The sequence below is a fragment of the Actomonas spartinae genome, assembly GCF_051209155.1.
Taxonomy (GTDB): Bacteria; Verrucomicrobiota; Verrucomicrobiia; order Opitutales; family Opitutaceae; genus Actomonas.
On record NZ_JBPJGB010000002.1, the window covers coordinates 1,569,049 to 1,626,719 of the forward strand.

At 63.9% G+C, this 57,671-nt stretch carries 38 protein-coding genes (2 of these 38 only partly in view); 26 read left to right on the forward strand and 12 right to left on the reverse strand.

What is annotated here, in order from left to right:
* Window positions 1–3,293 carry the 3' portion of an ATP-dependent RNA helicase HrpA gene (gene hrpA / locus AC0MRV_RS14115; RefSeq protein WP_472765131.1) on the forward strand. 700 nt of this gene lie to the left of the window's left edge, so only the last 3,293 of its 3,993 coding nucleotides appear in the window; the start codon falls outside the window, past its left edge; the stop codon is at window positions 3,291–3,293.
* 54 nt (window positions 3,294–3,347) lie between these two features.
* On the forward strand, window positions 3,348–3,962 hold the full coding sequence (locus tag AC0MRV_RS14120; RefSeq protein ID WP_472765132.1) for a hypothetical protein: 615 nt from the start codon (window positions 3,348–3,350) through the stop codon (window positions 3,960–3,962).
* 3 nt (window positions 3,963–3,965) lie between these two features.
* On the opposite strand, the gene AC0MRV_RS14125 is transcribed toward AC0MRV_RS14120, so the two are convergent.
* Window positions 3,966–4,769 carry an ABC transporter ATP-binding protein gene (locus AC0MRV_RS14125; protein ID WP_472765133.1) on the reverse strand — a complete coding sequence of 268 codons (804 nt, stop codon included), beginning with the start codon at window positions 4,767–4,769 and terminating at the stop codon, window positions 3,966–3,968.
* Window positions 4,756–6,480: a hypothetical protein gene (locus tag AC0MRV_RS14130; RefSeq protein ID WP_472765134.1), complete on the reverse strand. Its 1,725-nt coding sequence runs from the start codon at window positions 6,478–6,480 to the stop codon at window positions 4,756–4,758. Before AC0MRV_RS14130 ends, AC0MRV_RS14125 begins: the two co-directional genes overlap by 14 nt.
* 101 nt (window positions 6,481–6,581) lie before the next feature.
* On the opposite strand from AC0MRV_RS14130, the gene AC0MRV_RS14135 reads away from it, so the two are divergent.
* Together AC0MRV_RS14135 and AC0MRV_RS14140 are read left to right on the forward strand one after the other, a co-directional pair.
* The gene (locus AC0MRV_RS14135; protein ID WP_472765135.1) at window positions 6,582–8,087 is read left to right on the forward strand and encodes an endonuclease/exonuclease/phosphatase family protein; all 1,506 of its coding nucleotides are present in this window, start codon (window positions 6,582–6,584) and stop codon (window positions 8,085–8,087) included.
* Entirely contained in the window at window positions 8,084–8,446 is a 363-nt protein-coding gene (locus AC0MRV_RS14140; RefSeq protein ID WP_472765136.1) for an arsenate reductase family protein, read from the forward strand. The genes AC0MRV_RS14135 and AC0MRV_RS14140 overlap by 4 nt, the downstream gene beginning before the upstream one ends.
* A gap of 86 nt (window positions 8,447–8,532) precedes the next feature.
* On the opposite strand, the gene msrB is transcribed toward AC0MRV_RS14140, so the two are convergent.
* A complete protein-coding gene (gene msrB / locus AC0MRV_RS14145) occupies window positions 8,533–9,033 on the reverse strand; it encodes a peptide-methionine (R)-S-oxide reductase MsrB (RefSeq protein WP_472765137.1) in 501 nt (166 codons plus the stop codon).
* Window positions 9,034–9,178: 145 nt separating this feature from the next.
* Between msrB and AC0MRV_RS14150 the strand changes: the two genes are divergently transcribed.
* The 3 genes from AC0MRV_RS14150 to AC0MRV_RS14160 are packed head-to-tail and all read left to right on the forward strand — an operon-like array spanning window position 9,179 to window position 12,504.
* Window positions 9,179–10,129: a DUF4097 family beta strand repeat-containing protein gene (locus tag AC0MRV_RS14150; protein ID WP_472765138.1), complete on the forward strand. Its 951-nt coding sequence runs from the start codon at window positions 9,179–9,181 to the stop codon at window positions 10,127–10,129.
* Window positions 10,130–10,185: 56 nt separating this feature from the next.
* On the forward strand, window positions 10,186–11,691 hold the full coding sequence (locus AC0MRV_RS14155) for a hypothetical protein (RefSeq protein WP_472765139.1): 1,506 nt from the start codon (window positions 10,186–10,188) through the stop codon (window positions 11,689–11,691).
* A gap of 6 nt (window positions 11,692–11,697) precedes the next feature.
* The gene (locus AC0MRV_RS14160; protein WP_472765140.1) at window positions 11,698–12,504 is read left to right on the forward strand and encodes a TatD family hydrolase; all 807 of its coding nucleotides are present in this window, start codon (window positions 11,698–11,700) and stop codon (window positions 12,502–12,504) included.
* Between the two features lie 51 nt (window positions 12,505–12,555).
* Here AC0MRV_RS14160 and AC0MRV_RS14165 read toward each other — a convergent pair whose 3' ends face one another.
* A complete protein-coding gene (locus AC0MRV_RS14165) occupies window positions 12,556–12,858 on the reverse strand; it encodes an HPr family phosphocarrier protein (RefSeq protein ID WP_472765141.1) in 303 nt (100 codons plus the stop codon).
* 74 nt (window positions 12,859–12,932) lie between these two features.
* Here AC0MRV_RS14165 and kdsB point away from each other — a divergent pair, with 74 nt between their 5' ends.
* Window positions 12,933–13,679 carry a 3-deoxy-manno-octulosonate cytidylyltransferase gene (kdsB, locus tag AC0MRV_RS14170; protein ID WP_472765142.1) on the forward strand — a complete coding sequence of 249 codons (747 nt, stop codon included), beginning with the start codon at window positions 12,933–12,935 and terminating at the stop codon, window positions 13,677–13,679.
* Window positions 13,680–13,840: 161 nt separating this feature from the next.
* Window positions 13,841–19,999: a hypothetical protein gene (locus tag AC0MRV_RS14175; protein WP_472765143.1), complete on the forward strand. Its 6,159-nt coding sequence runs from the start codon at window positions 13,841–13,843 to the stop codon at window positions 19,997–19,999.
* Window positions 20,000–20,074: 75 nt separating this feature from the next.
* On the opposite strand, the gene carA is transcribed toward AC0MRV_RS14175, so the two are convergent.
* Complete coding sequence (gene carA / locus AC0MRV_RS14180; RefSeq protein WP_472765144.1) at window positions 20,075–21,247, reverse strand: glutamine-hydrolyzing carbamoyl-phosphate synthase small subunit; 1,173 nt, start codon at window positions 21,245–21,247, stop codon at window positions 20,075–20,077.
* A 58-nt stretch (window positions 21,248–21,305) separates the two neighbouring features.
* Window positions 21,306–23,540: a response regulator gene (locus AC0MRV_RS14185; RefSeq protein WP_472765145.1), complete on the reverse strand. Its 2,235-nt coding sequence runs from the start codon at window positions 23,538–23,540 to the stop codon at window positions 21,306–21,308.
* A gap of 133 nt (window positions 23,541–23,673) precedes the next feature.
* On the opposite strand from AC0MRV_RS14185, the gene AC0MRV_RS14190 reads away from it, so the two are divergent.
* Complete coding sequence (locus AC0MRV_RS14190; RefSeq protein WP_472765146.1) at window positions 23,674–24,861, forward strand: KamA family radical SAM protein; 1,188 nt, start codon at window positions 23,674–23,676, stop codon at window positions 24,859–24,861.
* Between the two features lie 586 nt (window positions 24,862–25,447).
* Here AC0MRV_RS14190 and AC0MRV_RS14195 read toward each other — a convergent pair.
* Window positions 25,448–26,500 carry an HAD family hydrolase gene (locus tag AC0MRV_RS14195; protein ID WP_472765147.1) on the reverse strand — a complete coding sequence of 351 codons (1,053 nt, stop codon included), beginning with the start codon at window positions 26,498–26,500 and terminating at the stop codon, window positions 25,448–25,450.
* Between the two features lie 148 nt (window positions 26,501–26,648).
* Here AC0MRV_RS14195 and prfA point away from each other — a divergent pair, with 148 nt between their 5' ends.
* Both prfA and prmC read left to right on the forward strand, forming a co-directional pair.
* Complete coding sequence (gene prfA / locus AC0MRV_RS14200; RefSeq protein WP_472765148.1) at window positions 26,649–27,755, forward strand: peptide chain release factor 1; 1,107 nt, start codon at window positions 26,649–26,651, stop codon at window positions 27,753–27,755.
* A gap of 2 nt (window positions 27,756–27,757) precedes the next feature.
* Complete coding sequence (gene prmC / locus AC0MRV_RS14205) at window positions 27,758–28,612, forward strand: peptide chain release factor N(5)-glutamine methyltransferase (RefSeq protein WP_472765149.1); 855 nt, start codon at window positions 27,758–27,760, stop codon at window positions 28,610–28,612.
* Between the two features lie 58 nt (window positions 28,613–28,670).
* Here prmC and AC0MRV_RS14210 read toward each other — a convergent pair whose 3' ends face one another.
* Window positions 28,671–30,977, reverse strand: coding sequence for a carboxy terminal-processing peptidase (locus AC0MRV_RS14210; RefSeq protein WP_472765150.1), 2,307 nt, complete (start codon window positions 30,975–30,977; stop codon window positions 28,671–28,673).
* A gap of 107 nt (window positions 30,978–31,084) precedes the next feature.
* Window positions 31,085–32,011: a rhomboid family intramembrane serine protease gene (locus AC0MRV_RS14215; RefSeq protein ID WP_472765151.1), complete on the reverse strand. Its 927-nt coding sequence runs from the start codon at window positions 32,009–32,011 to the stop codon at window positions 31,085–31,087.
* Between the two features lie 195 nt (window positions 32,012–32,206).
* Here AC0MRV_RS14215 and AC0MRV_RS14220 point away from each other — a divergent pair, with 195 nt between their 5' ends.
* The 11 genes from AC0MRV_RS14220 (at window position 32,207) to AC0MRV_RS14270 (ending at window position 48,440) form a co-directional block, all read left to right on the forward strand.
* The gene (locus AC0MRV_RS14220; RefSeq protein ID WP_472765152.1) at window positions 32,207–32,443 is read left to right on the forward strand and encodes a ferredoxin; all 237 of its coding nucleotides are present in this window, start codon (window positions 32,207–32,209) and stop codon (window positions 32,441–32,443) included.
* Between the two features lie 263 nt (window positions 32,444–32,706).
* A complete protein-coding gene (locus tag AC0MRV_RS14225; protein ID WP_472765153.1) occupies window positions 32,707–34,446 on the forward strand; it encodes a TonB-dependent receptor domain-containing protein in 1,740 nt (579 codons plus the stop codon).
* 91 nt (window positions 34,447–34,537) lie between these two features.
* Window positions 34,538–36,730, forward strand: coding sequence for a right-handed parallel beta-helix repeat-containing protein (locus tag AC0MRV_RS14230; protein ID WP_472765154.1), 2,193 nt, complete (start codon window positions 34,538–34,540; stop codon window positions 36,728–36,730).
* A gap of 69 nt (window positions 36,731–36,799) precedes the next feature.
* On the forward strand, window positions 36,800–38,881 hold the full coding sequence (locus AC0MRV_RS14235; protein ID WP_472765155.1) for a M3 family metallopeptidase: 2,082 nt from the start codon (window positions 36,800–36,802) through the stop codon (window positions 38,879–38,881).
* A gap of 31 nt (window positions 38,882–38,912) precedes the next feature.
* Complete coding sequence (locus tag AC0MRV_RS14240) at window positions 38,913–42,584, forward strand: translocation/assembly module TamB domain-containing protein (protein WP_472765156.1); 3,672 nt, start codon at window positions 38,913–38,915, stop codon at window positions 42,582–42,584.
* Complete coding sequence (locus AC0MRV_RS14245) at window positions 42,581–44,665, forward strand: BamA/OMP85 family outer membrane protein (protein WP_472765157.1); 2,085 nt, start codon at window positions 42,581–42,583, stop codon at window positions 44,663–44,665. The genes AC0MRV_RS14240 and AC0MRV_RS14245 overlap by 4 nt, the downstream gene beginning before the upstream one ends.
* A gap of 216 nt (window positions 44,666–44,881) precedes the next feature.
* On the forward strand, window positions 44,882–45,568 hold the full coding sequence (locus tag AC0MRV_RS14250; RefSeq protein ID WP_472765158.1) for a zinc metallopeptidase: 687 nt from the start codon (window positions 44,882–44,884) through the stop codon (window positions 45,566–45,568).
* Window positions 45,569–45,755: 187 nt separating this feature from the next.
* The gene (locus AC0MRV_RS14255) at window positions 45,756–46,652 is read left to right on the forward strand and encodes an SPFH domain-containing protein (protein WP_472765159.1); all 897 of its coding nucleotides are present in this window, start codon (window positions 45,756–45,758) and stop codon (window positions 46,650–46,652) included.
* Window positions 46,653–46,682: 30 nt separating this feature from the next.
* On the forward strand, window positions 46,683–46,850 hold the full coding sequence (locus tag AC0MRV_RS14260) for a hypothetical protein (protein ID WP_472765160.1): 168 nt from the start codon (window positions 46,683–46,685) through the stop codon (window positions 46,848–46,850).
* Window positions 46,851–46,853: 3 nt separating this feature from the next.
* Window positions 46,854–47,078, forward strand: coding sequence for a hypothetical protein (locus AC0MRV_RS14265; RefSeq protein ID WP_472765161.1), 225 nt, complete (start codon window positions 46,854–46,856; stop codon window positions 47,076–47,078).
* Window positions 47,079–47,267: 189 nt separating this feature from the next.
* Complete coding sequence (locus tag AC0MRV_RS14270; protein WP_472765162.1) at window positions 47,268–48,440, forward strand: beta galactosidase jelly roll domain-containing protein; 1,173 nt, start codon at window positions 47,268–47,270, stop codon at window positions 48,438–48,440.
* A 4-nt stretch (window positions 48,441–48,444) separates the two neighbouring features.
* Here the strand turns inward: AC0MRV_RS14270 and AC0MRV_RS14275 are convergent, their stop codons facing one another.
* The 3 genes from AC0MRV_RS14275 to tyrS form a co-directional block, all read right to left on the reverse strand.
* On the reverse strand, window positions 48,445–50,553 hold the full coding sequence (locus AC0MRV_RS14275; RefSeq protein WP_472765163.1) for a cytochrome-c peroxidase: 2,109 nt from the start codon (window positions 50,551–50,553) through the stop codon (window positions 48,445–48,447).
* A gap of 107 nt (window positions 50,554–50,660) precedes the next feature.
* A complete protein-coding gene (locus tag AC0MRV_RS14280; protein ID WP_472765164.1) occupies window positions 50,661–52,466 on the reverse strand; it encodes a M3 family oligoendopeptidase in 1,806 nt (601 codons plus the stop codon).
* A 14-nt stretch (window positions 52,467–52,480) separates the two neighbouring features.
* The gene (tyrS, locus tag AC0MRV_RS14285) at window positions 52,481–53,755 is read right to left on the reverse strand and encodes a tyrosine--tRNA ligase (RefSeq protein WP_472765165.1); all 1,275 of its coding nucleotides are present in this window, start codon (window positions 53,753–53,755) and stop codon (window positions 52,481–52,483) included.
* Between the two features lie 215 nt (window positions 53,756–53,970).
* On the opposite strand from tyrS, the gene AC0MRV_RS14290 reads away from it, so the two are divergent.
* The 3 genes from AC0MRV_RS14290 to AC0MRV_RS14300 all read left to right on the forward strand — a co-directional run.
* On the forward strand, window positions 53,971–54,444 hold the full coding sequence (locus AC0MRV_RS14290) for a redoxin domain-containing protein (protein WP_472765166.1): 474 nt from the start codon (window positions 53,971–53,973) through the stop codon (window positions 54,442–54,444).
* An 88-nt stretch (window positions 54,445–54,532) separates the two neighbouring features.
* Window positions 54,533–57,223 (forward strand): aconitate hydratase AcnA, encoded by a 2,691-nt coding sequence (gene acnA, locus AC0MRV_RS14295; RefSeq protein WP_472765167.1) that lies wholly within the window; start codon window positions 54,533–54,535, stop codon window positions 57,221–57,223.
* A gap of 61 nt (window positions 57,224–57,284) precedes the next feature.
* Window positions 57,285–57,671, forward strand: the 5' portion of a protein-coding gene (locus AC0MRV_RS14300) for an STAS domain-containing protein (RefSeq protein ID WP_472765168.1). Its footprint extends 126 nt past the window's final position; only the first 387 of its 513 coding nucleotides appear in the window; the start codon lies at window positions 57,285–57,287; the stop codon falls past the right edge of the window.

The window sequence follows — 57,671 nt, forward strand, 5'->3', positions numbered from 1 at the left end:
CGCGCGTGCTCGATACCACCACCGCGGGCGATGTGTTGGTGTTCATGCCGGCGGAGCGGGATATCCGCGAAACCATTGATCTGCTCAGCGGTTCGCGCGCGGCGCGAGGCTGTGAACTCATCCCTCTCTTCGGCCGGCTGTCCAACGCCGAGCAGCAGCGGGTGTTTGCCCCGACAGCGCGACGGCGCGTGATTGTGGCGACCAACATCGCCGAGACTTCGCTCACGCTGCCGGGCATTCGCTTTGTGATTGATACCGGCCTGGCGCGCGTCAGCCGCTACGCCCCGCAGGCCCGCACACGGCGTCTGCCGATCGAGGCGGTGGCCCGCTCCAGTGCGGATCAACGCAAGGGTCGCGCCGGTCGCGTGGCGGAGGGGGTCTGCATCCGGCTGTATTCGGAGAAAGACTACGAGGAGCGCCTGCGCTTCGCCCAACCGGAGATCCAGCGGGCCAATCTCGCGGACGTGATCCTGCGCATGAAGGCCTTCGGGCTCGGTGACATTGAACGCTTTCCCTTCATCAACATGCCGGCGACCAAGGCGGTGCGCGCCGGTTACGCCCTGCTGGATGAACTGCACGCCTTCGACGAGGCGGAGACCGCGGGCGAGCGGCGCCTGAGCGAAATCGGCCGTGAGCTGGCGCGGCTGCCGGTGGACCCGACGGTGGGGCGCATGATCCTGCAGGCACGCCGCGAGAAGGCGCTGCGCGAAGTGATCATCATCGCGGCCGGCTTGAGTGTGCAGGACCCGCGCGAGCGACCGCTCGACAAACAGCAGGCGGCGGATCAGGCGCACCGGCGCTTCACCCATCGCGATTCCGATTTCCTCACCTTGTTGGCGATCTGGGAGGCCCTGCACGACGAGTTCGAGCGTCTGTCGCAGGCGAAGATGCGGCGCTGGTGCCACACGCATTTTTTGAGTTACACCCGCATGCGCGAGTGGCGCGATATTCACGCGCAGTTGGTCGACACGCTGAAGGAGCGGCGGGACTTCGAAATGAACTCGGTGTGGGACGGCACCGAAGGTCCGGCGGACATCGGCGAGTTGCGTTTTGAACAACCGGCCTACCGGGCGATTCATCGCAGCATTCTCGCGGGTTTGTTGGGCAACATCGCGGCGCGTGATGAGGAGAAGGGCGGTTACAAGGCGACGCACGATCGCCGGGTGACGATTTTCCCCGGCTCGGGCCTGTTTGTGAAAGAGGAGCGCGCGCGCGGCGGCGGCAAACCCAAGGCCAAGCCAACCGACGGGGCGCGCGGTCCGCGTTGGATCATGTCGGCGGAGATCGTGGAAACCTCGCGGCTCTACGCGCGCACCTGCGCCCGACTGGACCCGCGGTGGGCGCTGGACCTCGGCGCGCACCTGTTGAAGGTCGCCCACAGCGAGCCGTTCTGGGACGAAGAAAAGGGGCGGGTGATGGTGCGGCAGCGCACGCGACTTTACGGACTGGAGATCGAAAGCCGCGCGGTCGGTTACGGGAAGGTGGATCCGGAGCACGCGACGGAGTTGTTCATCCGCGAAGCCTTGGTGAACGATACGATCAAATGGCCTTTCGATTTTCTGGCGCACAATCGAGCGGTGCGGGCCGACCTGCAGAGCCAGCTCACGCGGGCCCGTCACGGGGGCGCGATGAACCTCGATGAGGCGGTGTATCGGTTTTATGAACACGCGCTGATCGAGCGGGAGTTCTACGTGTCGGCGGTGGGCGAATTGATCGCGCTGGTGCGGGAGCGGAAGGGCCGCGAGCCGCGGTTTCTCGAGTTTGACGCGGCGGACCTGCGACCGCCGGAGGACGCGAAAGTCGACGCGGCCGACTACCCGGTGAGTGTGCCGCTCAACAACGCGGTGCTGCCGCTCCACTATGTCTACAAACCGGGGCAGGCGGATGATGGCGTGACGCTGGAGGTTGATGTGGCGCGCGCCGGAGAGCTGACCCCGGCGGATCTGGACTGGGCGGTGCCCGGCCACCTGGCGGCCAAGGTGGAGCACTACCTCAAAGGCTTGCCCAAGGAACTGCGGCGGGCGGTCACGCCGCTGGCCGCGACGGCCGCCACGATGGTGCCGCAATTGGCTTCTCGGGATCGCTTGACCGGTCGCCGTGAGACCGTGGCCGAGGCCGTGGCGGCGCTGCTGGGGGAGCGCTTTCAGTTGCAGGTGAAACCCGCGGTGTGGGACGACCGTCCGCTGCCGGATCACTTGCGGGTGCGGGTGCAGGTGGTCGACGAGAACGGCGAGGCGGTCGCCGCTTCACGCGAGTTGAGCGAGATTGAGGCGGCCTTGGCAGATCGTCGGGTGCACGCCAGTCGGTCTGTGGGGCGGGAGGCTCCGGGATTGTGGAAGCAGGCGCGAGCTGATTGGGAAGAAGGGCCGCTGGAGGACTGGCCCTCGCGCGACATCCCCGACGAAGTGCAGATTGGGGAACAGGCGGGCGTCCCGGTGGTGGCGTATCCGGTTTTTTTATCCACGGCGGAAGGGCTCATGCTGCGCCTGCACCGGAACGCCGAAGACGCGGCCGCCCGCCGGACGGCGGGTTTGCGAGCGATGCTGGCGCAGGGCCTGCGTTACGAGTTTGCCTGGCTGGAAAAAGATCTGCGCGCGCTGCGCGCGGTGGGGCCATTGGCGGCGAGTTTTGTCGCGTTCGAGACCTTGCAGGCCGACGCGCAGGCGAGCATCGAACGATGGTTCACTGATCCCGGACGTCTACCGACGACAGACGGTATGCGAACAAAGGATCAGTTTGAGCAGTTGATCGCCGCGAGTAAGCGCGAGATACGTCCGCTGGTGCCGCGATTCATCGACACGGTGCGCGAGATTCTCGAGACGCGGCAGGCGGCGTTGGTGCACGCGACGCCGTATCCGCGGATGCGGGAGGAAGTGGAGGCGCTGGTGGGGCCGCGTTTTCTGCGCGAGATCCCGTATCGGCAGTTGGAGCACGTGTCGCGCTACCTGCAGGCGAAGCTTTTCCGGGCAGATCGCTGGCTGCAGCATCAAGCCAAGGACGAGCAGCGAGCCCGTGAAATCGCGGCGTTGGAGCGGCGCGTCACCCCGCCGGTGCGATGGCTGTTGGAAGAATACCGCGTGAGCGTGTTTGCGCAGCACCTGGGCACGGCGGTGCCGGTCTCGGCCAAGAAGATCGAGCAGGCGCTGGCGGGGACCGTGGACGTGGTCGAGCCGGTTGCCGCGAAGCCCAAACCGAAGCCCTTGCCCATCACGCCCCTGCCCGGAAAAACCAAGCAGAAGCCACTGAAAAGTCTGAACGCGTTGGGCGGTTTGTTCGGTGGGAATTCGCGCTGAGCGCGCATGGCGGAAGGTTGACGCGCTCCCGGTCGGTCGCATCGTCGCGGGGCAATGAACCCCTGTCGCCCGCTGGCGAGTATCCTGATCCTCACTACGCTCCTGCAGTCCGGTTGCACCGTGTTGCGGCTCGCGAAGGCGGCTACGTCGCCGGTCGGGCTGGCGAGCGAGGTCGTCGTGCAAAGCAGCAAGGTGGCGGCCAAGTCGGTCGGAACCACCGGTAAGGTGGCGGGTGGTGCGGTCGCCGGTGCCGGCCGCGTCGCGGTTTCGGGCATGCGTTCAAGTTCGAGGGTATCGGCGGCTTCCGTCGATGGGGCCGGTCGCGTGTCGGCGGCGGGAGTGAGCAGCACCACGAAAGTGGCGGCGGCCACGGTGGACGCAGCCGGCACCCTGAGCGCGGCGTCCATTCGTTCGCTGAGCCGTTTGTCGGCGGCGGGCATGGTCACGGTGGTCGACATTTCCACCGGCACGGTCGTGCGGGTGCCGTGGCGCCCGGGCCTGAGTATCTATGGCACGAGTGTGATGGGCAAAGTGGCGGTCGCGGAACGTGCGCTCGCGATCGTGCGGGGCGGGCGCTTGGTTTACCAGACGGCCAAGGCCTTGGCGGCCGCGCGCAGTCTGCCGGTGCAGCCCGGCGACGTGCTGCGCCTGGCCGACTACCTGGGCTGAGATTCAGGCCAGGGAAAGTCGCCAATCGTCGCCGCGGCGGCGGACCTTCACGGGGGAACCGAAGGCCGCGCTCAGGTTGGCGGAGTTAAGGGTCTCGTGCAGCGGGCCGGCGGCGATGCGGCGTCCGCGCGAGAGGAGCAGCGCGTGGGTGAAACCCGGTGTGATTTCCTCCACGTGGTGGGTGACCAGCACGATCGACGGCGCGGCGGCTTCGCGCATGAAGCCGGCGATGCTTTGCAGAAACGAGGCGCGCGCCACCGGATCGAGTCCGGCGCAGGGTTCGTCGAGGATGAGCAACTTGGGCCGCGCGGCGAGGGCGCGGGCGATGAGCACGCGCTGGCGTTCGCCTTGCGAGAGGTAGGCCCACTCGCGGTCGATGATTTCCCGGGCACCGAGTTGGCGGAGCAGGGTGCGGGCGGCGCGCACGTCGGCTGGGGTGGCCTTGCCCCAGAAATCGAGTTGATCGTAGCGACCGCTGATGACGGTTTCGATCGCAGGTTCGGCGCCGGGGATGTGGGGCTGCAGCGAGGCGGACACGAGACCGATATCGCGGCGAATTTCGCGCCAATCGGTTTCGCCGTAGACGGCGCCCAACAACGCGATGTCGCCGGCGGTGGGAGTGAGAAACCCGGTGAGCGCGCGCAGGAGCGAGGTTTTCCCGCAACCGTTGGGGCCCATGATGACCCAGTGCTCTCCGGGGCGCACCGTCCAGGCGACGTCCTTGAGCAGAGTCTTGCGGCCACGTTGTAGCGTGAGACCGGAAACTTGGAGTAGGGAGCGGGCGGCGTCGGCGTCAGTCGGCGTCATACACCTCGATCAAACCGATCCCAGTGGTGTTGGCCACGCCGGAAAGCTGCACGGAATAGGAACCGGGCTGCAAGGTGACGATCATCGCCGCATCGGCGCTGCCGGCGGTGATGGCAAAGGCGCCCACGCGGTCGGCGGTGGCGGTCACGGCGGAGGCGTTCCAATCGTCATTGGTGCCAATGGAAGTGGAGACGCCGTTTTGTGAACGGAACAGTTCGATCTGCGGATCCAGCAAGGCGCCGGGCACATCGTATTCTGCCAAGGCCGCGCCGATGCCGCGAATGAGCAGGGTTTTCTCGCCGGAGCCGGCGATCACAAAACCGGCCACGAGCACGTTCGCGCCGGTGCCGACCTGGGCGCGGGCCGAGATGTTGGTCAGGCGGGGGCCGTTGGCCGAGGTGGGGTAGTCAGTGTCATAGATTTCGGCGATCGCCAGTCCGGTGGCGCCGGTGGCGTCGGTCACTTGCACGCTGTAGGATCCGGGCGCGAGGTCGACGGCGAGGGCAGCGTCGAGGCGCGAGTCGCCGAAGGGGAACGCACCGACCCGCGCGGCGGTGTCGGCGATCGAGTCGGGCCAGTCGTCATTGGAGACTTGTTCTGCGGAGCCGACGAAGATGCCCACGCGGGGGTCGGGCAACACGCCGGGCACGTCGTAGGGAATCAAGGCCGGTCCGACGCCGCGAACGAGCAGCGGCTTCGTGCCGCCCGCGATCGCAAAGCCGGCGGTGAGCGTTTCGGTGCCGGTCCCGGCATGCGTGCGAACCGAGATGTTGGACAAATAGGCAAATGAACCCGGTGTGGGATCGGGCGTCGGGTCTGGATCGGGCGTGGGATCAGGATCGCTTGTCGGTGAAATGAGCCCGAGGTCACGCAACATCGCCAACTCGATTGCGCTGAGGGTGCGGACTCCGGCGCCGACGTCGGTGGCGGCGTTCATGAGCAGCGCGGAGCCATCGGTGTAGGTGTTGTCATCGGTGTGGCTGCCGCTGGAGCCGTCCTGCCAAGGATTGGGTGAGAAGATGGGCACGGGATTGCCGCCATTGGCGGCGACGGCGTAGCTGCCGTTGAAGTAGAGGCCCGGATCGTCGTCGAGCACGCTGACGTTGGCAGTGTTGAAACGGAATTGAGAGTCGATGAAGGGCGTGCCGGTGGCGGTCACGAGAAACTGGTCGAAGGCATACCAACCGTTGGGGTCGCCGACGTTGACTTCGAAGATGCCGTTGCCGGCCGAATCGATGGCGCTCACGAAACCGATGGCGTGCAGCAACTCGTGCATCGCGGTGCTGATGAAGTCGTAGGCATCAGGAGCGACGGAATTGTCGAGGTCCCAGTTGTGAAAAAAGTTCCAGACGACCTCGCCGTCGGCGGCGGAGCCATTGGCGTCGGTGCCGTCGATGATTTTTTGCCCCACGACGGTGTGGGAGAAACCAACGTCTTCGCCCACGCTGTCACTGCCGGCGGAGGCGAGGGTGTCATCGTTGGCGGAGTTGGAGGACACGTCGAAGGTCAGCACGACGGGCGTGGTGACCGTGAGTTGGTCCGACAGCATTTGGGCGGCGGTTTCGAGCGCGGTGCGACGGGAGGCGCCCGAGGTCGGGTCGTTGAAGCCGGTGTTGGTGTCGTTGTAGTTGAAGGCGAACGTGATCTGCGCGGAGGCGACGGTGGGGACGCAGGCCAACAGCAGGGCAGAGAGCAGGCGGAATCGAAGCATGGGGTGGTGGGGTGACGCGCCAGCAACGAGACAGATTATTGCAATCAGGTAAACCTTGGGAATCCGCTCGCGAGCCGGCGCCGCCCGTGCTTGTTGAGCGCATGCTGACTCGTCTCGCTCGCTCTTTGGTGGTGCTCGCCGTTTCCGCGGTGACACTTGGCGCCGCCCAGTCGTTTACGATTGTGGCCTACAATGTGGAGAACCTTCACGACGCCGACGGCGTGGCGGTCTACGATGACTACCAGCCGAACATCTGGACGCCGGCGCACGTGGTCACGAAGGTGCGCAACATCGCGTCGATCCTGCAGCGCTTTCGCAGCGGCGAGGGGCCCGACATCGTGCTCTTTCAGGAGATCGAAATCGATCAGACACCCAACGCCGATGGCGTCGATGCGGCGGCGTTTGTGGCCAGCCAGTCGGGCGTGACCTTGGCCGGGTTGGCGGAGGCCGCGGAGTTACCGGCGGCGTGGCGGGACGCACCGGCCGAGGCGTGGTTGCTGAAGGCGATCGAGGAGGCGGGCATGACCGGTTATCACCTTTATCTCGGCGGTGATGAGCCGTCACCGAAGGACGCGGAAAGTCGCCGTGCGATCAAGTGCGTCACGCTCTCGAAGTTCCCCGCCCGCGAGGTGCACCGCTACGCGATCGATTCGGCCCGCAATATTTTGGAGACCGTGTTCGAGATCGATGGGCACCCACTGCACGTGTTTAACAACCACTGGAAGTCCGGTGCGGGCTCGACCGATCTGGAGCCGATTCGCGTGCAGAACGCGACGGTGCTGCGGCAGAGGGTGGACGCTTTGCTCCAGGATGATCCGAACGCGGACATCGTGATCGGCGGTGATTTCAACGCGCACTACAACCAGAAGGCGGTCTATCCGGAAATGCCGCGCACGGGCATCAATGACGTGTTGGGCGCGGGTGGCAGCGAGGTCGCTTTGCAGGGGGGCAAAGCCACGCTCTACAACCTGTGGTATGAGTTGCCCGCCCCACAGCGAGGCAGCGATGTCTATCGCGGCGAGTGGGGCACGCTCATGAGCCTCATCGTGTCGCGAGGACTCTACAATTGGGACGGCGTGCAATATCAGGACAACTCCTTCCGCGTCGCGCGCCTGCCAGGCGTGAACAGCGATGTCGCGCTCGCGCCGCTGCGTTGGGACAGTGGCGGACCGCGTGGCTCAGGCTACTCGGACCATTTGCCGATCTACGCCCACTTTCGCACGGTGGACGCGAATCGGGCGGACCTGGGCATGCCCTTGGAGCAGCCGTCCGATGAGGAACCCCCGGCCGAGGTCTACAAGGTCAACTATGCCGCGGTGGATCTCAATGCGGCGACCGACCTGAGCGCTTTGCCGGATGACATCGACCTGCGCGACGGCACGTGGAGCGGAAAGCTTTTTCTGGTCGAGGCCCAGTCGATGGTCGATCGCTACGTGAAGGTTCGCGTGCGAGGCGAAGTGTATGATGTCTATGCCCCGAATCGGGCGATCTCGGATGAGCTCAAGGCTCAGCATCAGCGGCACCGCAAGGTAAAGTTCTACGGCGAACTGGGCACCTACAAAGGGAGTTGGCAGTTCGTGGTGCAGGATATCACTTGGGTGCCGTGAAAAAGCCCGTCGTCTACACCTACGCCAAGTGTTCCACCTGCCGCAAAGCCGTGAAATGGCTGGAGGCCAACGGCATCGCGTTTGCCGAAAAAGCGATCCGCGAGACGCCGCCGACGAAGGCCGAGTTGAAGCGAATGCTGGCGTTGCAGAACGGCGAGTTGAAGAAGCTCTTCAACACGTCCGGTGGTGACTACCGCGAACTGCAGCTTGGGCCGAAGCTCGCGACGATGCCCACGGCGGAGGCGATCGACTTGCTCAACGGGAACGGCAACCTGGTGAAACGCCCGTTTCTGCTGACGGACTCGGTCGGGCTGGTCGGTTTCAAAGAGGACGTTTGGGCGGCCGCGCTGGTGGGTTGAGCGGCGCGGCTGACGGCGCGCCCGCGAGCGGGCGGCCTACATTGAGATGACGACCGCGGAATGTAGGCTAGGCGCTTGCGCCCGTTTCACTCGGCCGGCACGAACTTCAGCGCGTCGCCGTTGATGCAGTAGCGCAGGCCGGTCGGGCGCGGGCCGTCTTCAAACACATGGCCGAGGTGCCCGCCGCAGCGCCCGCAGACGTTTTCCGTGCGGATCATGCCGTAACTCAGATCACGTTGGTTGAGGACGTGAGTTTCGTCGACGCGGTCCCAAAAACTGGGCCAACCGGTGCCGGACTCGAACTTGGTGGCGGCGTCGAAGAGCGGCAGGTCGCATCCTGCGCACACAAAGGTGCCGGCGCGCTTCTCCTTCAGCAGCGGACTCGTGAAAGGCCGCTCGGTGCCAGCCTCGCGCAGCACGTAGAATTGCGCGGGGCTCAGACGCTCGCGCCACTCGGCTTCGCTCAGTTTCAGCGGTTCGAAGTCCGCTGCGGCATTTTGAAGGGCAATCGGTTGATCGGATTCGGCGTTGCAGCCGGAAAGAGCCAGCGAAAGAGAAAGAGCGAGCAGGGAAGCAGTAAGGCGCATGTTGGGAAGAGACCGTGGCGATAAAGATATTCCCAACCGCTGACCGCTCAACCGAGGGGTGGGGAAAGTGCTTAGCGGGAGTGGCGAAACAATACCAAGGGCAGGGGACTTGAATTAGGGACTAGGGTGATTACCTTAGTTGATTATGAAAGCTTCGCTGCTCGTTACCCTGTTCGCCTCGCTCTCCTTCGCCAGCCTCGGTGCTGCCGCTGAACGCGTGCAGTCGTTCGTCTGGCCGGTCGGCGATCTACCGCTCCTCAAGCTTGAGACTGCTCGCGGTGCCATCATCGTGGAACGCACCACCCAACAGGGCGAAGTGACCCTGCTCATGCAGGCGTCTTCGAATGCGGAAGAGGCGCAGGAATGGGTGGATTCCATTGAAGTCCAGGCCCACCCCTTCGGCGCGGGTCTGGCCATCAAGCTCAAGGGAGCCTCCTCGGGCGTGGAGTTCACGCTCGGCCGCGAGCCGGAGCGCGACCTGCAACTCACCCTCCGAGTGCCGGCCGAGTGCAGCCTCGACCTCTCCACGCAACTCGGCTCCGTCGAGGTCGCCAATGACCTCAAGGGCTCGATGCGCGTCCGCACTCGGGACGGCAACGTGTTCGTCGGTCGCATCGACGGTTCCGTCTCGGTCGATGCCCTCCGCGGCAACATCACGGTGGCCCGCGCCACCGGCGACCTGAAGGCCAAGACCGGCGTGGGTGACGTGAACATCGGCACCATCCTCGGTCGCGCCGAACTGCAGGCCAAGAACGGCAGCATCGCGGTGATGAGCGCCCAAGGTGACCTCGACGCCGAGGCGGTGCGTGGCGATGTGGCGGCGAGCTTTGGCCGCACGCTGCCGGAAAAGATTTCGCTCAAGGCTTCGGCCGGCGACGTGAACGTCGCGGTCGACCCGCAGGCCGCGCTCCGCGTCGATGCCAAGGCGACCTGGGGCAAGGTGCAGTCGAAGATCGCGGTCCAGCCGACCGGCGACCACGGCAAGCGCCGCCTCGAAGGCATCGTCAATGGCGGTGGTCCGCTGCTCGCGCTGCGCGCCGACGGTGGTGACATCACCATCAACGCGGTCGAGACCTACGACGAATTGTTCTTCTGATTGCAGAACGGCGGAGGTGTTACGAAGGTGTCGGGCTCGACCTGACACCTTTTTTTATGACTCCTTCCGCCGCCTACGACCAACTGCTCGCTCAACTGCAGCGAGCCCACCACCTGAGCTCCATCGACGCCCTGCTGGGCTGGGACGAACAGGTCAACCTGCCGGCCAACAGCGCCGACCAACGCGGCGAACAAATGGCGGTCATGGCGGGGCTGCTGCACGAGGCCAACGGCGACCCGAAGATCGGCGAGGCCCTCGCGATTCTGGAGTCGACAGAAGGCGCCGCCACGCTCGACGAGGCGCAACGTGTCGTGGTCCGCGAGGCTCGGCGCGACTTCGATCGCGTGACGCGCCTGCCGGCCGAGTTCGTGACGGAAAAGGCGCGGCACTCCAGTGCGGCCTACCATGCCTGGACGCGTTGCAAACCCGCCAACGACTTCGCCAGCTACGCGCCCTATCTGGAGAAGCACCTTGAGCTGGCGAAGCGCGAAGCGTCCTACCAAGGGTGGGGCGACCGTGCCTACGACTACGCGATCGATCTGCACGATCCGGGATTCGACGCAGCGACGATCGGGAAGCTCTTCGCGGAACTGAGCGAGGGGCTCGTGCCGCTGGTGCGACGCATTGCGGACTCGCCGGTGAAGGCACAACCGGAGCGGTTGCGGGGCTTTCCCGTGGCTGATCAGCAGGCCTTCCTGCGGAAGGTGACTGAGCGGCTTGGTTTCGACTATCAGCGCGGTCGCATCGACGTTTCGCCGCATCCGTTTTGCTCGGGCAACGGCGCCGATGTGCGCATGACCACCCGTTACTTGGAAGATCTGCCGCTCAGTTCGCTCTTCGGCGCGATCCACGAAACGGGTCACGGGATGTATGAACAGGGCCTGCCGTTGGCGCATCACGCGACGGCGCTTGGTCAGCACGCCGGCATGGGCATGCACGAATCGCAGAGCCGGATGTGGGAGAACCAAGTCGGACGCGGGGCGGCGTTCTGGACCTACTTTGAACCCGCCTTCCGCGAGCGCTTTGGCGCGCAGTTGGAAGGCTTCTCCTCGGCCGACCTGCACCTCGCGATCAATGCGGTCAGCCCGACCCTCATTCGCGTCGAATCCGACGAGATTTATTACAACCTGCACATCATCCTGCGCTTCGAGTTGGAGCAGCGCCTGTTCTCCGGCGAGCTTGCGGTGGCGGATCTCCCGGCCGCGTGGAACGAGCGATGTGAGGCCCTGCTGGGGCAACGTCCGGGCAACGACACCGACGGCGTGTTGCAGGACGTGCACTGGAGCGGCGGCGCGTTCGGTTACTTCCCGAGTTATTGTCTGGGCAACATGATCGCGGCGCAGTTGTGGGACACCGTGCGGGCGGCCAAACCCGGCTTGGAAACCGAGTTCGCACAGGGCGATTTCAGCACGCTGCTGAGGTGGCTGCGCGAAAACGTGCACGCCCATGGCAAGCGTTATCCGGCGCTGGAGCTGGTGCAGCGGGTGACGGGCAAGCCGCTGTCGCCGCAGCCCCTGCTGGCGTATTTGGAAGAGCGATACGCCGGCCTCTATCACGTTTGAACGAGCATGGGCCTGATCGATTCCCACACCCACCTCGACAGTTTCATTCGCCGCGGCGCGCTGGCGGCAACGTTGGCCGGCGCGCGGGCGGCAGACGTGGATGCCCTGGTCACGGTCGGCACCGCGAGCGATGATTGGTCGCTCTACCGCGACACAGCGGCGGCGCATCCGGGCGTGGTGCATTACACCGCAGGGCTGCATCCCTGCTCGGTCGACGAGACTTGGGAGCAGGAGCTGGCGCAGTTACCGGCGTTTTGGCGCGACGGCGTCGGACCACGGCCGGCGGCCTTGGGCGAGTGCGGTCTGGACCGGTTTCATCTGCCAAAGAAAGAACCGGAGCGGGCGGAGCAATTGATGGCCTGGCAAAAGGCGGCGTTCGCGGCGCAGTTGAGTTTGGCCCGCGAAGTCGGTGCGCCGGTCGTGGTGCATTCGCGCGGCGCGTTCACCGAGTGCGTGGAACTGATCGATGCGAGTGGCCTTGATTGGGCGCGCGTCGTGTTTCACTGCTTCGCCGAAGGCCCGGCGGAGATGACGGTGCTGCGCGAGCGCGGCGGGCTGGGTTCCTTCACCGGCATTCTGACTTACAAGAACGCCGAGGCCGTGCGAGAGGCGGCGCACGTGCAGGGCCTGGAGCACCTCATGCTCGAAACCGACGCGCCGTATCTCACGCCGGTCCCGCATCGGGGCAAACCCAACGAGCCGGCCTACGTGCGCCACACGGCCGACTTCGCCGCCGAGTTGTTCGGGGTGAGCTATGCGCGGCTGGCCGAAGTGACGACAGCCAACGCGCGGCGGTTTTACGGACTGGCGTAGGGCGCAAAAAAACCGGGGTCAGCGACCCCGGCTACAGCGATCCAGAACGCCTCAGGCTTCGTCGAACTTGCGGGCGAAAAGGCCCTCGAGTTCGTCGAGCATGGCGGCACCGTCTTCGCCGGTGACGCTGAAGCGCACCTTGGAGCCCTTGCCGGCGGCCAGCATCATGAGCCCCATGATGCTCTTGCCGTTTACTTGCTCGTCATCCTTTTCCACCAGCACGTCGGCTTTGAACTTGTTGGTGACGCGCACAATCATGGCCGCCGGACGGGCGTGAATGCCCATCTTGTTCTGCACCACGAGCTCACGGGAAGCTTGGGCAGAGGAGGATGCGGGATCGGACGTTTCAGACATGAGCGCGACAGGCTCCGGAGCGGTCGGGCGGCTTGCAACTCAAAAACCTGCTACCCAAGCTGCTAGCCTTTTGCATGCCAGATACCGCGATCATCGTTCCCTGCCGTCTCGAATCCACCCGCTTTCCGCGCAAGTTGCTGCACGAGGTGCGAGGGGTGCCGCTCGTCCTGTGGGTCGCGCGTCGCATCGCCAGTGAAGCGCCGGAGTTTCCGCTCTGGTTTGCGGTCGATGATCCCTTGCTGGCGGCACCGCTCGAAGCTGCCGGATTCAAGGCGATCATGACCCGCGCTGATCACCAGAGCGGCACTGATCGGCTGGCGGAGGCCAATCGCACGGTGGGAGCCCAGTTTGTGGTCAACGTGCAGGCCGACGAGCCGTTGGTCACCGGCGAGCAGATCCGCACGCTGGCGCAGCTCGTGCAGGGGCCGGTCGCGATGGCCACGCTGGCAACGCCGTTCAAGCGGGTGGTCGATTTTTACAACGCCAACCAGGTGAAGGTCGTCATGCGCAAAGATGGCCGGGCGCTGTATTTCTCCCGCTCGCGCATGCCATTCCCGCGAGACCTCGGGCTGACGATTGAAGACGACTGGGTGGAGGCGAATCCCTGCCGCAAGCATCTGGGACTTTATGCCTACAAGGCCGAACTGTTGGCCCAGTTCGCCACCTTGCCGCTGGGTGAACTTGAGCAGATCGAGAAGCTGGAACAGCTGCGCGTGCTGGAGAACGGCTACGACATCGCGGTGGGCCTGACCGACGATCCCGGCCTGGGCGTCGACACCCCGGCCGACGCGCAGCGGTTTGAAGACGCTTTGGGCGACTGAACGAAGCCGGGTTGTAGACGCGACGGGGCGTTTTGCGTCGTCGCGACATTACTTCTGCTGATGAAGCCGGAGGGCGGAAAACTAAGGGTCGCAAGTGAAAGCAAACTGCGATAAGCGCCTTGGCGTCGTTCCCTTAAAATCCGCCCCTGTCCCTTTTGCGTGTGTTTCGTTCTGCCTTTTTGCCGCGATGCCTAGCGCTTGCCGGCTGGAGTTTCCTGCTCCTTTCGGCTTCCGCCCAGGATCTGAGTATTGATTTTGAATCCGTAACCGCCGCCGAGCTGCGGGTGCGGGTAACTGGACCGGATGGAGAGCCGGTGGTGATCGAGGTCTCGGACAACCTCATCGACTGGGCGGAGTTTGATCGCGGGACCCTGGAAGGCGGGACGCATGCGGTAACGGACAGCATCGAGGGTGTCGGGGATCTGCGGCGTTTCTACCGCGCCCGTATCCTGGGGGCCGACGAGGTGATCAGCCTGTATGAGGAAGGGCGGGTGATTTTGGCCGGAGACACCGTGATGCTGCGCTTGCAGGCGACTGGTTCCAATTGGCAGTGGAGCGTGAATGGCACCGTGGGGGGCGACGCGACCGTGGGCACGATTCGCACGAGTCCGACCGATCCACTGGTGGCGATTTACACAGCGCCGCCGTTGGGCACGGATGGTCCGGTGACGATCCGGGCGTCGGATTTGGACGACGCCTCGCGCTTTGCGGACACCGAGGTGGAGGTCGTCGACATCCCGGGCGACTTGGTGATCGTGCCGGGTGCAACCACGATCGGGGTTGGTCGGTCGATCACGTTCCAAGCGGGCATCGAGCTGGTGGACATCGGCTTCGTCCCGCTGCGCAACGCGATCTGGAAGATCAACGGTCTCATTGGCGGCGAGCCGGAGCTGGGCCGCATTTCCCTCGGCGGGGTGTATGACGCGCCGCCGGTGTTGCCGCCCGCGCTGCCGGTCACGATCGAGGTGGGCTATTCGTTGGGACCGGACCAAGCGCCGTTGCGCACGACGGAAATCACTCTGGTGGATGTCGAAGTGACGCCAGGTGAAGTCGTGCGCTTCGACGAAACCGAATACGACAGCGAGCCGCCCACGCAGTTTGTGGCGAAGCGCCTTTTTTCGGACGGCACGGTGACCACGCCGGCGCCAAGCGACTTCAATTGGGCCAGCGACTACGAACCCACGGTTACGGTCGACAACACCGGTCTGCTCACGGTGTGGGAGGAACCGGGGCTGGCGGTCGTCACCGCGACGGACAACACCTACCAGGTTCTGGGGTCGGCCACGGTGAAGGCGCGCGAGCCGGTTTACTTCTGGGATATCAAGACGCGCACGCTGGGCAACGTTTCGACCGATCGCCTGTTCAGTGTGCTCGAGGTCACGCAGCCCAACGTGACCATCGCGCTCGATCCGCGGCTGCGTATCACCCGGGTGCCCTTTTACCAGTTCAATGGACCCGATCCGCAGAACATCAGCGGCGCCGACATCGAGGCGATCACGTATTCAGCGACTGGTGACATCGCGGACTACAACCAGTTTGGCGCAATCGTGCAGAACACCGGCATCGCCGGTCGCATCGAGGAAAAGACCGGCGTGCTCGAGATTGGCGACACGCCGGGCCAGGGCGTGGTGACGGTCACCTACGACGACGGCGAGTGGAACAACTTCATGACGCTCACGGTGCGGTATGCCCAGCTCGACATGGCGGTCACGGTGGCGGGCTCCCAGACCGGTGGCACCGATGAGGTCTACATCAGTGAGTGGATCGATTTCGATGTGCACCTGACCAATCCCTTCGAGGACGATTTTGAAAACGGTGCCAGTGAGTTCATCGGCCGGATGGATGTGAAGGTCGAGGTGGTGGGCGGCGATGAATTTTGGATCGCCTACGATCGCTACCTGCGGGACGGCGAATTGCCGCCGACCAACGGCACCGCCTCGCGCGACGTGCTGTTGGACAAGGTGACCTCCTTCACCGGCCACGTGGCGGAGGTGCCCAACCCGGATCCCTTCGTATTTGGCGCGATACCGCATCCCAACACCGGCCGGGCCCGCTTTAGCATTTCGCCCACACGGGTGGGGGAAATGACCTTCCGCGTGAGCGTGCCGAATGATCCCAACATCCCGGCGCAGACCTTCACCCTCAATGTGGTGCAGCCGGAGTTGGAAATGTTCTCCATCTACAGCAAGCCGGTTCCGCCGGACAATCAGGTCGCGGCCGGGCACTGGCTGCCCCTGCGACTCAAGGCCGACCAACCGGGCCTGCGGAGCATGCAGTTCAACGGCACGAGTTGGGCGGATCTGTTTCCCGAGCAATGGGTGATTCAGAAACCCGACAACACGACAATTGAGGTGCCGGTGGTGGAGGTGCCCAACCTTTACGACTTCAAGGAATACTTCGATGATCCCGGCACCTATCGGGTGCGGTTGGGCTTGGCCGGGCGTCCGGAACTGGCCTCAACGGAGTTGGTGATCACGACGCCGGACATGGGCGCCTTCGATCCTTGGCCGACGCTGGGCGACAATCCGTGGGGCACGCATGGCGTTGACATCCCGGCATCCATGCTCGTCGGCGGGGTCGAAGTGGTGTCGCCGCGCCGCGCGGTTTGGATTCCGGGGGAAGATATCCCGGTCGTGCTCCAGTTTTACGACGGGGCGGGCAATGCCACCTCGGTTGGTTACACGTATCGACAGGAGGTGCAGGGAGGCAATTCGGCAGGCGAAACGGTGTCGACGACCCGCGTTTACGCGCGGCCGGTTCGCCAGACCGGGCCCTCGGTGAACATTGTTTATCCGACCGTCGCAACCGAGGGTGGCGGCGTCGACGAGTTCTACGTCAACGCGGCCGGGCAGCAGGAGTTCACCCTCCACGTCAACGAAGCCGACTACACCGCGACGCAGGAGCAGTATGACCTGCTGGTTCGCTTCAATCTCACGCAGACTTCGCGTGAGTATTACGAGCCCTTTGCCGGAGAGCAGCTCTTCCAAACGATCTATGCCTACAATTCGAACACCGGCACCTACAACCTGATCGAAGAGCCGCCCTACAACACGTATCCACCACTCACTGACGGCGCCAAATACCAGGACCCGAACTGGTCGGGCCTCTACAATTTTCTCCTGCGCATTTCGGGTCACGGCGTGGTGTTCTCGCCGCGGCGACTGCCGATCCCCTCGCAACGGGTGCGTGACGCCGTGGCCGCCGGAGACCTGCCGGCGGAAGCCGCCCAGCTGCGCGTGGTGGTGAAAGGCACCGAAGGCTTTCCGCAGGCGCTGGCCGCGGGCTTCACGGCACCGGACCTCGGCAGTGGGCTGAGCATCGCCTCGCACGAAATCATCGACGGCGACCTGCATCTCGTGCTCGACGTCGACGAGACCTTCTGGGCCACCGCCTCGTCAGGCGATTTCGGCATCCGCGAAGTCGAACTCGCGCTCGGCGACGGTTCGGTGTGGCCGGGCGAGTTTGAGTTGTTTGGGGCCGAACTGGATCCGACTAATCCCAACGACGAGGTCGATCTCGCGCTCAACGCGCGCTACGGACTCGATGCGCCGGTCGGCGCGGTGGGTTTTGGGTTTCAACAAAAGGGCATTTCTATTCCCACGCTCACCGCCGAGCTGCTGCCATCGGTGCACGCGAGCTGGGATGTAAATCGCGACGGCGTCGCCGATCCGGACGAGGACACCAATGCCGACGGCCTTTTCACCGTTGCCGATGTGGGCGCGGGAGCGGCGGTGTTTCGCGGCCAATTGGCGGCGAGCCCGATCGTGGGATTCTCGCGTCAGCTTGATCCCCGCACCGGCGTGGCGCAGGTGCGGCGCTTGAGCACGCAGGTGACGCCGGGGCTTTTCTCCGAGCTGCTCGTCTACGGCAACACGACCGACCGGCGCACGCTGAGCGACAGCCTGCAGCTCGGCGAGATCGGCGCGCCGGATGCGTTGCCTGATTTCGTGAGTTCCAGCGCGGGCGCGGAGACCCTGGTGCTGAAGTCGGGGGACAACTTCGTCGATTTCCTGCACTTCACTGCCTACAACTTTGCGTCGACGTTCATCCCGGCGGAGGAAGAACCGGTGATCGGATTTGATGAGCTCAAGGCCGAGCTGAACGAAACCTACCGGCGCTACTCGCAGTTTGATCTGCCGGTCAACACGGCCGATGTCGCGGCCAATCCGAAGGTCACGCAGCCGGTCACGGTGTGGGTCGATCACGAGGCCACCGACAGCGCGCACTTCCGCGAGGAGCCTGCGCCGGATGACCCCGATCCCAGTCCGTTCGCCAACTACCTCTACGGCCAATTGCCCACCCAATATTACGGCGGCATGCTCGATCAATATTTCCAGGCCGAGCGCACGGGGCCGGCCGAGCTCACCGCCCTCGGGCACGATGGTCGGGTGCGCGCCTTTACGCCGTTTGACCCGCCGGGGACACCCACTGGCACGACGCGCTATCCCTTTGGCGTCGCTCTCGACGGCGTGCTCTACGACGCCTTTTACGGAGCGGCACCCGAACCGCGCGTGCGGGATGTTTTTTATGCGGCGGTGACGTCCCCCGTATCCACCGCCGTGTTTTATGGCGGCTCGGTGGTCGCCAGCAGCCGCTTCGACTACGACCCCAACTCGGCCGAAATCCTCAGTCTTGGCGTGGTCGCGGATCTGACCGCGGAAACGGGCGCCATCACCGCCCAGCACCTGTTGCCCCGCTTGGGTGGCACCTCGGGAGGTTTTGTGGATCTACGCTCCGACCGGGCACCGACCTTTACGGTGGAATCGAGTTTGCCCGGGGCGCAGTTGCCGGGCCTGCACGCGGGTTACCTGATCAAAGGTCGGCCGGACCAGATTCTCGATCCGACGGTTGAAACGATCGAGGACGACATGGAGGACGTTTCGCTGGTGCGCCTGGGTAACCTGGGTGCCGCCGCCGGCACCGCACCGGTGCGCGAGGACGTGTTTCTCGGGACGCGACAGCCGCGCCCGGTGATGACCTATGGCAGCGACAGCGACAAAAAAGCGCCGGTTGAAACGGCCGTGCGGGTGAGCGCACACTTTGGCATCGGTGTCGACCCGGCGGACTTCACGCCGGCACACCTCGACACGTGGAAGATCAAGGCCGGGCTAAACCTGACCGAGAAACAAGACTTCTCCCGGCGCGGCGTGGACCTGTTGGTTACGACGCAAAGTGACGGCGACGAGGAAGCGACCAAGATCATCGCCGATGCGGTGGTGGACCTCTCGGTCGACATCATCGCCAACGCGGTGCTCTCGACCATGACCTCGGGTGGTTACCTGGCGGCCTGCGGCGGCGGGGTGAGCTTAAAACAAGTGGCCACAGCGGGGCTCAACCTCGCGGTGGGCTTGGGCGAAAACGAGATCCTCGATGTCGCGCCCGGCAAGAAAGGACCGGTGGCGATGGCTTTGACTGGAACGCTCAACGGCATCGACACGCCCTTGAAGGGCTTCGGCGGTCCGAATGCGTTGGATACCGGTCTGGCCTACCTGCAGAAGGACGAGAGTGCCGAGACCGGCCTCAAGCGCTTCACCTCCACCAGCAACTCCATCTCGCAGCCGTTGATCTTCAATCACTGCGACTTGCTGCAACAGCCCTTCAACCTGCTGAAGGATCGCATCAAGAGCTCCTATTCGGCACGCACCTTTGGCGGTCTCGGTGCCTCCGAAGCGGTCGGCATCAAGGTGCTGGCCCTCTGCATTCCGATTGAAGCGCAACTGAACAACGGCGTCTTCAGCGCCTACACCAGTTTCTCCCGCCGCGCTTTTATTCAACCGAAGGAGCAGGCGGTGAAACCCCTGAGCGAACTGCCGTGGGACAGCATTTGGGACAGTTATCCCTATCCGGACGAAGTTTCGGATGAAGAGCTGCTCACGACCTTATTGGAAATGGCGGATGACCCGACGGTCGGCGAAGACGCGCAGCGGATTCTGCGCGCCGCCGGCGCTTCTTCGCTGCAGCGCGAAATGAATCGGGCCGCGATCGAAGGCGTCGCGCCGGATGATCCGTCCTTCGTCGCGTTGCAGGCGGAGTCGACGCGCTACCAGAGCTACAAGCTGCGCACCTTCCCGATGAACGAGATCTCCCTCTACGTCGGGCCGGGGCATCAAGTGGATGCCAACGGCGAGAACGCCTTCGGTGATTTTGTGCTCACCCCGCATGAGACCATGATCCCGGTTTCTTACGGCGCCGTGGCGACGGCCTCGCGGACCAACGAGAACGCCAACGCCCGCGCGGTGATTCGTCATCAGGGGATCGACCTGAAGTTGGTCGGCATCGTGATTCAGGATCCGGCGGATCTGCCGGAGCCCACGCCCTAGTCCAAGGGCAATCGACAGCAAAAAAAGGCCGGCGTGAAGCCGGCCCGGTTCGGTCAAAGTGAAACGAGTCTGCGCTCAGATCTTACCCGCTTTGCGCTTCTCAATCAGATTGTAGAAATCGACGAAGAGCGGGTCGGCGTCGTTCGGGCCGGGGGCGGCCTCGGGGTGGTATTGCACCGAGAAAATGGGCAGCTCCTTGTGGCGCAGGCCCTCGACCGTGTTGTCGTTGAGGTTGATCTCGGTGACCATCGCTCCGCCGGCCTCAAGGCTGTCGGGATCGGTGGCGAAGCCGTGGTTTTGCGCGGTGATGGAGACGCGGCCGGTTTCGAGGTTTTTGACCGGCTGGTTGCCGCCGCGGTGACCGAACTTGAGTTTGAAGGTCTTGCCGCCGAGCGCGTGGGTGAGCATCTGGTGGCCGAGGCAGATGCCAAAGGTCGGCAGCTCGGGCAGCAGGGCGTTGACGGTGCGGTGCACGTAGTCGAGCGCGGCGGGATCGCCGGGACCGTTGGAAAGGAAGAGGCCATCCGGGGCGTGCTCGCGGATCATCTCGGGCGAGGCGGTTGACGGGAAAACCTGCACGTCGAAGCCGTGGCGGATGAGCTTGCGGAAGATGGTGTGCTTGGCGCCGAAGTCGAAGGCCGCGACCCGGTAGCGTTTTTCGCGGGTCGGATGGGCGCCAAAGGACGTGCCGTTGGGCAGGTAGGGGGCGTTGTGGCGCTCGGGCTCGTCGGCGCCCCAGATGTAGGGCTCCTTGCAGGTGACGTCCTTGACGTAGTCGCTGCCGGCCATGTCCCGCCAGGCGCGAGCCTTGGCCACGGCTTCCTCGTCGGAAAGCGGCAGAGTCGAAATGCAGCACTTCATCGCACCGTCGACGCGGAGCTTTTTGGTGATGGCGCGGGTATCGACCTCGCTGATGCCGGGAATGCCGTGCTGGGCGAGGTAATCACTCAGGGCGATGGTCGAGCGCCAATTGGAGGCGATGGGGGAGAGCTCGCGCACCACGAAGCCCGAACACATGGGGGTGTTGGCCTCGGCATCTTCCGGGCTGATGCCATAGTTGCCGATCTGGACGGCGGTCATCGTGACGATCTGTCCGAAGTAGGACGGATCGGTGATGATCTCCTGGTAGCCGGTCATGGACGTGTTGAACACGCATTCGCCGGCGACGGTGGCGTCGGCGCCAAAGGCGAGGCCGTGATAGACCGAACCATCTTCGAGGGCGAGAACCGCGGGCTTGGAAGAAGACATTAAAGGCGGACGAAAACCCGTGCTCAGCCGGCTGCCAAGGGGTTTTTGTGATCCACCCTCAAGTTCTGCTGGCGCGACGGTCGATCGAACGCAGCAAGGTGACCACGTCGTCGGAGCGAATCGGTTTGGCCAAATAGTCGTTCATCCCGGCTTCGAGACAGCGCTCCCGGTCGCCCGCCATGGCGGCGGCGGTCAGGGCGATGATCGGCACGTAGCGGGCGGCCTCGCCGGCCGCGCCCTGGCGGATCCGGCGGGTCGCCTCGTAGCCGTCGAGCACCGGCATCTGGCAATCCATGAGCACGAGGTCGCAGGGCGACTGGCGCAGGAGGTCGAGGCACTCGCGGCCGTTGGTGGCCAGGCGCGGGGTGTAGCCGTGGCGCTCGAGGATCTGTTGGACGAGCTTGCGGTTCACCTTGTTGTCCTCGGCTACGACGATGTCGAGCGGGTGCTCCGCGGCGAACAGGCGCAGGTCGCGTTTCGGTGGGGCATTGCCGGGGCTGGCTGGGGCGACGGGTTGGGCCAGGGCGTCGATGAGGGCGTCGAACAGACCGGATTGGCGGAGCGGTTTGTGCAGAATGGCGTGAAAACAAGAGGTGTCGCCGAGCTCGCGCAGCTCGTCGTGACCGACCGAGGACAAGAGCAATACGGGGGCCCGGCAGTCGAGCTCGTCGCGCAGGAGGTTGGCGAGTTCGATGCCGTTCATGCCGGGCATCATCATATCGGCCAGAATGACATCGTAGGGCGCCGCCGCGGCGGCCACGGCTTGCAGGGCCTCCGGGCCGCGGTGGCAGACGGTGGGTTGCATCTGCCAGCGAGTGAGCAGTCGGTCGAGAATACGGCAGTTGGTGAGGTTGTCGTCGACGATGAGGGCGCGTTTGTCGCGGAGATCGATGGTGGCCTCATCGAGGACAAAGGTCTCTTCGGTGCCGGCCGGTGCCTCGCAGGCGGGCGCGTCGAGCGTGAAGCGGAAGGTCGAGCCGGTGGGGCCGGTTTCCAGCAACTCGACCGTGCCGTCGAGTAACTCAGCGAGGCGGCGGGAGATGGCGAGTCCGAGACCGGTGCCGCCGAATTCACGCGTGGTCGAGGAGTCGCCTTGGCTGAAGGGACGGAACAGGCGGTGCAGGCGGTCGGCAGGGATGCCGATGCCGGTGTCGCGCACCGTGATGGCGAGGTGGGACGCGGGGCCTTCGGCGATGGGTTCGGCGCGAACTTCGATTTCGCCGCGGCTGGTGAATTTAACGGCGTTGCCCACCAGGTTGAGCACCACTTGGCGCACGCGGGTGATGTCGGTGAGCACCCAGTGGGGAATGGCGGGGTCGACCCAGCTCACCAACTCGATGTTCTTTTCGCTCGCCCGGCTCCACATCAGACCGACGCATTCCTCGACGCAGCGGTCGATGCGAGCCGGGCGGCGATCGAGTTCCATGCGGCCCGACTCGATCTTGGAAAAGTCGAGAATGTCATTGATGAGGGTAAGGAGGGATTCACCGGAGGAGCGGATGGTCGACAACCAGTCGCGCTGTTCGCTGGTGATGCGGGTGTCGAGGAGCAGGCTGGTGAAGCCGATGATGCCGTTCATCGGCGTGCGGATTTCGTGGCTCATCACGGCCAGGAATTCGCTTTTGGCGCGGTCGGCCGCTTCGGCGACCTCCTTCGCCTCGCGCAGCTCGTTCTCCACCGTTTTGCGGGTGGTGGCGTCGTGGTCCATGCCGATGACGTATTCGCGGCCTTGGATGGTGATGAGGCAGGTGAAGTAATCGGTGGGGAAGGTGCTGCCGTCCTTGCGCCGATGCGTGCCTTCGCCTTCGAGCCGGCGGTTTTCGCGCAGCGATTTGAGCCAACCTTTCCGCCAGTGCTTTTCCCACGGGGTGGCTTCAAGGATGTCGATGGACTGGCCAACGATTTCGGCGCGGGGCCGGCCATGCATTTCGCAGGTGGTTTGGTTGCAGTCCAATATCCGGACGACGCCCTCCGGGTCGTGCGGATCGAGCAACACGAGCGCGAGCGGCGACTGATCCCAGATGGCGGCGAAACGGGCGGAGTCGGCATCGGTGCCACAAAGGATCGAAGCCACGGTCCCACCGGTCGCGCCCTTGGGGCTGGCCACGGTGGTGGCACTCTGGTTCAGCAGCGCGCGGGTCGGGGCACACGAAGCGAGCAAACCCAGGCCGGCGATGGTGATTTGCAGCGCGAGTTGCGGTGCCGCCCAATAGCAGGCCGTGCCCGTTGCAATGAGCACAACGAGCAGCACCGCCGCAGCGGTGAGCTTGGGAGCGGGCGGGGAGTGAGGCATCGCCGGATGGCGTTGGGGCGAGGGGAAGCCGATACGGTTAGCATCGGCACGAAAGCGGAGCGCTTAATGTGGTTGTGCCAAGGTTGGCGGCCGTTTGACAGCAAAAGCGGAGGCCTCTAATTGCGCGTTAATCATGGCTTACATTGAGGATCGATCCAGTTGGTTTGAAGGGCAGGGGCTCTGGCAGAATGTGCCGGCCGAGCAATGGCAGGACTGGACTTGGCAGCTGAAGAACCGCTTGACGACGGGCGAGGATCTCGAGCGCTACATGACTCTCACGCCGGAGGAAAAACGCGGCGTGGCCTTTGCCGGCCACAAGCTGGCGATGGCGATCACGCCCTACTTTTTCAACCTGATCGACCGCAACGATCCCAACTGCCCGATCCGCAAACAGCTCATTCCGCGCGAGGGAGAGATGTTCGTCGCGGCGGAGGAGCAGCTCGATTCGCTTGGCGAGGACGAACACTCGCCGGTGCCGGGGATCGTGCACCGTTACCCGGACCGGGTGCTGTTCCTGGTGACCGATCGTTGTGCGGCGTATTGCCGCTATTGCACGCGGAGCCGCTTGGTCTCCAACGCGCAGGACTACAATTTCCACCCCGAATACGAGCAGGGCCTGCGTTACATCGAATCGCACCCGGAGGTGCGTGATGTGCTCCTGTCGGGGGGCGATCCGTTGCTGCTGTCCGATCGCAAACTCGAGCACTTGCTCGCGCGCCTACGCGAGATTCCCCACGTCGAGTTCATCCGCATCGGTTCCCGGATCCCGGTTTTCCTCCCGCAGCGCATCACTCCGAAGCTTTGTGAGGTGTTCAAGCGTTACGGTCCGATCTGGATGAGCATCCATGTCAATCACCCGAAGGAAGCGACCGCCGAGTTGCGCGACGCTTGCGAACGCCTCGCCTTCGCCGGGGTGCCGCTCGGCAACCAGAGCGTGCTGCTGAAAGGCGTGAATGACGATGCCGAGACGATGAAAGCACTGGTGCATCGACTCCTCCGGATGCGCGTGCGCCCGTATTATATTTACCAAATGGACCTCATCACCGGAGGGGCGCACTTCAAAGTGGATGTGCGCAAGGGCATCGAGATCATCCGTGCTCTGCGGGGGCACACGACCGGCTACGCCGTTCCCCAATACGTCATCGATGCCCCCGGCGGAGGCGGGAAGGTGCCGATTAACCCGGACTATTTGGAAAAGATCACCGACGACGAAGTGGTCTTCCGTAATTACGAAGGCCGGGTTTTCCGTTACCCGCTGCATTCGACCGGTCTGAAGGCGGCCGCGGCTGATCCGGCCATCGAAGTGATCGACGCCTCCTAGGATCGGGGTTTCGACCGCCGCGCTGCGCACATCTTGCCGGCCTCGATGGGGCCGCCAGAGGGTGGGCATGAAACTTTTTTGAGTTTCGTGTGCATAAAATTGAGCGAATTGCGCAAACGCTGCGTCTATCCGGGTGCAGATAGACAGCACCCGTTAGAGAATCAGCTGTTGTTGAGGTTCTACGGTTTGCTTGGTGTTAGGTCACTAGGGGCGCCCTTATTCTGGGGCGCCCCTACTTTTTCCGGGCTGCCGGAATTGCCCGCGCCGTGTGGGCGTGCGGGGCTAAAGCTGTAAAAATATGAATATGAATTAGATACGTTTTTTATCTATTCTTCGAAATATTTTTGAGCGTTTTGAGTCCGGCCAGCGTCTACCTCTGCAACAACGATTTTGTTAGTTCGTAGCAGTTAGGTTTTAGTTTTTTAGGTTTGCTTGGTGTTAGGTAGTGAAGGGCGTCCGAATCAGGGACGCCCTTCTTGTTTTCGGCGCACGAATGCGCGTGAAATTTCAGCCGAAGCAGCGCCGGTGGCATGACGCCGGACCGAGAGACGGACGAAGGAATAGGCGCCGTTCAGCGCTCGGAAATTCAGTCCTCCGACTCGTCCGGGGCGGGCGATTCGAGAAAGTCGGTCTGTTGAGGCGACTTCGGCGCGCCTCCCTTTCTGCGATCGTCGTCGTCGCCCGAGAGGTGGCGGGGCGGACGCGAAACCCGCTGCGCCACGGCCGCTTCGCGGTCGGCGACAATGCGGTCGCACATTCCGCGGATCTGCAGGCGCAGCCATTTGCTGGAAGCGCTCTTGGGACGGTAATCGGCCTCGCCGTAGTGGTCGATACGACCCACTTGCCGGAGGCGGTCATTTTGCTCGAACTCGCCGGTGGAGTCCGGGTTGTAGACGGCGTAGGCCTTGCCGCCACCGCGTTTGACCACTGAGAAACTGGGGATGTCGCTCGGTCCGTCGGCGATGTAGATCATGTTCTGCAGCGGAATGCGGCGATCCTCCGGCTTGATGTTGGAGTTCACATCAATGGCCGCGTTCTTGTTGGTGCCTTTGTTGATCTCGAAAATGGCTTTGGTCTTGGTCGTGTTGTCGATGACCATGCCGATCTGGGCGATCTCGGCTTCCGCACTCAGGGACATTTCGTCTTGGGTGAGGAAACCGGGCTGCAGGGGATTCTCGACGAATTCGCAGGCCCACACGCCGTCGACCTTGTCGGCGGCCGCGCTGCCGCGAACCATTTCAGCCAGGCCCGTGCTCACGACGTAGTGCTCGAGGGCGATGTCGTGTTTCACGTATTCCGGCTTCTCCTTCACCCACTTGCGGCTGAGGTCGAAGAACTCGGGCATGCCCGGGTAAAACTCAATGTCGGCGCCGCACTCGCGGAGGATGCGGTTGTTGAGGCCGCCCATCTCGCCGGACAAGACATAGGTGAGCAGGTGGTTCAGGTAGGCGATCTCGCCCGAGATGTGATAACCGCGCTGCTTGTAGGCGGCGCCGAGCGCATTGGTCTCGGCCCAAAATTTGGCCTCGTCGATGCCGTAGCGCTTGAAGAGCGGCTTCTGCATGTAGTCCGGGATGAGCGTCTTGTCGAAGTCCCAGATGCAGGCGATGATGTTCTGTGTGAAAAGGGTCGTGGCCATGATGATTGGCGGAAGTAACCGCGCAGCGGGCGGTTCGGCTTTTGTCTGCGACGATGCTTTCGCCCCCGGGCATCGCAATGCGCAAAATCTCCGGGTTCGTTCTTCCTTTTGGGCCGGGATTCGGCCTTATGGACAGTTCCGCTGATTCATGCCTGATCTTCCCGACATCTCACCGTTTCGTCGCCGCCTCGACGAGTTGGACGCCCAGTTGGCCGACCCCAACCTGTTCAGCGATCCGCGGCGGGCGGCCAAGATATCCAAGGACCAACAACGCCTGGCGCGGCTGGTGCAGAACTATGACGCGGTGACGCGGCTGGAAGCGCAGATTGAGGAAGCCCGCGCCTTCTTGCGTGATCCGGCGGCCGACGCCGACTTGCGCGAGCTCGCGGAGATGGAGCTACCGGAGAACGAGGCCAAGGTCGCCGAACTCGAGCGGGAGGTGCTGTTGGGCATGATTCCGCCGGACCCGACCGATTCGCGGAACACCTTGCTCGAAATCCGCGCCGGCGCCGGCGGCGACGAGGCGGCGCTTTTTGCCGGCGAACTTTTCCGCGCGTATTCACGTTTTGCGGACACGCAGGGCTGGAACGTGCAACCGATGTCCTCCAGCGAGGCGGAACGCGGCGGATATAAGGAAGTGATCGCGCTCATCACCGGCGACGAGGTGTATCGCCAACTGAAGTTTGAGAGCGGGGTGCACCGCGTGCAGCGCGTGCCGGTGACCGAGGCCAATGGTCGCATCCATACCTCCACCGTCACGGTCGCCGTCATGCCGGAGGCCGAGGAGGTCGATGTGCACATCGATCCGCAGGAGCTCGACATCACCGTCAGCCGGGCGAGCGGTCCGGGGGGGCAGGGCGTCAACACCACGGACTCGGCGGTGCAGATCATTCATAAACCGACCGGGCTGATCGTGCAGTGCGCCGACGAACGTTCGCAGATCAAGAACAAGGCGCGCGCCATGACCGTGCTGCGTGCGCGTCTGTTGAAGCTCAAGGAGGAAGAGGAGCGGGCGAAGTATGCGGCACAGCGTCGCGGCCAGATCGGCACGGGTGACCGCAGTGAGCGTATCCGCACCTACAACTTTCCGCAGAGCCGCGTCACCGACCACCGCATTGGTCTCACTTTGCACAGCCTACCGCAGGTCATGGAAGGCGAGTTTGAGCCCCTGGTGGGGGCGCTGCAGGAGGAGGACATGACGCTGAAGTTGGCCAACCTTGGCGACGTGGGGCCGACGCCGACCTGGAAAACCTGAGCATGATCAGCTTGCTCGAAGTGCTGCAGAAGAGCGCGACGTTTTTGGAGAGCAAAGGCGTCGAGCATGCCCGCCTGAACGCCGAGCTATTGGTGGGGCATGCGCTCGGCCTGAAACGCATGCAGCTCTACCTGCAATTTGAGCGCTTGCTGCCGGAGAAGGAGTTGGAGCTGATTCGTCCGCTGGTAAAACGCCGTTCGCAGCGCGAGCCGCTGCAGCACATTCTCGGCACCGTGGAGTTCGCGGACGTCGAACTGAAGGTCGACAAGCGCGCGCTCATCCCGCGGCCGGAAACCGAATATTTGGTCGAGCTGGTCAAGGCGGCCTGCGGTGAACAAGCGCCGCAGCTTTTTGCCGATCTGGGCACGGGTAGCGGGGCGCTGGCGTTGGCGCTGGCCACGGCTTGGCCGGAAAGCCGCGCGGTCGCGGTGGACATCTCGCCGGACGCCCTGGCGCTGGCCGCGGAAAACGCGACTTCACTCGGCTTGCGGGATCGGGTGCGTTTGGTGGAGTCGGACTGGTTTGCCGCGATCGATCCCGCCGAATGTTTCGAGGTGATCGTGGCGAATCCACCTTATCTTACCGCGGACGAGGTGGCGGAGACCACTCCGGAGGTGAAGGACTTTGAGCCGGCGGTCGCGTTGTCCACGCGGGCCGATGGGCTCGATGGGTTGACCACCATCATCGACGAGGCGCTGGGATTTCTGACGCCGGGCGGAATGTTGGCCATGGAGACCGGCATCGCCCAACATGCGGCGCTCAAGGAGATGCTCGTCGCGGCCGGTTACGTGGACGTCGAATCGCGGCAGGATCTCACGGAGCGCGACCGTTTTATCTTCGGGCGTCGGCCGCGGTGAGACCAAAAAAAACCGGGGTCGATGACCCCGGTCTGAGTTGAGTGGTTGGCCGGTCCGATCAGCCGCCGCTGGAATTGCGGGCAGTGAGGGGGGCCCGGCCGGCGTAGTGCGGTTCCTGACCGATCTCGACGGCGTCGACCAATACGCGCAGAGCTTCGCGCAGGTGGATGTCGAGGCGGGCGTAACCTTCCGGTTGCGGTTCCTCTTCCTCCACCGTGCTTTCGTCGGTGCTCAAGAGTTCGGTTTGTTCGGCGTCAACCGCTGCGATCTCCGCCGAGTCGGTCTGTGCGTCGGTCGGGCTCGTGGAAACGAGGGGCGCTTCGCCCGAGTCGTCGACCATGATGTCATCGGCGACCGCGACTTCGGATTTCTCTTCGGGCGGGGTGAGCAAGAACTCGGTGTAAGTGAAGTTGCCTTCGCGGAGGGCCTTGCGGCGTTCGTCCATGGCCTCGCCAAAGGCTTTGTCGGCGTCGCGTTGAGCGATGCGTTCCTGGAGGTTCAGGGAAACGGTCTTCTCGTCCTGGCGGCGTTTGAACCAGTCAATGCTTTCGCGCAGGTATTCGAACTCCTCGAGGGTCTCCTGGCGGGCGAGACTGGCTTCGCGGAGCGGCGTGAGGATGTGGGAGTCGAGCGGGGCGCCGTCGAACTTGGTCGTCTCAATCTCGTCCCACAGCAGGGCGTGCGGGAGGAAACGTTCGCCGGACTCGATGGCGTCTTCCATCGAGGGAAGAATGATGTCGGGGACCACGCCGTTGAGCTGGGTGGAAGAACCGCTCGGGAGGTAGAATTTCTGGATGGTAAACTTGGCGGCGCCGCTCTTGGCCCCGCTCAGGCGCAGTCGCGGGTCGAGATTGCTCATCGGGTAGACCGTCTGGACGGTGCCTTTGCCATGGGTGGAGCTGTCGCCGAGCACGACGGCGCGGCCGTAGTTTTGCAGTGCGCCGGCAACGATTTCCGAGGCCGAGGCGCTGAATTTGGAAACGAGCACGGCAAGGGGACCCGCGTAGCGGATCGTGCTGTCCTCGTCCTCATCGACGGTCACATCGCCAAAGTGGGTGCGGACCTGCACGACGGGGCCTTGGTTGATGAAGAGGCCGGTGAGATCAATGGCTTCGCTGAGGAGGCCGCCGCCGTTGTCGCGGAGGTCCAGCACGAGGCCTTCGATACCCTGTTCCTGCAGCATGCCAATGAGTTTGGCGACGTCACCGGTGGCGCTGTTTTGCTCGCCGTCGCTGCTGGAGTCGGGACCGTAAAAGGCAGGGAGGGAAATGACGCCGATCGAGGTGACCTTGCCATCGGCATCCGGCACTTCGAAGACGGCGCCCCGGGCGCGGGCGGAATCGAGGTTCACCACATCGCGGGTGATCACGATTTCCTTGCGGACCGACGGGTCGGGAGCGTCGGCCGGCTGGATGGTGAGGTGGACGTTGGTGCCGCGTTCGCCGCGAATGAGGTCGACGATGCGGCGGAGCTTCATGCCGAGGAGCTCGACCGGTTCCTCGTCGGGTTGGGATACGGCGATGATCTTGTCGTTCGGCTTGAGGCGCTTGTCCAGGTCGGCCGGGCCGCCGGCGATGACTTCGCGAATCACGCATTCGTCTTCCTCCATGCCGAGCAGGGCACCGATGCCGACCAGTTGCAGGCGCATCTGGATGGAGAAGTCCTCATAGGTGTCGGCGGAGAAGTAAGTGGAGTGGGGATCGTAGAGACGGGCGATGTTGCTCAAGAAGAGCTCGGTGATCTCGTGCGTCTCGATGTCGGCGAGGTTCTTGAGCCGGCGCTCGAAACGTTTGCGGACGCGGTCTTTGGCCTCGTCGAGTTCGTGGTCATTGAGGAGCTCGTGCTCGATCTCATAGAGCAGGCGTTTTTCCCACAACGCATCGGCGTCCGCTTGATCGACGGGCCATCCGACCTCCTCGCGATCGGTCAAAAAGGTCTCATTGAGGGTGGTGTCGAACTCCCCCTCAAGGCGCTCAAACACCCACTTGGCGCGATCCTGCACGCGCTGCTCGTAGCGTTGAAAAATGTCGAAAGCGTAGTCGACGTTGCCGAGCTTGGTGACGTTCCAGTAGAGGCCGCCGGCGAACTGCTCGTTGAAGAAATCGGCGTCGGACTGGAAGAAGAAAAGGTGCTGGCCGTCCCAGTCTTCCATGAAGGATTCGATGACGGGCGGGTAGTCCTCGCGCGAGACGTGGTCGCGATTGTAGTGCGCCTGCTGGAGCAGGCTGAGGAAGTTCATGATCTCTCGCTTTTCGACCGTGGAGACCGTGAACGTGCGGTCGGGTCGAGCCTGAGTGACGGCGGGAGCGAGGAGGCAGAGCAGGGCGGTGAGGCAGACAGTGGTTCGGCGGAGCAACACGTTCATCGCGGGTCTAAGAAAGGGACGAGGGCAGAATGTTTCAGCGGAGTAACGCTTTGGATCCGAAAGCAGGTTTTGGACCCAAAGGGAAAGGGTGAGGGGGCGTTGGCGCGCTAGCGACGATTCAGCAGGTCCTTGGCCTGGTCGAGGCAGCGTTTTTCTTCGTTGGTCAGCGCACCAAAGCCCTGACTGTTGATCTTGTCCAATATCCGGTCGACTTCGGCTTTGAGGTCGGCCTTGCCCATGCGGGCGGGCGCCTCGGGTTGGGACTCGGACAAATTGACCTTGTAGGCGCCGGCGGCGACAGGGGTCTTTTTGCTCCGTCGCATCCACGCCGGGAGTTCGATGGACGGCGCGCGGTCGGGCGTGCGCCACTCCCGCTGGTGCACGTATCGAAAGAAGAGCCATCCCGCGGCGTAACCGCCAAGGTGGGCGGAGTGGGCGACGGCTCCCATGGCGCGGTCGCCGAAGGCTTCGAAGAACACGAAGCCGAAGAGGTCGTAGGCGCCGAGCGCGAGCAGCACCCACTTGGGTTTCACGGTGACCGGAATGATGAAGAACAGGAGAAAGGTGATCGGGCGGTTCGGATTGAGCACCGTGAACATCATGAACAGAGCCGCCACGCCGGCCGAGGCGCCCACCACATCGCCACCGTGCGCCCAGTTGGTCGCCAGCCAGAGGACGCCGCCCGAAAATACACCGCCGAGGTAGAGCCACAGGAAACGACGGTTGCCGAGGAGAGGCAGCAATTCGCGGCTGAGGAAGAACACCATCATCATGTTGATGACGATGTGCAGCAGGTTGTCGCGCGCATGCAGGAGCGAGTAGGTGACCAGCGTCCAGATTTTGCCGCTCTTGATGCCATCAACCGACAGCTCCAACAGGCCTTCAAAGGTCCGGTTGGCGCCGGTGCCGGGCAGGAACTTCAGGGTGACGTGCTGCAGGATGAAACCCGCAATCGTCGCACAAATGATCCATGTGGTGATGGACGTCGTCGGCCGCGCATAGTCGTCGCGCATGTAGGACCGGTCTGAAAGCATCGGCGGAAATTAGGTGGGTCCGTGCCGGCTGACAAGTTTCCACCCGCGTTTAACGGTCCGTAAAAACACGGAGGCCAATCGGGGCCTGTTTCCAGTGTCAGCGCCCATGTTCGGCGGCTCTGGGCGGAATCGGGCAAAATGCGCCCGTCCCCCTTCTTGACACCGCGGGGGGATTCCCTTTCGTGCGAGGAACCTATGGCAGACAAATCCGACAAGTGGGACGACAACGTAACCGGTAAGTTTTACGTCGATCAGCAGTGCATCGACTGTGATCTGTGCCGCGAAACCGCCCCGGACTTCTTCACCCGCAACGACGACGGAGGTTACTCCTTCGTGCACAAGCAGCCCTCCTCCGAGGAAGAGGTCGCGCTGTGTCAGGAAGCGCTCGAAGGTTGCCCGGTTGAGGCGATCGGCGACGACGGCGACGCCTGAGTCTGTTTTGATTTTCACTTTCAAACCCCGGTCTGAGACCGGGGTTTCTTTTTGGCCTTATTAGTTTGTTAAGTAGATAGCTGGAATTTGCTAACAATGGCTTGATTCCGGCTTGAGCCGCACTAGGTCACGAAGGCGTGATCTTTTTACGTCACCTCCCTTTCGCCTTCTGCCATCTAAGTGCGGCTGCGACGCTTGGCCTCACTGCGGGCATCGCGCAAATCACGTCGGACACTGCCCCCTTGCAGCTGGATGCGCTCACCGTGCTGTCCCCCCGGGTGGCCAACCAGGAACCGGTCGCGACGATCGCCATGCCGGTTTCGGCCCTGCGTTTCGAGCCGGAGGCGGATCTGCAGGCCCGCAATTTTGCGGAAGGACAGGCCGACATTGCCATTCGTGGCGGCACCTTTGCCAACACTGGTTGGAGCGTGGCCGGGGTGCCGCTCTATGATCCGCAAACGGGGCATTATTCGGCGGAAGTGCCGCTGGCGCCGACGATGTTAAGTGCACCGCGGATCGCGACGGGCGCCGCTCTCGCCAGTGGCGGCGCGTGGAATGCGACGGCCGGCGGCGTGGCGCAGACGTGGCGTGAGGTGCGGCCCGGTGGCGAGGTGGCGGTGAGTTTTGGCGATTGGAACAGCCGCCGCGCCGACCTTTCGGTGGGCGTCGATTTGGGAGCAGGTTGGAGCGCCGATGTTGCGACCGCTTGGTCGGAGTCGGATGGCCCGTTTGCCCATGCCGACCATGAGTTTGCCCGACACAGCCTGCGCGTCGCCCATGGCGGTGAGCGATCGGTGACGAACCTGGCCGTTGGTTATCAGGACAAGTTCTTCGGTTGGCCGAACCTCTACACCCCCTTCAATTCCCCGGAGACGGAAGATATTCAGACGCTGCTTTTGATCGGCACGCACCGTCAGCAGATCGGTGACGCCGGCAGCTTCTTGGAGGTGGGCGGCTACTACCGTCGCAACGACGACAACTACGCCTACAATCGTTACGCGCCGGTCGGTCCGGTGCCGCCCTACCAGCACACCACGCAGGTCACGGCGGCGGGTGGTCGTCTCCACTGGACGGTGGGCGAGCGGAGCGCGGTCGAGGGCCGGTTGTGGGTGCTGGCGGACGAGTTGGAATCCACCTCGCTCAGGTTTGGGCGCTTCTACGATCGCACCCACGTGACGACTGGTGTCACCTTTCACCACACGCTGCCGTTGGCGGGCGGGCGCGAGCTCCAGTTGTTGAGCGGCTTGGGTTACGACACCTCAAACCGCGGTGCCGACGCGATGACGCCTGTCGTCGAGGTGGCGCTGGCGCAGCCGGAAGCGACGTGGAATCGCTTTGCGCTGGGTTACAGCACGGCGTCGCAGGCGCCGAGCTACACCGCCGTGGCGGGCAACCCGAACGGCGGCCTGTTCCGCGGCAACCCCAACCTCGACCGGGCGACGAGTCGCACCTTCGACGCGAAAGCGGAGTTCGCTCTCGGGGATTGGACCGGCTCGATGGGGGCGTTTTATCGCTGGGACGACGACTTGGTGGATTGGACGTTTCGCAACGGGGTCTTTGCGCGGTCGGCGGCGGCAGTGGACCTCGAAACCGCCGGCGTCGAAGCCTACGCGATGCGCAGCGGGGAGCGGCTCGACCTCGTGCTCGGTTACTCGTGGTTGCACAAAGAGGCCGACTACGGGAGCACGGCGGTCGACGGCAGTTTCTACGCGCTCAATTTCCCGGATCATCGCATCACTGCGGCCGTGATCTGGCGGGCGACGGACGGCGTCACCCTTCGCCTCGACAACGAGGTCCGTTGGCAACAGCCGAATCCGCTGCGCCTCAACGGCAAGGAGGAAGCTGTGCTGAGTTCGCTCGGACTCTACTGGCGCACGCCATGGGACCGCCGACTGCAACTCTCGCTGCAGGTCGACAACCTTTGGGATTCGTCGTTTGAGGAAATCCCGGCCGTGCCGGCGGCGCCGCGATTGGTGGCGGCCGGCGCGCGTTGGCGGTGGTGAAATTTCAAGCTCCCCGCGGCGGCGGTCGGTGGCGGAAATTTTCATCGTTTCATCGATTGCCTTCATCGTTGCCGCGACCCGTGGTGGAAGGATGAAGCATCTGCGATGGTGGGCGCTGGCCCTGACTGCGGTGAGCATGCTGTCCGCCGCACCGGTGTTGATTGAAGTGGGACCGGCGCACGAATTACGGACCCTGGAGGCGGCCCGCGACCACCTGCGCGAACTACGCCGGAGCGAAGCCCTGCCGGAAGGCGCCATCGTGCGGGTGGCTCCGGGGGTGATGGAGCGAACCGAGACCTTTGTCCTCACGGCGGCGGACTCCGGGCATATCCATGCCCCGATCATCTGGACCGCGGCTGAACCCGGTGCGGTGCGGCTCGCGGGGGGGCGCGCCGTGAACCAGCTCAGGCCGATTGCATCGGTGGCGCCGGAGGTGGCGGCGCGCTTGTCGCCGGCGGTGCGGGATCGCGTGCTGGTGATCGACCTGGCGGAGGCCGGGGTGGAGGACGCGGGGCAGATTGAACAGCGGGGAAGTCCGGGACTGGAGTTGTTTTTCGAAGGACGGCGCATGCCGCTCGCGCGCTATCCCAACGAAGGCTGGCTGCGAATTGCCGACGTGCCGCAAACGGGGCCGACCCGCTTTCTGGACGGACTCGAGCGGGAGAAGCGTTTCAAGGGAGTGCCCGCCGGACGCCACTACGGGCGGTTTACTTATGACGGCGAACGACCGTCGCGCTGGTCGGCCGACAATGACATCGTGATGCACGGTTATTGGACCTGGGATTGGTCCGATTCCTATCAGCGGGTGCAGTCCATCGACCCCGCGACGCACGAGATCACCCTGGCGGAGCCGCATCATCATTATGGATACACGACGAATCAGCGTTATCGCGTGCTGAACGTCATCGAGGAGCTGGACGAACCCGGGGAGTGGTGCCTCGATCGCGCGGCCGGGTGCGTCTATTTTCTGCCGCCGGCAAGCGTCGCGAGCGAATCAATCTACCTGTCGGTCTTGGAGGAACCGTTGGTGCGGATGGAAGGAGTGTCCTTTGTGGAATTCAACGGCTTCGAGCTCTCGGCGAGCCGGGGCCTGGGCATTCAGGTGGTGGAGGGAGAATCCGTGCGGATCGCCGGTTGCCACATCACCAATCTCGGTGGCCTTGCGATCGAAATCAAAGGCGGTCGCCGTCACACAGTGCAGAGTTGTGATCTGAGTGAACTGTCGCGGGGCGGCATTTGGGTTGAAGGTGGTGATCGGATGGCCTTGGCGGCGGGGGCGCATCGCATCCTTAACAACCACATCCATGACTTCGGGCGCGGGCTGCGGACGGGACAGAACGGCATCACGGTGCGGGGCGTCGGGCATCACATCGCGCACAACCTGCTCCATTCCGCACCGCACACTGCGATCTATCTGCAGGGCAACGATCACCTCGTTGAGCTCAATGAAATCCACGACGTCTGCGCGGAAACCGGCGATGCCGGCGCGATCTACAGCGGGCGTGACTACACCTGGCAGGGCAACGTGATCCGGCACAATTACCTGCACGACCTGCATGGTCCGGGGCAGCACGGGGTGACGGCCGTTTATCTCGATGACTTCTCCAGCGGTTTCACGGTCACGGGCAATGTTTTCCATCGCGCGGGCAAGGGCGTGCAGATCGGAGGAGGACGCGATAACACGGTCACCGAGAACCTGTTTGTGGATTGTTCGCCGGCCCTGCACCTCGATGCGCGCGGACTCGGTTGGGCGAGCTATTTCCAGGACGGCACCAATACCTGGCTCTGGGATCGCATGGCCGAACTCAACGCCGATGCACCGCCCTACACCGAGCGGTATCCGCGCCTGCGCCAGCTCCTGCACGACGAGACGGGCGTGCCGAAAGGCAACGTCATCGCCCGCAATCTCGTGTTGGGGGGCAGTTGGCTCGTGCTCTTCGACTATTGGGCCTACGACTTCCACGCCACGGTCGAGGTGCGGGACAACTGGGTGACCAGTGAGGACATCGTGCGTCGTCTTGCCGTGGATAACGGCGGCTGGGATCCCTATTATCTCAACAGCACGACCGATGCGGGTTACCGGATCTGGACGCGCGACGAGACCGAGACGCAGGCCGAGTTCGCCGGGAACCGCCTCGATGCCACGTCCCCCGGCACCTTTGATCCGGAGGCCCGCAGCTTCACGCCATCCGACCCGGCCGCGCTGCGGGGCATGGGGTTCGCGGTTCCGCCAATCGCGGAAATGGGCCTGCGACGGGACGCTTGGCGCCCGAAGCTGCGCTAGGAGAGGGGGGCGCAGCTGTTGTGCTGCGCGCTTGCTCCGCAACGGGACAAGGCTTCCCGTGTGCGCAACATGTCATCGCCTGAGAACCCTTTTCTCTCCCCCAATTTCGAAATCTGTTGGTCCGCGCACACGCCGGACCTGATTGAGCCCGCGATCAAGCAGGCGATCGCCGACGCGCAGGCGGCCATCGATGCCGTCGCGTCGCTCCCCTTGGAGGCGGTGACTTATGCGAACACCTTCCTGGCGCTGGAGGAATCGACTGAGTTGTTGAACCTCGCGTGGGGCAAAGTGAGCCACCTGCAATCGGTTGCCGACGAACCCGCGCTGCGGGAAGCGCAGAACAAGATGTTGCCCGAAGTGTCGGGCTTCTTCGCGCGCATTCCGCTCAATCCCGAGCTTTGGCTGCGTCTCCGCACCTATGCGGAGAGCGCGGAGGGCCGGGCGCAAACCGGCATCCATCGCCGCTTCATCGACGAAACGGTGGCGGACTTCCGCGAGGCTGGCGCCGACCTGCCGGAGGCCGACCGCCATCGTCTCGAGGCGATCCAAAGCGAACTGGCGCAACTCACGCAGAAATATTCGGAAAACGTGCTCGATGCGACCAACGCCTGGCAGGTTTTGGTCGAGGACGAAGCGCGTCTCTCCGGCATTCCGTCGCACGCGCGCGACACCGCGCGCCGCTCGGCGCAGAGCAAGGGCTTGGGCTCGGACGAAAAGCCGGTGTGGCGCTTCACCCTGCATATGCCTTCGCAGGAACCGGTCATGGTTTACGCCGACGACGCCGAACTGCGCCGCGAAGTGTGGGAAGCGGCGGTGGCGGTCGGCAGCACGGAGCCGCACGACAACCATCCGCTCGTGCCTCGCATCCTGGCCCTGCGCGACGAAGAGGCGAAGCTGCTCGGAAAAGCGCACTTTGCCGACCACGTGTTGGCGCGGCGCATGGCGGGCAGCGGCCAACGCGCGCTCGATTTCATCGGCGATCTGCAGGCCAAGGCGGCCGTCGCGTTCGCCGCGGAGTGCACGGAACTCGAAGCCTTCAAGGCGGCGCAGACCGGCGAGCCGCTGGGGCGCCTGAAGGCCTGGGAGGTGTCCTACTGGGCGGAGAAACTCCGGCGCGAACGCTACGCCTTCGACGAAGAGGTGCTGCGTCCCTACTTCCCGATGAACCGCGTCATCGACGGGCTGTTTGAACTCTGCGGCCGCATCTTTGGACTCGTGATCAAAGAGCTCCCGGCCGATGCCTTCGATGCGTGGCATCCGGAGGTGAAGGCCTACACGATCCACGACCGTGCGGGGCGACATCTCGGCTCGTTCTACGCCGACTGGCATCCGCGCGAGTCGAAGCGCGGCGGAGCCTGGATGGGTTACCTCATCACCGGTGGACCGCAACCAGACGGGTCGCGCAAACCGCACCTCGGCTACATCCTCGGCAACATGACCCCGCCGGCCGACGGCAATCCGGCGCTGCTCACGCACCGGGAGGTGGAGACGGTTTTTCACGAGTTCGGTCACTTGCTGCACCACCTGCTCGGTGAGGTGGAGATCAAGTCACTCAACGGCGTGAACGTGGCGTGGGACTTTGTGGAGCTTCCCTCGCAGATCATGGAAAATTGGTGTTGGGAGCGCGAAAGCCTCGATCTCTTCGCCCGCCACCATGAAACCGGGGAACCGATCCCGGCGGATGTTTTTCAGAAGATGACAGCGGCCCGCAACTTCCGCTCCGCCTGCGCGACGACCCGCCAGGTGCAATTCGCCAAGATGGATCTTCTCCTGCACACCAACACCAGCGCTTACCTCGCCGATGCCACCGCCCTCGAAGCGACGATCACGGCCGACGTGGCCGACACCATGGTGCCGACCGAACCGGCCGGCCGGCCCATCCTTTATCGCTTCGGGCACCTCTTCAGCGACCCCACCGGTTATGCGGCCGGCTACTACTCCTACAAATGGGCCGAGGTGCTGGATGCCGATGCCTTTGGACGCTTCAAGGCCGAAGGTATTTTCAACGCGGATACGGGGGCGGATTTTGTGCGCCACATTTTGAGTCGAGGCAACTCGGAGGACCCGGCCGAGCTCTTCCGCGCATTCCGCGGACGCGATCCCGACGTCAACGCGCTGCTCGAACGCAGCGGTCTGGTGGCGTCGGCCTAGACGCCGCGGCCGACCGTCCTTCTCCCGTTCTGTGATCAAGCGCCTGCTCATTGCCGTTGCGATCCTGCTGGGGTTCGCCGTGGTCGCGGTGCTCACCCTGCCGTGGTGGTGGGGCGCGGCGCTGCGGGGAGCGGCGGCCGAACGGGGACTCACCTTCGGCACGTATGAACGGGTCGGATACGCCCGCTGGGCGCTGCGTGATGTGGTCTTGGTGCAGCCAGGGTTGGAGGTCGAGCTTGAGCGGGTGGAACTGCCGCATCCGCTGTCGATCTGGTGGCGCGGCGCCGCCGCCGGCGCGATCGAGGTTGGCCCGTGGCAGGCGCGCATCAAAGCCAGTTCCGATGCGGACAACGGGAAGGCTTTGCGTCCCTCCTGGGACAGCCTGCTCGCTCAATACGACAAGGTGATGGCGGCGTTGCCGCCGGTGACGGTCGCGGCCGGTGTTTTGACGCTGCCGGATGATTCCGCCTTGGCCTTGGCATCCGGGGTGGCGGGCGGCGAGGGCGTGCGTTTTACAGGCGTGGCGTTTCGCGAAGAAACAGGTGACCTCGTCTTCGAGCGCGCGTCGCGTTTGATCGAGTTGCAGATGGCCGGGCGCGAGTTGATGGCGCAGGCCACGTTGGCTGAGGATGGAAATTCGGTGACTTTGGATGGGTCATGGCGGACGCATGCAGTGACGGGAGGGATACATTTTCCACCCGGCGGCTGGCTGCCGAACAAGGCTGCGCTGGACACGGGCGATTGGCTCCTGCCCGGAGCCGAGTTGGGGTTGACAGATCACTACGCCGAGGTGGCGGGTAACGGCTCGCTGTCTTGGCAGGACGGCCGTTTTTTACTGGCGATTGTTGCTCGGGGCGAACCAGTCGCGGAACGCGAGTTGCCGCCGCTTCAAATCGATGTGCGGGCAACTGGGAGCCGTGACGAGGTCGTCGTTGAGTCCGCGCAAGTGGTGATGCCGGGACTCAATGCGGTGTTGGACGAGCCGGTGCGCTTTGCACCGGCGTCTGCCGGAGTGGGGGTGCGTTCGCACTTTCGGGTTGAAGCGGACCTGGCGGCGTTGCCGTGGGGGGCGTTGGCCGGGACGGTCAAAGGCAGCATGGAGGTGATGCCGCAGGAAACCGGCTGGCCGCGCGTGAGGGGAAAGTTGGACGTCACGGACTTTGGGGCGGAGGCATTGGCACTGCAGTCGGCGGAGCTCGCCGGCGAGTTGGACTGGCCCCGCTGGCGGGTCTCTTCCCTGACGGCGCGTGATGGCGCGGGCAGCGAGATCGACGTTTCGGGGAACGGCCAGATTGGCGAGACCATCAAGCTGACTTTGAAGGTGGATCGCTTAAACGTGGTGCGGGCCAGCCTGGCCGAATGGCTGCCGGAGGCGCTGCAACTGGACGCGGTGGCGGGGCGGGGGGAAGTCGCTGGGACTTGGCCCGAACTGCGCGCGAGCGGACGCCTGGAGGCCGAAGCGGTGAGCTGGGACGGATTTCGTCCGGTCGATCTGCGGATCGATTTGGCGCCGGAAGGCGACGTGGCGACATCGTTCACCGTGCTGGCCGAATCAGATCAGGGGACCGGTCAGGTGACGGCCGAAGGATTTTGGCGTGGTGAAGACCTGTTGTTTGAACGCTTGGAACTGAAGCACGAGGAACAGGCCTTGTTGGCCCTGGTGAATCCGGTTTCATGGAACCGTGGGCAAACCGAAGTGACCGACGTCGAATTGCGCGGGGAACTTGGCCATTGGACCGTGCCCATCGCTTCGGCCGCGGCGCTGACCGTATCGGGGCGCGGCGAGGCGATCGGCCTCGAATGGCTGCGGGACTGGCGGACGGACCTGCCAGCGCGTTTGCCGCGTATCGAGAGTTTGGATGCCGAGCTCACGTGGAGCCCGGAGGATTTCGCGGCGGACGTGGCGACCGAAGCGTCGATGGAGTTGCCTGAGGTCGGGATTGTGGCCGGCCGGGCGAAGGTGCAGGTCGATCGGGAAGGTGTCACGATCACGCAACTGGAGATCGGCAAGGGGGAGCGCGACTTTGCCGCGGTGACCGGGCGCCTGCCGTTGAACTGGCAGCGCGACGCGCAGGGCAAATTCAACGTGGCCGCCGACGCCCCGATCGAACTGGAAGCGGTGTTGGCGCCCAACCCGGCGTTTTGGCGAGCATGGGGTGAGTTGACCGGCGTAACCGTGGTGGGACCGGATGTGCGCGTTACCCTGGGCGGCACGTGGTCCCGCCCGACCGGAGCGGGTCAAGTGAAGTTGAAGCGCTTGGAGGTGGCGGAACGGTGGGGCGGTGTGACCTGGCCGGTGCTCACCGACTTGAGCGGCACCCTCGCGGCGGATGGCGAAGGCTTGCGCCTGGACAACCTGGTGGCGCAAGTCGACGCGCATGTGATCAAAGCTTCAGGCACGCTGCCCCTGACGCCGAACGACTGGCGGACGCTGCGGAATGAGCCTTTGGCCTACCTGCGTTCGCGAGGGGAGGCGCATTTGGAGTTGCCGCAGGCGGAGTTGGCTTCGGTGGCCCGGCTTTTGCCTGAATACCTCGTGCCGACCGGATCCGCCAGCTTGGCGCTGGATTTTGGCCGGGGTGGCAGCATGGAAGGCTCGGTTTCACTGCGGGGCGCGGTGACCAAACCGATTGGTCCGCTTGGGGTGTTGCAGGACATCAATGCCGACCTGAGTTTCGCCGGGCGGGAGATCCGCTTTGAATCGGTGCGCGCGATGATGGGCGGCCAACGCTTGGAGTTGGATGGGGCGGTGGAGTGGCCGATGGACGCGGAGCCGCAGCTGGATCTGCATCTGCAGGGCAACAATGTCCCGCTGGTGCGGAGCACGGGGGTGTTGTTGCGCGGCGATCTGGACCTGTCTTTGCGCACCGACGGTGAGGGCGAAACAACGGTCGCGGGCCGAGTGGACTTGCGCGACGGGTTGATGTTGGCCGATGTGCGTTCCTTGGTGCCGGGGGGCAGCGAACGGCAGTCCCGGCGTCCGCCCTACTTCAGGGTGGAGGTGGAGCCGTTCCGTGACTGGCGGCTGGCGGTCGAGGTGAGCGGCCGGCGCTTTCTGCGGATGCGCACACCGATCCTCAATGGCGTGGCCTCGGTCGAGGCGCAGCTGGAGGGCACTTTGTTGAATCCCCGGGCGATTGGCGGGGTGACCTTGGATGAGGGCGTGGTGAAACTCCCCTTTGCGAACTTCGAGGTGGAGGAGGCCTACGCCCGGCTTTCGCGCACGTCGCCGTTTGAGCCCGAGATTTACCTGCGCGGCGAAGGGCGCCGCCTCGGTTACGATTTGAGTATGGAGCTGAGTGGCACAGCCAGTGACCCGCGGCTGGAGGTGTCCTCCAATCCTTCGCTGCCCGCCGAGGACGTGTTGCTCTTTGTGATGGCCGGCGTGCCGCCCAGCGACAGCGGGACCGATGTCACGACCGGGCAGCGCAGTCTCCAACTCGGTGTCTACCTCGGGCGTGAGCTGGTGGGGGATTTGCTTGGCCTGGAGCCGAATGACCGGCTGACCGTGACGACCGGCGAGCAACTGTCCCGCCGCGGCAAGGAGACCTACCGCTTCGATTACGATCTCAACCGGCGCTGGACCCTAACCGGAGAGTATGACGAGTTCGACTACTACAACGCGGGCGTGCGTTGGCGGTGGTATCCGTGGAGCGATGACGAGGCGAATGGTGATGGAGAGGCACAGGAGGAGCAGCCATGAACACGCGCGGACGCAAAGCTCTCGCCCTGATCGTGGTCGCTGCAACGACGCTGACCGCGACGCCGGAGTTGACGGTCGATGGCGCCGGTTGGCTGCGCGGCAATCGCATCGAGCGAACCGTGCGCAACCTCAGTCAGATCGATCAACGGGACACGCTCGACGCCAACACGGTGGAGGATGCGGTCTTTTTCACGCTCTCGGCCATGGCGGCGGATGGCTTTTTGCGAGCGACGGTCACGGCCGAAATCGAACGCCAGTCGGGCGAGCGTTTTACACACGTTTTTGATCGCGACTTCACCAACCTCCTGCCGCGTCCGCTGGCTGCGACCGCGTTGCGACTACGGGTGGAGCCGGGCGTGCGTTACCGGTTTGAGACGGTGTCGATTGCAGGGGGCGAACCAATCATTACGGAGGATGAAGCGAGGGCCCTGATGGTGCCCAGCCCCGGCCTGCTGCGCTTGAGCGCGGAACGCGTGTTCACGCCGGACCGCCTGCGCTCCGGGCTCGAGCAGATCGAGGTATTTTTAAGGACCAAGGGTTACGCTCAGGCGAGCGCCCGCGTCACGCGGGAAGTGCGCGACGACGAGACCGGAGCGGTGGACGTGGAGGTGCAAATCGCCCCCGGACCGCGATGGAGTGTTGAAGCGGTTGAGGTTGATCCCGCGCCGGACGGTGTGGTGTTGCCGGCGGTGCAACCCAGAGACCGACAATGGTGGACGACCGGTTGGCAGCAGGACGTGGTGGAACAACTGCGGCAGGCGTATTTCGAGGCCGGATACATGGATGTGCGCTTGCAGGCCCAGCGGGACGGTCGCGAACAGGCGGATGGCACGGTCGCAGCGACGGTGAGGGTGGCGGTGACCCCCGGGCCGCAGGTCATTGCGGGCCCAACGGTGTTTACCGGCGACGAGGTCGTGACGGACAGTGTGTTGCGACGCCGCGTCAGCCTGGCCCCGGGAGAAGCGCTGAACCCGGCGGAGGTCGAGTCCACCCGGCGCCGCCTGAGCCGTCTGCGGGCTTTTTCCCGGATCGGCCTGGAATACCGGAAAGAGGCAGGCGACGTGCGGTCGCCGGTCTTCGAGCTCGAGGCCCGCCCGCCATGGGAATCCAGTCTGCTGTTGGGTTACGGCAGCTATGAGCAGGTGCGGGGTGGTCTTGAAGTGCGCGGTTTCAACCTGTTGCGGCGCTCCCACCAGATGCGGTTGGAGGCCATCGGTTCGTTGAAGAGCCTGCGGGGGGATCTGATTTACACCGTGCCGGATTTGTTTGGTGAGACCGTCGACGCGAAGCTGCGTTTGTTTGGTCTGGATCGCGAAGAGCTCTCTTTTCAGCGCCAAGAGTATGGCGCGACGGTGAGTCTCACGCGGCGGGATCTGCCGTGGATCGAGGCGGATTTCACCACGGCCTACACCTTCCAGGATTTGCGCAGCCGCGAAAGTGACTTGGCGACGCGGGCAGTTGATCTGCAGCAAACCACCAGTGCCAGTCTCACGGTGGGCTTGAGTCACGACGGGCGGGACAATCCGCTGATGCCGCGATCGGGCGTGCGCTGGTTCGCACAAGTTGAGGCGGCCGATCCAGTGCTCGGTGGTGAATCCGGCTTTCAACGGTTGGAGGCGGGGTGGTCGTGGCATAAGCCAGTCGGGGAGGGCAGCTGGGTGCATGTCGGCCTGCATCATGGCACTGTGCTGACGTTGGGGCAGGCGAATGACCGCAAACTCCCGACCAACAAACGCTTTTTTCCGGGCGGAGAGCACAGCCTGCGGGGCATGACGAATGGCGAGGCTGCGCCACGCGATGCGGCCGGTGAGTTTATCGGCGCGAAGAGCTTCACCTTGTTCAACTTAGAGGTGGAGCAGGCGCTCACACGTCGTATCAGTGCAGTGCTGTTTTACGATGCCCTCGGTGAAACGGCGCGCGTGCAGGATCGCTTGTGGGACGTGCAATTGCACACGGTGGGAGCGGGTTTGCGCTACCAGACGCTGATCGGTCCGATTCGTCTGGAGTATGGTCACAACTTGAACCCGCGTCCGGCCGATCCCAGCGGCACCGTGCACCTGTCAATCGGTTACCCGTTCTGAGGCTGATTGCGCTGTGCCGCGGTGTCCCACTCTGGCGTGGCGGATGGGTCCGTTTCGCGCGTTATAATTTCGGCGGGGAATTCCATCCGTGGCCGGTTGGACTTGCAAAGCCGGCGACATGAATAGGTTGCTTGGTCTCGTTCGTCCGCGTGCCGCCACACCTCAAGTTGGCGCGCCGGGTGCAATCGGGATCTTCAACTCAACCCCCTTTCCACCATGCTTATTTGGATTCTGATCATGATCGGGCCGATGCTCTTCGGCTTTTACGCGCAGTCGAAGATTCGCAACGCCTACAACAAGAACGTGCGCATCCCTTCCCGCGGGCGCATCACCGGCTACGAAGCCGCGCAGGCGGTGATGAGTTCGGCCGGTATCCACGATGTGGAGATTGTGCAGGTGCCCGGTGAACTCACCGACCACTACGATCCGATCAACAAGCGCCTCGCCTTGTCCCAACAGAACTACCACGGCACCAGCCTCGCTGCGCTCGGCGTCGCCGCGCACGAAGCCGGGCACGCCATTCAGCACAAGGTGGGTTATTCCATGATGACGCTGCGCCAGACGCTGGCGCCCGCGACTCAGATCGCCTCCGGTGTAGCGAACTTCGCCTTGATCGGCGGTATCTTCCTCGCTTCGACCGCGCTCGGCGGGAAGTTGCTGCTCTTCGGCGCCATCGCGCTGGGCGTGATCTGCTTGTTCCAGTTCATCACGCTGCCAGTCGAGTATGACGCCAGCCGTCGTGCGAAGGCCCAGTTGGTGAACCTCGGCATTGTCGATGAGGACGAGATGGACGGCGTGCATCAAACCCTCGATGCGGCCGGACTGACCTACGTGGCGGCCTTCGCCTCCTCGTTGGCCTACCTCATGTATATCCTGATGCTGCTGAACGGTCGGCGCGACTGAGTATTCCGGCTGTTTCCTTTCTTTCGACCGGTGATGCCTGGCGGCGTCACCGGTTTTTCGTTTGGGCGATCTCCGCCCGGCGCGACCTGGGCCCATTACACCGCTCCAGCACGTTTGTAAGCCGACGAGTTCCCGATTGACCGGCGATATAAAAGTGATATCACTTTGAAATCGTTAATACCAAATCATGAACTCAAACGACACCTCCTCTTCGACCAACCACGAGAACCGCGTATCGGCGGCCAGTGGTTGGGCGTTCCTGGTCATCAACCTCTTTTCCTATCTCGGAGTAGTGGCCCTTTTCATCGCCACGGCGGTCGCTCATGTCCCGCTGTTTGCAGTCCTCGGCGTCCTTCTGCTGCTGGCCGCCATTTTGACAAGTTGCGGATTCTTCACGTTGCAGCCCAACGAAGCCGCCGTGCTGATCCTTTTCGGTTCCTACAAGGGCACCGTGCGCACCAGTGGCTTCTTCTGGACCAACCCTTTCATGAAGCGCCAAAAGGTGTCGTTGCGTTCCCGCAACCTCAATGGCGACAAGCTCAAGGTGAATGACAAACGGGGCAACCCGATCGAGATCGCCGCCGTCGTTGTCTGGCGGGTGCGCGACACCGCTCAGGCGGTCTTCGACGTGGATCAATACGAACACTTCGTCGCGGTGCAGAGTGAGTCGGCCGTGCGCCACCTCGCCAGCGGTTACGCCTACGATGGTGGAGACGACGAGGAGATGACCTTGCGCGCTTCCGCCGATGCGGTGGCCGAGGCGCTCACGATCGAGCTGCAGGCGCGCCTTGATAAGGCCGGCGTCGAGGTCGAGGAAGCCCGGCTGACCCATCTCGCCTACGCCCCGGAAATCGCCCAGGCGATGCTGCGTCGCCAGCAGGCCGAGGCCATCATCGCCGCCCGCACCAAGATCGTGCAGGGTGCGGTGGGCATGGTCGAGATGGCTCTGGTCGAACTCGAATCCAAGGGCGTCATCGACCTCGATGCGGAACGCAAGGCGTCGATGATCTCCAACCTCCTGGTCGTGCTCTGCGGCGAGAGCGAGGTTCACCCGGTGGTGAACACCGGCACGCTCTACAGCTAAAACGAAATCCTCAGCGAAAAGGATACACGAATGGATTCCTACCAAGTCATCACCGTCACGATGGGTTTCTCGCACAAGAAGGCCATCGATACGCTCACCAAGGAAGTGAACCAAGCGATCACGCGCGGCTGGAAGCCGATTGGCGGCGTGACGATGTCCGGCACGCTGCTGTGCCAGGCCGTCTACAAGGACAAATAAGTCATGGTCAGTTCCCTGCGAGTGTGGCTGGAACCGTGGCTGATGCCGGCGTGCTGGAGCGCGCGCGGCATCGTGCTGCGCCTGGCGCTGTTGGCCTTGCTGTTGAGTTGGGGCATCGCCGTGCTCGCGGGAAACGCCGCCACCGTGCACGCGTCTGTGGATGCGCCGGTGGAACATTTTTCGCCCACGATAGGTGGTTTTTTCGGTCCGACCGGCCGGCCCTTCTAATATGGCAAGTCCCGGCAAAAAGTCCTTTTTGATGCGCGTCGATCCCAAGCTCTGGGCAGAGATCGAAGCATGGGCGCATCAGGAAATGCGTAGTGTGAACGGGCAGATTGAATACCTGCTGCGTGATGCGGTGCGCCGCCGAAAGGGCGGTGGACAGTCTGCGCCTAATTCGAACGGAGAGAAGTAGCTATGATACTGAAATCAAACTCCGCGTCCGCCGGTTGTGGGCAGAAGAATCCCCGAGTTGTCGCCGTTACGACCTTGGCCGCGGTCGTCAGCGGACTGAGTGGGATGTTCTTCGGTTTCTTTGATGACGGTGACGGCGCGGGTTCCGCGGTCTCCGCGTGGCGTGCCACCGCCGAAGACTTTTACCTGCCGGCCGCCGCCGAGCGCGTGGTTCCCATGGCCGAGGGGTGGCGCTTTCGCACGGGCGACGATCTGGCGTGGTCGGGAGCCGGTTTGGACGATTCCGACTGGGCCGAGATTGAGGTCGATCAATCCTGGGAGGACGAAGGCTTCGCCGGCTACGACGGCTTGGCGTGGTATCGTTGCCGGTTCGCCGTCCCGACTGTTTTGCCGGATGGAACGGTCTACCTGCGCCTCGGACGCATCGATGACTCGGACCAAGTGTGGTTGAATGGTGAATACATCGGTGGCCGTGGCAGCATGGCGGCCGGCGGCTCCGCCGCGTGGGACGTGGAGCGCCATTATGAAGTGCCGCGAGGTTTGCTGCGACTGGGAGAGCAAAATGTGCTGGCGGTGCGGGTGTGGGATGAGCGACTGGAAGGTGGTTTGGTCGACGGGACGCCGGCGTTGATGGTGCAGTCCTTGCCGGCCCCGTTGATTGACCTGCAGGGAGAGTGGTCGCTCAGCCGCGACGATCGTGCGGAGTATCGGACCAGTCTGCCGGGGGAAGATGCTGGCACGGCGGTGGTGGTGCCGGGCAATTGGGAGGATCAAGGCCGGGCCGGGTTCGACGGTGTGTTGTGGTATCAGATCCCTTTCGCGACGCCTGCCGTGGTCGGTGAACGCGAAGACTTGGTGCTCGTGCTCGGGGTAATTGATGACACCGATGAAACCTATTTGAACGGTGAATTGATTGGCACAACCACGGCGGAAAGCGGCGTGGAAGAGGTTTGGAATCATCGTCGCGTCTACCCCTTTTCATCCGCGCTCTTGCGGAGCGACGGCAGCCGCAACCTGCTCGCGGTGCGCGTGCAGGACGAGCATGGGCGAGGCGGGATCGTGCATGGACCGGTCGGCATCATGCGCGCCACGGACTGGGCGCGCTACGTAGCTGAGCGCGACCAGGCGAATGACTCCTGGTCGCGGGTGTGGAACTGGCTGCTGGGGCGATCCTAGGCCGCTAGTTTTCGATCGCGTAGATCTCCACCACCGCGAGCCCGTTGGAACCGTCGGCGCTCTCGACGAGGATCGAGTAGTTGCCGGGTGGCAGTGCCACGGTGGTGGCGGCGTCGCGACTACCGGAGGGGAGGGCGAAGGCACCGACCTGCTGGGTGGCGTCCTCAGTTTGGGCGGCGTTGCCGGCCTCGCTCCAGTTGTCGTTGGTCACGACGGTCGCGCCATTCGCGATGACTTGAAATCGTGGATTATTGAGGGCGTTGGTCACCCCGAAATCGGCGAGGGTGGGACCGATGGCGCGAATGAGAAAGGTGCGCGGGGCGTCACCGGCGACGACAAAACCAGGCACGAGCAGCTCTCCGTCGCGCGTGACTTCAGCGCTCACCGAAAGGTTGGCCAAAAGACTGCGCGGACCCCGGCGTGGTCGATCGGCGTCGTAGATTTCGATCAAGCCCGTGCCTTCCGTGCCGCCGTTGTTGACCAGGTGGGCGGAGTAAACGCCCGGCGGGACGGTGACGAGCAGCGCGCTGTCTTCGCCGGCGACGTCGAGCGTGAAGGCGCCGAGGCGATTCGACGCGGCGATGATTTGGTCGAAGTTCGCTTGGTCGCTCAGGCGACCGGCGCGGGCAATTTCTTCGCCGCCGGCAAAGAGCTGCAGGGATGGCGCCGCGAGGGGAGAGCTGACACCGTAGTTACCGAGAGAGGGGCCCACACCACGAATGAGCAGATTCTTTGGCGCGTCGCCGGTGACCACAAAACCGGAAACCAAGCGGCCTGTGCCGGCCGCGACGTGCGCGCGGCTCGACACGTTGGCCAACAAGGCACGCGGGGGGGGCGGAGCGGGGTCGGGTTCCACGACCGGAGTCGGGTCGGGTTCGAGGATGGGCTCGGTCGGTGTGTCGACCACCGGGTCTTCCGCCGGAACTTCGACCTCCACGAATGGATCGCTGAACTTCGCGTCGGTTAGGAGCGTTTCATCGGTGAGCGTATTGAGGAAGGCGACCAACGCGTTGCGCTCGTTGTTGTTGAGCAGAATGCGTGCGGGTCGACCGTCGGGTGTCACGAGGATGTCGGCGAGTTGATCGTGGGGTTGGATCTGGCGGTCATAGAAGACAAGGACTTCCTGCAAGGTGTTGAAGCGACCGTCGTGCATGAAGGGCGCGCGGACCGCGATGTTGCGCAGTGACGGGACGCGGAAGCGACCGGTGTCGTCGACGTTGCCGGTGGTCTCGGAGATACCGAGGTCGTCCGTCGAAACACGATCGAGTCCGTTGTTGGTCGCGCCGGTGGTTGCGCTGGCGTGCGGCGTGAGCAGCCCGGGGCTGATGAAGGCCTCCGTGACGTGGCAATCGACGCAGGAAGGGCCGCGGCGGTTGACGCCATAGAAGAGGTTTTTACCGAGGTTCTCCTGGTCGGTGAAATTGGGAAAGGGGGCGAGGGGGCTTTCGACCGTGGCGCGACCCTGGTCGTAGCGGCTGTTCACACTCACCATGCTGCGCACGAACTGCGCGAGGGCGCGGGCGATGCGGTCGGCGTCGATGGTGGCGTCGCCGAAGGCGTGGGTAAAGAGCTCGGGGTAGTAGTCCTGTGCGGAAACAATGGATACGAGCTCTTCGAGCGTGAGTCCCATCTCGACCTCGTCCTGGAAGGGTTTAAGCACCTGGTCCTCAAGGGTGGCGGCGCGCTCGTCCCAGAAGTATTTGCCGGAGTCGTTGAAGATGGCGTTGGTCAGCCCCATCGAATGGCGGCGGGTGGTGCCGCCCTCGAAACCGAGGCTCAGGCGACGGGTGTCGCCGAAGCCGTTGGCCTGGATGTGGCAGGAGGCGCAGGCCACGGTGCCGTTGGCGCTGAGTTTGGTGTCGTAGAAGAGCACCCGGCCGAGCGTCGCGCCGTCATCGGTGATCGGGTTGTCGGCGGGCGTGCTGTCGTTGGCGACGGCGGCACTCTGGAAGGGGGAGTTTCCGGGGATTTGGTTCTGGGTGTAATGTTCCGGCAGCGCGATGTCGGCGTAGTTGGACGGCAGCTCCGGGAGAGCAGGCACCAGCTCGGCCGCGAGCGGGGCGGCCAGGAACAGGGCGGCGGATATGGGGAAACAGGCAGCACGAGGTCTCATATGCGCGGAAGACGCATCAAAACCTGCTGACGTTCCGGGTTTTACCCCGGCTTAACCAAACGGCGCTCCGCCTTTACATGAGCTTAATAAACCGAGCGATTTTTGCCTCAGGACAGCGCGTTGACCGCGGCCTCGTAGGCGTCGACCTGTGGGTTGATCGCGTTGATGGCCTCGGCCCAGAAGGCGGGATCGGTGAGGTCGCGACCGAGGGACTGGCGCACGACCTCCTCGCAGGTGGCGCGGCCGGTGAGGCTGAGGAACTTTTCGTAGCGCGGCAGAAAGGCGGCGCCCTCGTGTTTAAACTCCTGATACAGCGCGGAGCTGAGCAGGAAGCCGAAGGTGTAGGGGAAATTGTAGAACGAGAGCTCGGTGATGTAGAAATGGAGCTTCGAGGCCCAGAACCACGGGTCTTCGCCGCCGACTTCGAGGATATCGCCGAAGATCTCGCGCTGGGCCGACACCATGAGCTCCTTGATCCGGCTCACGGGCACGAGTCCGTGCTTTCGCTCGGCGTAGAAGGCCGACTCGAAGGCGAAGCGCACCGGAATATCGAGCAGGTAGGACGGGGCATGCGACACGACCTGTGAGGTGAGGAAGGCGCGTTGGGCGGGCTCGAGGTTGGGATCGGCGAGCAGGCCGTCGAAGAGGATCTTTTCCGCGAAGGTCGAAGCGGTTTCCGCGAGCGTCATCGGGTAGTCCTGCGCGCACGGCCGAAGCTTGTTGAGCAGGTGCGAGTGCCAGGTGTGGCCCGCCTCGTGGGCGAGGGTGGTCACGTCCTCCATGGTGCCGCCGAAGGTCATGTAGATACGCTCTTCGCGGGTGAGGGCGGAGCCGGTGGCGAAGGCACCGGCGCGTTTGTTGGGACGCTTTTCCGATTCGATCCAGCGGTGTTCCAGCATATGCCGGAAGTAGGTCTGGAGGTCGGGGTAGGCGGCGCCGAAGGCGGAGTCGACGAGGGAGGTGGCGCGCGGCCAGTCGAGGGTGGGCAACGTGTCCTTCAGCTGCGGGGCGGAGAGGTCATACCAAGCGAGGGTGGGCGTGCCTTGAAGCTTGGCGTTGAGGCGAAGGATGCGGCGACCGACGTCGGCGTGGGTTTTGATCGCCTCCATCATTGCGTCGAGGCTGGCACGGGAAAGCGCGGCGTCGTGCAGCGGGGCATCGAGGAAGTGATCCTGGCCGCGACGGCCGTAAAGGGTGTGGCGGGTGCCGGCGATGGCGTTGAGGGCGGCGCCGAGGGTGTCTTCGTTGGCCTGCCAGACGCGATTGCTCGACTCGAAGGTGGCCGCACGCACGCGGCGGTCGGCGTGGTTGAGCAGTGAGCGACGTTGTGACATCGGCACGGTCTCGGTTTTGCCGTCGGGCCAGGTGAGCTCGAAACTCATCTTGCCCGTGAGGGTGTCGTAGAGGCGGCCCCAGGCGCTGATGCCATCGACGCCGAGATCGGCGGCGAGCGACTCGGATTCGGCGCTCATGCGCTGTTGCGCGGCGGTGCGCAGACGGCCGGCGGTGTGCGCGGCGTCGGCGAGACGCTCGTCGGCGAGGAAGGCCTGCCAGGCTTCGTCGGTGGCGTCGCGGAATCCGCGTTCGACGGCGGTGGTGAGTTTGCTGTGGCCGGCGTAGAACTGGGCCAGTTTGGCGTCGGCGCTTTGGTAGGCCTCGTTGGCGGCATCGGCGGCGCCAAGACAACCGAGGTAGGAGCTCAGGTGGCCGAGACGCGCACCGAGGTTTTCCCCAGCGAGGAAATGCTGCACCCAAGTGTCGGCGTTGGTGGCGTCAAGCGGGGCGGTGGTGCTGGCGGCTTCGAGGTGCTTGGCGAGGTCGGCTTCGAGCGCCGCCAAAAAGGCGCGGTATTCCGGCCCGTCGAAGGCGGGGAAGTAGCTTTCGAGGGTCCAGGTGGTGGCGGGCGTGGCCATGGCGGTGGGCTGGGTTAGCTGACGCGCAGGACGGCGTAGTTGCGCTTGCCCTTGCGGAGCAGGAGATACTTGCCGAAGAGAAGGTCGGCGGTGGTGAGGTTGCGGGCGATGTCGGCGCTGCGCTCGTTGTTCACGTAGATGCCGCCGGCCGGGATGTCTTTGCGAGCCTGACCCTTTGATGGGCAGAGATTCGCGGTGACGACGACGTCGATGAGGTTGGTGCCCTCGCCGGCAAAAAGATCGGCGCTCACGTCGGTGGTCGGAACTTCGCCGACAACGTCCTCGAATACGGCTTCGCTGATGCCCTCGAGGCCGCCGCCAAACATGATGGTGGAGGCACGCATGGCGTCGGCGCAGACGGCTTCACCGTGCACCAGCGTGGTGACCGCTTGGGCGAGGGCTTTCTGGGCGGCGCGGGCGCCGGGGTTGGCGGCGAGCTCTTCTTCGAGCGCGTCGATCTCTTCCTTGGGTAGGAAGGTGAGGACTTTGAGCAGTTTGATGACATCGGCGTCCTCGGCCTGCATGAAGAACTGGTAGAAGCGGTAGGGGGTGGTGCGCTTGGGATCGAGCCAGACGGCGCCGCTGGCGCTTTTGCCGTATTTGGTGCCGTCGGACTTGGTGAGGAGTGGGAAGGTGAGGCCCCAGGCGGTCGCGCCGGATTTGCGGCGGATGAGTTCGGTGCCGGCGGTGATGTTGCCCCATTGGTCGGTCGCGCCGACTTGGAGCTCACAGTCCACCGTTTGGCGGAGGTGGTGAAAGTCGTGCGCCTGCAGCAGCATGTAGCTGAATTCGGTGTAGCTGATGCCGCCTTCTTCGAGCCGGGTCCGCACGCTGTCCTTCGCCAGCATGAGGTTGACCGGAAAATGTTTTCCGATGTCGCGGAGGAAATCGAGGAAGCTGAAGGGCGCGGTCCACGAAGCGTTGTCGACGAGCCGGGCGGGATTGGCGACGCCGTCGAATTTGAGGAACTTCGCGAGCTGATCTTTAATGGCGGCGATGTTGGCGGTGACCTGCTCGGGCGTTTGCAGGTTGCGCTCGGAGGATTTGCCGGAGGGATCGCCGATCATGCCGGTGGCACCGCCCGCGAGGGCAATGGGATGGTGGCCGTGGTCCTGGAAGCGCTTGAGCGCGAGCAAAGGCACGAGGTTGCCGACGTGCAGGCTGTCGGCGGTGGGATCGAAACCGGCGTAGAGCGTGATGGGCCCCTGGGCCAGGCGCTCGGTCAGCGCAGCTTGGTCGGTGCAGTCGGCGTAGAGGCCGCGCCATTGGAGCTCTTCGAGGATGTTCATGGGCGAAACGGACAAAAAGCGTCGCTGCGCGGGGCGGGGCAAGGGGGAAGTGCGGGCGAGTCAGGCCTGCTAATGCGAAGACGAAGGCAAAAAATAGAGCGGCTTCTATTCGTAAAAACGGATTGCGACGATCCGAGGGCGCTACGTAGCTTCGGGGTCCTTTTCGTCGCCCCTCGCGTCGAGAGCCAACCCTAACCTCTCATCCCTTTATCATCATGCCCATTGCCGTAGGATCCGCCGCCCCCGATTTCACCCTCAAGAGCAAGACCGCCGACGGTCTGGTGGACGTGAAGTTGAGCGACAACATCGGTTCCAAGTCGACCGTGTTGCTGTTCTTCCCCCTGGCCTTCACGGGTGTGTGCACGCAGGAGTTCTGCGATGTGACCGCGGGTCTCTCGCAATACGCGGACCTTGGCGCCGACGTGATCGGCGTAAGCGTCGACAGCCCCTTCGCGCAGGAGGCCTGGGCCAAGGCCAACAACATTTCGATCAAGCTCGTCTCCGACCTGAACAAAGAGGTCACCAAGGCCTACGACGTTGTGTTCCCGGGCCTCGCCGGCATCGGTGACACCTCCGCCCGCGCGGCCTTCGTCATCGGCAAGGACGGCACGATCAAATACGCCGAGCAGACCCCGGCCCCGACCGAGCTGCCGAACTTCGAGGCGGTCAAGGCCGCGCTCGCCGAATAAGCGGTTCGTCCCGCTTCGCCGACGGGTCGTCGGCGCCGATGAGCCCGACGACCTTTTCTTTCGTTTACGCATCCCGTTTTAGAACCACATGAGCCTTCCGAATCCGTTCAATACCCGGAGCACCTTCGACGCCAACGGTGCCTCGCACGCTTTCTACTCGCTGCCCGCGCTCAAAGACGCCGGTTACGCGATCGACCGCCTGCCGGTCTCGATCCGTATCGTGCTCGAGTCGCTGTTGCGCAATTGCGATGGGAAGCGCGTGACCGAGGAGGCGGTGGCCGCCCTCGCGGGGTGGGAGGCCAAGGCCGCCCGCAGCGCGGAGGTGCCGTTCGTGGTTGCCCGCATCGTGTTGCAGGACTTCACCGGGGTGCCGCTTCTCGTCGACCTCGCCGCCATGCGCTCGGCCGTCGACAAGTTGGGTAAGGATTCAAAGATCATCGAACCGCTGGTGCCGGTGGACCTCGTGGTCGACCACTCGGTGCAGGTGGATTTCGCCGGTTCCGCCGAAGCGTTGGCCCAGAACCTCGAGCTCGAGTTCAAGCGCAACCGCGAGCGCTACCAGTTCGTGAAGTGGGGTATGCAGGCTTTTGATACGTTCAAGGTCGTGCCCCCGGGCATCGGCATCGTGCACCAGGTCAACCTCGAGTATCTCGCCAAGGGCGTGCTCAAGGATGCCAACGGCACCTATTATCCCGACACCCTCGTCGGCACCGACTCCCACACCACCATGATCAACGGCCTTGGCGTCGTGGGTTGGGGCGTGGGCGGTATTGAGGCCGAGGCCGGCATGCTCGGTCAGCCCGTCTATTTCCTCACGCCCGACGTCGTGGGTGTGCACCTCACCGGTTCACTGCAGGAAGGCGTCACCGCCACCGACCTGGCGCTCACCATCACGGAGCTGCTGCGCAAGCACAAGGTGGTTGGCAAGTTCGTCGAATTCTACGGTCCGGGCGCCAAGGCGCTGCCCTTGGTCGACCGCGCGACCATCGCCAACATGGCTCCGGAATACGGCGCCACGATGGGCTTCTTCCCGATCGACGAAGAGACCTCGATCTACCTGCGCGGCACCGGTCGTCCCGAGGAACACGTCGCCCTCTACGAAGCTTACTACAAGGCGCAAGGCCTGTGGGGCATCCCGGAGAAGGGTTCGATCGACTACTCCGTCGACGTCGAACTCGATCTCTCAAAGGTCGTTCCGTCCGTCGCCGGCCCGAAGCGTCCGCAGGACCGCATCGAACTGCCGAAGCTCAAGGAGTCGTTCACCAATACCTTCGCCAAGCCCGCCGCCGATGGCGGTTTCGGCAAAAAGGCGGAGGACCTCGGCACCGTTTCGACCGAGGTCAAGGACACCAAGCTCGGCCACGGCAGCGTTTTGATCGCGGCTATCACGAGCTGCACCAATACGTCGAACCCGAGCGTCATGCTCGCCGCCGGCCTGCTCGCCAAGAAGGCGGTCGAGCGCGGCCTCACGGTGAACCCGCTGGTGAAATCCTCGCTCGCGCCCGGTTCGCGCGTGGTCACCGACTACCTCGACAAGACCGGCCTGCAACCCTACCTCGATCAGCTCGGTTTCCAGACCGTCGGTTACGGCTGCACGACCTGCATCGGCAACTCCGGTCCGCTTGATCCCGCGATCGAAAAGGGCGTCGTCGACAACGATCTCGTCGCCGCTTCGGTGCTCTCCGGTAACCGCAATTTCGAGGCCCGCGTTCACCAGAACATCAAGTCCAACTTCCTCATGTCGCCGCCGTTGGTCGTCGCCTTTGCGCTGGCCGGTCGCGTTGACCTCGACATGTCCAGCGAGCCGATCGCCCAAGACAAGGACGGCAACGATGTTTACCTGAAGGACCTGTGGCCGACCCTCGGTGAGATTCGCGACCAGATGGCCTCCGCCCTCAAGCCCGAGGTCTTCAAGGCGCTCTACAGCGACTTCACGTCACAGAACCCGAAGTGGAACGAGATCCCATCCTCCGTGGGCAACGTTTACGACTGGGACCGCGAGTCGACCTACATTCAGGAGCCGCCGTTCTTCACCGACTTCTCGCTCGAGCCCGGCACCATCGCTGAGATCAAGGGCGCCCGCCCGATGGGCATCTTCGGCGACTCGGTTACGACCGACCACATCTCTCCGGCCGGCGCGATCAAGAAGGACTCCCCCGCCGGTCGCTTCCTCACTGAAGCCGGCGTCGAGTTCGCTGACTTCAACTCCTACGGTTCCCGTCGCGGCAACGACCTCATCATGACGCGCGGCACCTTTGCCAACGTGCGCATCAAGAACCTCATGGTTGCGCCGAAGGAGGGTGGTTACACCAAGCTCCAGCCCGAAGGCACCGAGATGTCGATCTACGACGCGGCCATGACTTACAAGGAGCGTGGCACGCCCCTCATCGTCATTGCCGGCCAGGAATACGGCACCGGCTCCTCCCGCGACTGGGCGGCCAAGGGCACCAACCTCCTCGGCGTGAAAGCCGTGGTCGCCGAATCGTTCGAACGCATTCACCGCTCCAACCTCGTCGGTATGGGCGTGCTGCCACTCCAGTTCAAGGAAGGCACCAGCGCGAAAACCCTCGGCCTCGATGGCACGGAGGTCTTCGACGTAATCGGCCTTTCGCCGGACGTAAAGCCGCAGCAGGATCTGACCCTGCGCATCACGCGGGCGGATGGCGCCTCGGAAGACGTGACCGTCACCTGTCGCATCGATACGCCCATCGAAGTCGATTATTACCAACACGGCGGCATCCTTTGCTACGTGCTGCGACAAATCATCGCTCGTAACTGATTTCTTCAATCTGCCGGAGAGCGTGCCCCGCTCTCCGGCCTTTTTTTGCTCGTCCCATCCCGTGTCGTCCGCCTCCGAAACCCGCTTTCTGGTCAACCCCGACTCCGAGCCTGTTGCGCTTCGCATCGAGGGGAAGGCCTCGTTCCAGAATTGCTCCCGCGTCAAAGAGTTCCTCGAGAACGCCATCAACGCTGGCAAACGAAACTTCGTCATCGATTTCGAAGCCTGCACCGGCATGGACAGCACCTTCTTGGGCCTGCTCGCCGGCACCGCGTTGGAACTGCGCCGCACGGATCCGCGCGGCTCCGTGGTGGTGTGCAACCTGAATGAGCGCAACGCCGAGTTGATCAAGAACCTCGGTCTCACGCGGCTCCTGACCGTCGATGACGGTGCGGCCAAACCCGCCAACACCGCCGCGGCCTCTTCCCTGCAGGGCGCCAAGGCGACC

Coding starts and splice junctions, on each gene's coding strand:
- AC0MRV_RS14245 (WP_472765157.1), top strand. CDS start 42,581: ATGAACACGCGCGGACGCAAAGCTCTCGCCCTGATCGTGGTCGCTGCA.
- AC0MRV_RS14130 (WP_472765134.1), bottom strand. CDS start 6,480: ATGCTTCGATTCCGCCTGCTCTCTGCCCTGCTGTTGGCCTGCGTCCCC.
- AC0MRV_RS14125 (WP_472765133.1), bottom strand. CDS start 4,769: ATGACGCCGACTGACGCCGACGCCGCCCGCTCCCTACTCCAAGTTTCC.
- AC0MRV_RS14260 (WP_472765160.1), top strand. CDS start 46,683: ATGGATTCCTACCAAGTCATCACCGTCACGATGGGTTTCTCGCACAAG.
- AC0MRV_RS14290 (WP_472765166.1), top strand. CDS start 53,971: ATGCCCATTGCCGTAGGATCCGCCGCCCCCGATTTCACCCTCAAGAGC.
- kdsB (WP_472765142.1), top strand. CDS start 12,933: ATGCCAGATACCGCGATCATCGTTCCCTGCCGTCTCGAATCCACCCGC.
- AC0MRV_RS14155 (WP_472765139.1), top strand. CDS start 10,186: ATGACTCCTTCCGCCGCCTACGACCAACTGCTCGCTCAACTGCAGCGA.
- AC0MRV_RS14220 (WP_472765152.1), top strand. CDS start 32,207: ATGGCAGACAAATCCGACAAGTGGGACGACAACGTAACCGGTAAGTTT.
- AC0MRV_RS14215 (WP_472765151.1), bottom strand. CDS start 32,011: ATGCTTTCAGACCGGTCCTACATGCGCGACGACTATGCGCGGCCGACG.
- AC0MRV_RS14195 (WP_472765147.1), bottom strand. CDS start 26,500: ATGGCCACGACCCTTTTCACACAGAACATCATCGCCTGCATCTGGGAC.
- prfA (WP_472765148.1), top strand. CDS start 26,649: ATGCCTGATCTTCCCGACATCTCACCGTTTCGTCGCCGCCTCGACGAG.
- AC0MRV_RS14165 (WP_472765141.1), bottom strand. CDS start 12,858: ATGTCTGAAACGTCCGATCCCGCATCCTCCTCTGCCCAAGCTTCCCGT.
- AC0MRV_RS14190 (WP_472765146.1), top strand. CDS start 23,674: ATGGCTTACATTGAGGATCGATCCAGTTGGTTTGAAGGGCAGGGGCTC.
- acnA (WP_472765167.1), top strand. CDS start 54,533: ATGAGCCTTCCGAATCCGTTCAATACCCGGAGCACCTTCGACGCCAAC.
- carA (WP_472765144.1), bottom strand. CDS start 21,247: ATGTCTTCTTCCAAGCCCGCGGTTCTCGCCCTCGAAGATGGTTCGGTC.
- AC0MRV_RS14280 (WP_472765164.1), bottom strand. CDS start 52,466: ATGGCCACGCCCGCCACCACCTGGACCCTCGAAAGCTACTTCCCCGCC.
- AC0MRV_RS14185 (WP_472765145.1), bottom strand. CDS start 23,540: ATGCCTCACTCCCCGCCCGCTCCCAAGCTCACCGCTGCGGCGGTGCTG.
- AC0MRV_RS14270 (WP_472765162.1), top strand. CDS start 47,268: ATGATACTGAAATCAAACTCCGCGTCCGCCGGTTGTGGGCAGAAGAAT.
- AC0MRV_RS14120 (WP_472765132.1), top strand. CDS start 3,348: ATGAACCCCTGTCGCCCGCTGGCGAGTATCCTGATCCTCACTACGCTC.
- prmC (WP_472765149.1), top strand. CDS start 27,758: ATGATCAGCTTGCTCGAAGTGCTGCAGAAGAGCGCGACGTTTTTGGAG.
- msrB (WP_472765137.1), bottom strand. CDS start 9,033: ATGCGCCTTACTGCTTCCCTGCTCGCTCTTTCTCTTTCGCTGGCTCTT.
- AC0MRV_RS14275 (WP_472765163.1), bottom strand. CDS start 50,553: ATGAGACCTCGTGCTGCCTGTTTCCCCATATCCGCCGCCCTGTTCCTG.
- AC0MRV_RS14135 (WP_472765135.1), top strand. CDS start 6,582: ATGCTGACTCGTCTCGCTCGCTCTTTGGTGGTGCTCGCCGTTTCCGCG.
- AC0MRV_RS14265 (WP_472765161.1), top strand. CDS start 46,854: ATGGTCAGTTCCCTGCGAGTGTGGCTGGAACCGTGGCTGATGCCGGCG.
- AC0MRV_RS14160 (WP_472765140.1), top strand. CDS start 11,698: ATGGGCCTGATCGATTCCCACACCCACCTCGACAGTTTCATTCGCCGC.
- tyrS (WP_472765165.1), bottom strand. CDS start 53,755: ATGAACATCCTCGAAGAGCTCCAATGGCGCGGCCTCTACGCCGACTGC.
- AC0MRV_RS14210 (WP_472765150.1), bottom strand. CDS start 30,977: ATGAACGTGTTGCTCCGCCGAACCACTGTCTGCCTCACCGCCCTGCTC.
- AC0MRV_RS14255 (WP_472765159.1), top strand. CDS start 45,756: ATGAACTCAAACGACACCTCCTCTTCGACCAACCACGAGAACCGCGTA.
- AC0MRV_RS14150 (WP_472765138.1), top strand. CDS start 9,179: ATGAAAGCTTCGCTGCTCGTTACCCTGTTCGCCTCGCTCTCCTTCGCC.
- AC0MRV_RS14230 (WP_472765154.1), top strand. CDS start 34,538: ATGAAGCATCTGCGATGGTGGGCGCTGGCCCTGACTGCGGTGAGCATG.
- AC0MRV_RS14235 (WP_472765155.1), top strand. CDS start 36,800: ATGTCATCGCCTGAGAACCCTTTTCTCTCCCCCAATTTCGAAATCTGT.
- AC0MRV_RS14250 (WP_472765158.1), top strand. CDS start 44,882: ATGCTTATTTGGATTCTGATCATGATCGGGCCGATGCTCTTCGGCTTT.